The organism is Streptomyces sp. NPDC006610 (assembly GCF_040611575.1).
GTDB lineage: Bacteria > Actinomycetota > Actinomycetes > Streptomycetales > Streptomycetaceae > Streptomyces.
The window spans coordinates 1-55,418 of record NZ_JBEXOP010000022.1; the positions used below are offsets into that span (position 1 = coordinate 1).

The 55,418-nt window shown below is 72.4% G+C and carries 52 protein-coding genes (1 of these 52 running past the window's edge); 22 read left to right on the plus strand and 30 right to left on the minus strand.

Features of this window, described 5'->3' with window-relative positions; translation table 11 throughout:
• Window positions 1-181 precede the first annotated feature (181 nt).
• From ABZY13_RS18895 to ABZY13_RS18930, 8 genes are all read right to left on the minus strand, one after another.
• On the minus strand, window positions 182-1,567 hold the full coding sequence (locus ABZY13_RS18895) for a cellulase family glycosylhydrolase (protein ID WP_356632061.1): 1,386 nt from the start codon (window positions 1,565-1,567) through the stop codon (window positions 182-184).
• A gap of 362 nt (window positions 1,568-1,929) precedes the next feature.
• Window positions 1,930-2,643, minus strand: a complete 714-nt coding sequence (locus ABZY13_RS18900) for a DUF3618 domain-containing protein (protein WP_356632063.1) — start codon at window positions 2,641-2,643, stop codon at window positions 1,930-1,932.
• Window positions 2,619-3,074, minus strand: coding sequence for a phage holin family protein (locus ABZY13_RS18905; protein WP_356632065.1), 456 nt, complete (start codon window positions 3,072-3,074; stop codon window positions 2,619-2,621). The genes ABZY13_RS18900 and ABZY13_RS18905 overlap by 25 nt, the downstream gene beginning before the upstream one ends.
• 1 nt (window position 3,075) lies before the next feature.
• On the minus strand, window positions 3,076-3,732 hold the full coding sequence (locus ABZY13_RS18910) for a hypothetical protein (protein ID WP_356632067.1): 657 nt from the start codon (window positions 3,730-3,732) through the stop codon (window positions 3,076-3,078).
• A 275-nt stretch (window positions 3,733-4,007) separates the two neighbouring features.
• A complete protein-coding gene (locus ABZY13_RS18915) occupies window positions 4,008-5,246 on the minus strand; it encodes an MFS transporter (RefSeq protein ID WP_356632069.1) in 1,239 nt (412 codons plus the stop codon).
• Window positions 5,247-5,451: 205 nt separating this feature from the next.
• Entirely contained in the window at window positions 5,452-6,513 is a 1,062-nt protein-coding gene (locus ABZY13_RS18920) for an endonuclease/exonuclease/phosphatase family protein (RefSeq protein ID WP_356632071.1), read from the minus strand.
• Window positions 6,514-6,744: 231 nt separating this feature from the next.
• Complete coding sequence (locus ABZY13_RS18925) at window positions 6,745-7,392, minus strand: TetR/AcrR family transcriptional regulator (protein WP_356632073.1); 648 nt, start codon at window positions 7,390-7,392, stop codon at window positions 6,745-6,747.
• A gap of 204 nt (window positions 7,393-7,596) precedes the next feature.
• A complete protein-coding gene (locus ABZY13_RS18930) occupies window positions 7,597-9,201 on the minus strand; it encodes an MFS transporter (protein ID WP_356632075.1) in 1,605 nt (534 codons plus the stop codon).
• A 285-nt stretch (window positions 9,202-9,486) separates the two neighbouring features.
• On the opposite strand from ABZY13_RS18930, the gene panB reads away from it, so the two are divergent.
• From panB to ABZY13_RS18945, 3 genes are all read left to right on the plus strand, one after another.
• On the plus strand, window positions 9,487-10,362 hold the full coding sequence (gene panB, locus ABZY13_RS18935; RefSeq protein ID WP_356632077.1) for a 3-methyl-2-oxobutanoate hydroxymethyltransferase: 876 nt from the start codon (window positions 9,487-9,489) through the stop codon (window positions 10,360-10,362).
• A gap of 225 nt (window positions 10,363-10,587) precedes the next feature.
• On the plus strand, window positions 10,588-11,643 hold the full coding sequence (locus tag ABZY13_RS18940; RefSeq protein WP_356632079.1) for an ATP-binding cassette domain-containing protein: 1,056 nt from the start codon (window positions 10,588-10,590) through the stop codon (window positions 11,641-11,643).
• Window positions 11,640-12,464, plus strand: coding sequence for an ABC transporter permease (locus ABZY13_RS18945; protein ID WP_356632081.1), 825 nt, complete (start codon window positions 11,640-11,642; stop codon window positions 12,462-12,464). Before ABZY13_RS18940 ends, ABZY13_RS18945 begins: the two co-directional genes overlap by 4 nt.
• A 785-nt stretch (window positions 12,465-13,249) precedes the next feature.
• On the opposite strand, the gene ABZY13_RS18950 is transcribed toward ABZY13_RS18945, so the two are convergent.
• Window positions 13,250-16,615 (minus strand): BTAD domain-containing putative transcriptional regulator, encoded by a 3,366-nt coding sequence (locus ABZY13_RS18950; RefSeq protein ID WP_356632083.1) that lies wholly within the window; start codon window positions 16,613-16,615, stop codon window positions 13,250-13,252.
• A gap of 311 nt (window positions 16,616-16,926) precedes the next feature.
• On the opposite strand from ABZY13_RS18950, the gene ABZY13_RS18955 reads away from it, so the two are divergent.
• Window positions 16,927-17,727: a site-2 protease family protein gene (locus tag ABZY13_RS18955; RefSeq protein ID WP_356632085.1), complete on the plus strand. Its 801-nt coding sequence runs from the start codon at window positions 16,927-16,929 to the stop codon at window positions 17,725-17,727.
• A gap of 2 nt (window positions 17,728-17,729) precedes the next feature.
• Here the strand turns inward: ABZY13_RS18955 and ABZY13_RS18960 are convergent, their stop codons facing one another.
• The 3 genes from ABZY13_RS18960 to ABZY13_RS18970 are packed head-to-tail and all read right to left on the minus strand — an operon-like array spanning window position 17,730 to window position 20,089.
• Window positions 17,730-17,909, minus strand: coding sequence for a hypothetical protein (locus ABZY13_RS18960; protein WP_356632087.1), 180 nt, complete (start codon window positions 17,907-17,909; stop codon window positions 17,730-17,732).
• A 60-nt stretch (window positions 17,910-17,969) separates the two neighbouring features.
• On the minus strand, window positions 17,970-18,755 hold the full coding sequence (npdG, locus tag ABZY13_RS18965) for an NADPH-dependent F420 reductase (protein WP_356632089.1): 786 nt from the start codon (window positions 18,753-18,755) through the stop codon (window positions 17,970-17,972).
• On the minus strand, window positions 18,752-20,089 hold the full coding sequence (locus ABZY13_RS18970; protein WP_356632091.1) for an exo-alpha-sialidase: 1,338 nt from the start codon (window positions 20,087-20,089) through the stop codon (window positions 18,752-18,754). The genes npdG and ABZY13_RS18970 overlap by 4 nt, the downstream gene beginning before the upstream one ends.
• A 79-nt stretch (window positions 20,090-20,168) precedes the next feature.
• Between ABZY13_RS18970 and ABZY13_RS18975 the strand changes: the two genes are divergently transcribed.
• Window positions 20,169-20,771 (plus strand): hypothetical protein, encoded by a 603-nt coding sequence (locus ABZY13_RS18975; RefSeq protein WP_356632093.1) that lies wholly within the window; start codon window positions 20,169-20,171, stop codon window positions 20,769-20,771.
• 153 nt (window positions 20,772-20,924) lie between these two features.
• Window positions 20,925-22,259 (plus strand): MFS transporter, encoded by a 1,335-nt coding sequence (locus ABZY13_RS18980; protein ID WP_356632095.1) that lies wholly within the window; start codon window positions 20,925-20,927, stop codon window positions 22,257-22,259.
• A 49-nt stretch (window positions 22,260-22,308) separates the two neighbouring features.
• On the opposite strand, the gene ABZY13_RS18985 is transcribed toward ABZY13_RS18980, so the two are convergent.
• The gene (locus ABZY13_RS18985) at window positions 22,309-22,536 is read right to left on the minus strand and encodes a hypothetical protein (protein WP_356632097.1); all 228 of its coding nucleotides are present in this window, start codon (window positions 22,534-22,536) and stop codon (window positions 22,309-22,311) included.
• A gap of 58 nt (window positions 22,537-22,594) precedes the next feature.
• Here ABZY13_RS18985 and map point away from each other — a divergent pair, with 58 nt between their 5' ends.
• Window positions 22,595-23,452, plus strand: coding sequence for a type I methionyl aminopeptidase (map, locus tag ABZY13_RS18990; RefSeq protein ID WP_356632099.1), 858 nt, complete (start codon window positions 22,595-22,597; stop codon window positions 23,450-23,452).
• A gap of 152 nt (window positions 23,453-23,604) precedes the next feature.
• A complete protein-coding gene (locus ABZY13_RS18995) occupies window positions 23,605-24,252 on the plus strand; it encodes a biliverdin-producing heme oxygenase (protein WP_356632101.1) in 648 nt (215 codons plus the stop codon).
• 193 nt (window positions 24,253-24,445) lie between these two features.
• On the opposite strand, the gene ABZY13_RS19000 is transcribed toward ABZY13_RS18995, so the two are convergent.
• Window positions 24,446-25,090, minus strand: coding sequence for a PhzF family phenazine biosynthesis protein (locus ABZY13_RS19000; RefSeq protein WP_356632103.1), 645 nt, complete (start codon window positions 25,088-25,090; stop codon window positions 24,446-24,448).
• A gap of 140 nt (window positions 25,091-25,230) precedes the next feature.
• Here ABZY13_RS19000 and ABZY13_RS19005 point away from each other — a divergent pair, with 140 nt between their 5' ends.
• A complete protein-coding gene (locus ABZY13_RS19005) occupies window positions 25,231-26,232 on the plus strand; it encodes a hypothetical protein (RefSeq protein ID WP_356632105.1) in 1,002 nt (333 codons plus the stop codon).
• Between the two features lie 22 nt (window positions 26,233-26,254).
• Here ABZY13_RS19005 and ABZY13_RS19010 read toward each other — a convergent pair whose 3' ends face one another.
• Together ABZY13_RS19010 and ABZY13_RS19015 are read right to left on the minus strand one after the other, a co-directional pair.
• On the minus strand, window positions 26,255-26,995 hold the full coding sequence (locus ABZY13_RS19010; protein WP_356632107.1) for a bifunctional DNA primase/polymerase: 741 nt from the start codon (window positions 26,993-26,995) through the stop codon (window positions 26,255-26,257).
• A 244-nt stretch (window positions 26,996-27,239) separates the two neighbouring features.
• Entirely contained in the window at window positions 27,240-27,875 is a 636-nt protein-coding gene (locus ABZY13_RS19015) for a TetR/AcrR family transcriptional regulator (protein ID WP_356632109.1), read from the minus strand.
• Between the two features lie 139 nt (window positions 27,876-28,014).
• On the opposite strand from ABZY13_RS19015, the gene ABZY13_RS19020 reads away from it, so the two are divergent.
• Window positions 28,015-28,215 (plus strand): DUF6243 family protein, encoded by a 201-nt coding sequence (locus ABZY13_RS19020; RefSeq protein WP_356632111.1) that lies wholly within the window; start codon window positions 28,015-28,017, stop codon window positions 28,213-28,215.
• On the opposite strand, the gene ABZY13_RS19025 is transcribed toward ABZY13_RS19020, so the two are convergent.
• The 3 genes from ABZY13_RS19025 to ABZY13_RS19035 form a co-directional block, all read right to left on the minus strand.
• Window positions 28,216-29,235 (minus strand): small ribosomal subunit Rsm22 family protein, encoded by a 1,020-nt coding sequence (locus ABZY13_RS19025; protein WP_356632113.1) that lies wholly within the window; start codon window positions 29,233-29,235, stop codon window positions 28,216-28,218.
• 270 nt (window positions 29,236-29,505) lie between these two features.
• Window positions 29,506-30,696, minus strand: coding sequence for a serine hydrolase domain-containing protein (locus ABZY13_RS19030; RefSeq protein ID WP_356632115.1), 1,191 nt, complete (start codon window positions 30,694-30,696; stop codon window positions 29,506-29,508).
• Window positions 30,654-31,982 (minus strand): multidrug effflux MFS transporter, encoded by a 1,329-nt coding sequence (locus tag ABZY13_RS19035; RefSeq protein ID WP_356632117.1) that lies wholly within the window; start codon window positions 31,980-31,982, stop codon window positions 30,654-30,656. The genes ABZY13_RS19030 and ABZY13_RS19035 overlap by 43 nt, the downstream gene beginning before the upstream one ends.
• A gap of 133 nt (window positions 31,983-32,115) precedes the next feature.
• Here ABZY13_RS19035 and ABZY13_RS19040 point away from each other — a divergent pair, with 133 nt between their 5' ends.
• Window positions 32,116-33,225: a Gfo/Idh/MocA family oxidoreductase gene (locus tag ABZY13_RS19040; protein WP_356632279.1), complete on the plus strand. Its 1,110-nt coding sequence runs from the start codon at window positions 32,116-32,118 to the stop codon at window positions 33,223-33,225.
• Here the strand turns inward: ABZY13_RS19040 and ABZY13_RS19045 are convergent.
• Both ABZY13_RS19045 and ABZY13_RS19050 read right to left on the minus strand, forming a co-directional pair.
• Window positions 33,212-34,858: an alkaline phosphatase D family protein gene (locus ABZY13_RS19045; RefSeq protein ID WP_356632119.1), complete on the minus strand. Its 1,647-nt coding sequence runs from the start codon at window positions 34,856-34,858 to the stop codon at window positions 33,212-33,214. The genes ABZY13_RS19040 and ABZY13_RS19045 overlap by 14 nt on opposite strands.
• Before the next feature lie 417 nt (window positions 34,859-35,275).
• Complete coding sequence (locus ABZY13_RS19050) at window positions 35,276-35,602, minus strand: nuclear transport factor 2 family protein (RefSeq protein ID WP_356632121.1); 327 nt, start codon at window positions 35,600-35,602, stop codon at window positions 35,276-35,278.
• A 152-nt stretch (window positions 35,603-35,754) separates the two neighbouring features.
• Between ABZY13_RS19050 and ABZY13_RS19055 the strand changes: the two genes are divergently transcribed.
• Both ABZY13_RS19055 and ABZY13_RS19060 read left to right on the plus strand, forming a co-directional pair.
• Window positions 35,755-36,321: a DoxX family membrane protein gene (locus tag ABZY13_RS19055; RefSeq protein WP_356632123.1), complete on the plus strand. Its 567-nt coding sequence runs from the start codon at window positions 35,755-35,757 to the stop codon at window positions 36,319-36,321.
• 138 nt (window positions 36,322-36,459) lie between these two features.
• Window positions 36,460-36,795, plus strand: a complete 336-nt coding sequence (locus ABZY13_RS19060) for a MazG-like family protein (protein WP_356632281.1) — start codon at window positions 36,460-36,462, stop codon at window positions 36,793-36,795.
• A gap of 510 nt (window positions 36,796-37,305) precedes the next feature.
• On the opposite strand, the gene ABZY13_RS19065 is transcribed toward ABZY13_RS19060, so the two are convergent.
• From ABZY13_RS19065 to ABZY13_RS19105, 9 genes are all read right to left on the minus strand, one after another.
• On the minus strand, window positions 37,306-38,037 hold the full coding sequence (locus tag ABZY13_RS19065; RefSeq protein WP_356632125.1) for a hypothetical protein: 732 nt from the start codon (window positions 38,035-38,037) through the stop codon (window positions 37,306-37,308).
• A gap of 100 nt (window positions 38,038-38,137) precedes the next feature.
• Window positions 38,138-39,118: a hydroxyacid dehydrogenase gene (locus ABZY13_RS19070; protein WP_356632127.1), complete on the minus strand. Its 981-nt coding sequence runs from the start codon at window positions 39,116-39,118 to the stop codon at window positions 38,138-38,140.
• 74 nt (window positions 39,119-39,192) lie between these two features.
• On the minus strand, window positions 39,193-40,110 hold the full coding sequence (locus ABZY13_RS19075; RefSeq protein ID WP_356632129.1) for a carbohydrate ABC transporter permease: 918 nt from the start codon (window positions 40,108-40,110) through the stop codon (window positions 39,193-39,195).
• Between the two features lie 2 nt (window positions 40,111-40,112).
• Window positions 40,113-41,015, minus strand: coding sequence for a sugar ABC transporter permease (locus tag ABZY13_RS19080; protein WP_356632131.1), 903 nt, complete (start codon window positions 41,013-41,015; stop codon window positions 40,113-40,115).
• A 65-nt stretch (window positions 41,016-41,080) separates the two neighbouring features.
• Complete coding sequence (locus tag ABZY13_RS19085) at window positions 41,081-42,391, minus strand: extracellular solute-binding protein (RefSeq protein WP_356632133.1); 1,311 nt, start codon at window positions 42,389-42,391, stop codon at window positions 41,081-41,083.
• A 155-nt stretch (window positions 42,392-42,546) separates the two neighbouring features.
• On the minus strand, window positions 42,547-44,364 hold the full coding sequence (locus tag ABZY13_RS19090) for a beta-galactosidase (protein ID WP_356632135.1): 1,818 nt from the start codon (window positions 44,362-44,364) through the stop codon (window positions 42,547-42,549).
• A gap of 29 nt (window positions 44,365-44,393) precedes the next feature.
• Entirely contained in the window at window positions 44,394-45,479 is a 1,086-nt protein-coding gene (locus ABZY13_RS19095; protein ID WP_356632137.1) for a substrate-binding domain-containing protein, read from the minus strand.
• A gap of 204 nt (window positions 45,480-45,683) precedes the next feature.
• Entirely contained in the window at window positions 45,684-46,403 is a 720-nt protein-coding gene (locus ABZY13_RS19100; RefSeq protein ID WP_356632139.1) for a heparin lyase I family protein, read from the minus strand.
• 182 nt (window positions 46,404-46,585) lie between these two features.
• Window positions 46,586-49,003 carry a polysaccharide lyase 8 family protein gene (locus ABZY13_RS19105; RefSeq protein ID WP_356632141.1) on the minus strand — a complete coding sequence of 806 codons (2,418 nt, stop codon included), beginning with the start codon at window positions 49,001-49,003 and terminating at the stop codon, window positions 46,586-46,588.
• A gap of 221 nt (window positions 49,004-49,224) precedes the next feature.
• Here ABZY13_RS19105 and ABZY13_RS19110 point away from each other — a divergent pair, with 221 nt between their 5' ends.
• The 9 genes from ABZY13_RS19110 to ABZY13_RS19150 all read left to right on the plus strand — a co-directional run.
• Window positions 49,225-50,301 carry a substrate-binding domain-containing protein gene (locus ABZY13_RS19110; RefSeq protein ID WP_356632143.1) on the plus strand — a complete coding sequence of 359 codons (1,077 nt, stop codon included), beginning with the start codon at window positions 49,225-49,227 and terminating at the stop codon, window positions 50,299-50,301.
• A 72-nt stretch (window positions 50,302-50,373) separates the two neighbouring features.
• Window positions 50,374-50,685 carry a hypothetical protein gene (locus ABZY13_RS19115; protein ID WP_356632145.1) on the plus strand — a complete coding sequence of 104 codons (312 nt, stop codon included), beginning with the start codon at window positions 50,374-50,376 and terminating at the stop codon, window positions 50,683-50,685.
• Window positions 50,595-50,816: a hypothetical protein gene (locus ABZY13_RS19120; protein ID WP_356632291.1), complete on the plus strand. Its 222-nt coding sequence runs from the start codon at window positions 50,595-50,597 to the stop codon at window positions 50,814-50,816. The genes ABZY13_RS19115 and ABZY13_RS19120 overlap by 91 nt, the downstream gene beginning before the upstream one ends.
• A gap of 287 nt (window positions 50,817-51,103) precedes the next feature.
• Complete coding sequence (locus ABZY13_RS19125) at window positions 51,104-51,778, plus strand: hypothetical protein (RefSeq protein WP_356632147.1); 675 nt, start codon at window positions 51,104-51,106, stop codon at window positions 51,776-51,778.
• Window positions 51,779-51,825: 47 nt separating this feature from the next.
• Window positions 51,826-52,860, plus strand: coding sequence for a hypothetical protein (locus ABZY13_RS19130; protein WP_356632149.1), 1,035 nt, complete (start codon window positions 51,826-51,828; stop codon window positions 52,858-52,860).
• 32 nt (window positions 52,861-52,892) lie between these two features.
• Entirely contained in the window at window positions 52,893-53,174 is a 282-nt protein-coding gene (locus tag ABZY13_RS19135) for a hypothetical protein (RefSeq protein WP_356632151.1), read from the plus strand.
• Window positions 53,174-54,508 (plus strand): putative T7SS-secreted protein, encoded by a 1,335-nt coding sequence (locus ABZY13_RS19140; protein ID WP_356632153.1) that lies wholly within the window; start codon window positions 53,174-53,176, stop codon window positions 54,506-54,508. The genes ABZY13_RS19135 and ABZY13_RS19140 overlap by 1 nt, the downstream gene beginning before the upstream one ends.
• Window positions 54,509-54,523: 15 nt before the next feature.
• Window positions 54,524-54,937, plus strand: coding sequence for a hypothetical protein (locus ABZY13_RS19145; protein WP_356632155.1), 414 nt, complete (start codon window positions 54,524-54,526; stop codon window positions 54,935-54,937).
• Window positions 54,927-55,418, plus strand: partial view of a hypothetical protein gene (locus ABZY13_RS19150; RefSeq protein WP_356632157.1) — the 5' portion only. Its footprint extends 168 nt past the window's final position; the window shows 492 of its 660 coding nt (coding positions 1-492); the start codon lies at window positions 54,927-54,929; the stop codon falls past the right edge of the window. Before ABZY13_RS19145 ends, ABZY13_RS19150 begins: the two co-directional genes overlap by 11 nt.

Below are 55,418 nucleotides of genomic sequence, written 5' to 3' on the forward strand. Positions count from 1 at the left end.
GTGGGTGACGGGGCCGTCCTCGTCGGAGGCGTACCGCGAGCCGACGGCTGCGCGGTCCTCACTGCGGCAGGGGGTGCCGTGGGGGGAAGTGTGGGACATGCGGAATGTCGGGAGTTTGGGAGCGCTCCCAATCACGGTCGGAGAGACGGGGCTCCAGCAGCGCCGGAGCCCCGTCGTTGTGTCAGCTGGTGGGGAAGTTGTCCGCCGTGCTGATCCGGCTCTTGATCAGCGCGCCCGACTCGGTCAGCACGCCGCTGCTGCTGTAGTCGGTGCCGTTGCAGGTGCCCGGCTTGAACGCCGCGCTGCCCTCATTGGCGTCCGAGTACGTCCAGTTCGCGTAGCCGATCTTCAGCTGGTCGAGCAGGTCGAGCCACGCGGTGCTGCTCGCGCGGTCCACCGCGCCGCCACCGGTGTAGCTCACCGTGCCGAACTCGGTGACGAACAGCGGCAGCTTCGACGCCGCCCGGCTCACCGCGGCACGGTAGTTGTCCTGGTGGCTCGCGGCGTAGAAGTGGAACGCGTACATGATGTTGGTCGCGTTCACCGGGTTGTTGATGACCTCGCTCTCGTTGGAGCCGTCGGAGACGCCCAGCGAGGACCAGCCGCGGGTGCCGACGATGATCACGGCGTCCGGGTCGGCGGCGCGGATGACCGGGATGACCTGCTCGGCGTAGTTCTTGATGGCCGTCCAGCTCACGCCGTTGGGCTCGTTGGCGATCTCGTAGATGACGTTCTTCTTGTTGGCGTTGCGGGCGGCGACGGACGCGAAGAAGGTCTTCGCGCGGTCGAGGTTGTAGTTCGGGTCGCCCGGCGTCAGCGTGTGGAAGTCGATCATCGCGTACATGCCGCGGGCCTCGGCCATGTCGACCAGGCTGTTCACCCGGGCGGTGAAGCCGGCCGGGTCGGTCTCGTAGCCCTGCTCCTGCACGTACATGGCGATGCGGAACAGGTCCGACTTCCAGTCCTTCGCCAACGCGTCCAGGGACGCGTTGTTGTAGCACTTGCTGAACCACTGGATGCCGTGCGTGCTCATGCCGCGCAGCTGGATGGGCTTGCCGTACTGGTTGCAGAGGTTGACCCCGCAGACCTTCAGCTGCCCGTTGATGCCCACCGGGGTGCCGGTCGTGGGCGGGTCGGTCGGCGGGTCCGTGGGCGGGTCGGTGACCGAGCCCGTGCAGGTCACGCCGTTGAGCGTGAAGGACGTGGGCTTCGGGTTGGCGCCCGTGAACGACCCCACGAAGCCCAGGTCGGCCGACGCCCCGGTGGCGAGCGTGCGGTTCCAGTCGACGTTGGCGGCACTGACCGTGGCCCCGGACTGGGACCAGGTGGCGTTCCAGCCCTGGACCATCTTCTGCCCGGATTCAGGCATGGTGAACTTCAGCGTCCATCCGGAGACGGGGTCGCCCAGGTTGGTGACCTTCACCCCGGCCTGGAAACCGCCCTGCCACTGGCTGGTGACGGTGTAGTCGACCCGGCATCCGGCGGCGGCCGACGCCTCGGTGCTGGCGACGGTCATGAGGCCGAGACCTGTCGCGCCGGTCGCCAGCAAAGCCAAAAAGCGTTTCAAAGCGTTCCTCCTCGTGCGAAGCGGAAACACGCGATGGGAGCGCTCCCAAGGCCCATCGGTCCGAGACCGTACACCGGTGTGCGGAGGCGCGTATAGGCATTCGACGGACGCATTCGATGGACGAGGGCATGACAGCCCGGACGGCGGCCGGGAGGCCGGACTGCAACGGCGTCCCGTACGCCCCTGTCGAGGACACCTCGCCCCGTCGCACGGGAAAAGCCTTGTCCCCGGCCCGTGTTGGGCCGGGGACAAGGCTCTTTCTCGCCAATCGGGGTGGGGCAGGGCGTGCCGCCTCGGCCCGGTCCGGAGCGGTCGGAGGCATCCCGCCTCGGCCCGGTCCGGAGCCGTCCGGGGCGCCCGCCTCAGCCCGGTCCGGGTGAGCGGTCGCGGGCCTCGTCCGCGAGGTTGCGGCCGGAGTCGCGAGCCTGGTCGGTGACCTGGCCGGCCCGGTCGCGCGCCTCGTCCTGCGTGGTCCGGGCGGCCTGCTGAGCGGTGTCCTTCACCTCGGCGGCCGCGCTCTGGGCGGCCTCCTTGGCGCCCTCCTTCAGGTGCTGCGCGGACTCGGCGGCGGCCTGCTTCACCGGCTCAAGCGCCTCTCCGCCGCGCTCCATCAGCTGGGACGCCTTCTCCTGCTCGACCTTGGAGGCGGGCAGGAGGGACGAGACCAGCAGGCCGGTGCCGAAGGCGACCAGACCGGCGGCCAGCGGGTTGCCCTGGGTCTGCCGGCGTGCCATCTCGGGCGCCTGCTGCACGGCCTGCCCCGCCTGGCCGACGGCCTCACGGGTCGAGTCGGCCACCTGCCCGGCGGTCTCGCGCGCCGAGTCGGCCGCGCGTCCGGTGCCTTCCTGCACCGAGTCGGACGCCGAGCGAGCGGTTTCGGCCATGCCGTGCGCGGTGTGCGAGGTCGTGCCCATCACGCGCTCCCGCAGGCCCGACACCGCGCCGCGCACCCGCGCCTTGCGACGGTGGACCATGCGGCGGGGGCTGGTCCGGTCGGCGAGCCGGTCCACGTCCTCGGACAGCCGGTGCCGCGTGGCCTCTATCTCGGCCCTCATTTGGTCGGGTGACGTGCCCATTCCGCGTTCTCCTTCATGGTCTCGACGGTTCGCTCGGGCTTCGGGGAGACGCTGCGCATCCGGGTGCGGCCCTGCGTGTACAGCACGGCGGCGGCGATGCCCCACAGCGCGGCGACGATCAGGGCGGCCCACGCCTCGTCCATCACGTTGGCCAGGCCGAACATCAGCGCCAGGGACAGGAACAGGAGCACCAGATAGCCGGCGAATCCCGCGCCGCCCAGCATTCCGGCGGCCTTGCCCGCCCGGGATCCCTCCTCCTTGATCTCGGCCTTGGCCAGGGCGACCTCCTGGCGGAAGAGGTCCTGGAGGTCCGAGGTCACCGTGGAGAGCAGCTCGCCGACGGACCTTTCCTGCTCCACCTGCTGCGGTTCGACCGGCCGGGACGCCGCCGGCCCGGGTGACGTCGACGTCCTGGGTGTCATCGTCGCCATCTCACGCCTCCGGGAACGGGCGGCCCACGGTTCCGGCCGGCGGGGTGCCGACGGTGGGCGGCGCGGCGGGCGGCGGGGCCGGCGGCGTCAGCGCGCCCTCGCCCGGCGCCGGGGCGACGGGAACCTGCTGCCGTCCTTGGCCGGATCCGTTCCCTCCTGATCCATTCCCCTGGGATGCGGTCTTCGCGGCCTTGGTCAGTCGGCCGACGGCCATTCCGGCCACCAGCGCGCCGCCGAGGAAGGCGCCGGGACGGCGTCGGGCGAAGCCCTGAAGGTCGGAGAGGAGTCCCTCCACGCCCTTGCTCTCCAGGTAGTCGGCCGCGCGCTGTCCCCGGTCGCCCGCCTGGGCCGCGAGGCTGCGGGCGGGCGAGTCCTTCTCGGCGTGCGCGGCCAGGTCGGAGAGGTCCCCGGCCCACTGGCGCAGCGCGTCGGCCGCGCGCTTGGCCTGTCCTTCCGCCTCGTCCTTCACTCGGCCGCGCAGGTCCTCGACGACCGTGCCGGTCTGCTTCCGCGCCTCGCCGACCACGGTCCGCGCCTGGTCCGCAGCGGTTCCGGCGACCTGGGTCGCCGCCTGCCTGGCCTGGCCGGCCGTCGCGGAGGTCTCTGCCTTGACCTTCTCTCCGGTGCTCCCGGATGGGGTGTGTACGGACTCACTCATCGGCGACTTCCCTCCATCGGATGTCCTGCGAACGGCCCCGCCCCCGCACGTACGGGAGTCGTACGCCGGGGCGGCACACAGCCGTCCGTCTCACCCCGAGTCGCCCCTTATGAGGTTTTGACACACTCCGCGGGCCGCACATGTTCGGGCCGGGCACGGGGTCGCACCACCGTCGCGCAATCGCACCGTCGCGCAGGAGGCGAAAGCCATCCCCGTCGACACCGCACGTCCCACCCCGCCCCCGACGCCGTACACCCCCCTCGGCGCCGTACGTCTCACCCCCGCGCCGTCTCCGCCTCCACCTCCGCCGCCACGCCACCCGGCTTCCGCCCCGCCACCACCCGCTCCTGCCCCGCCGTAGCGGCCGATCGGCGTCCGTCCACCGCCCACGCCACTCCCGCAACCGCCAGGCCCAGCGCCGCCAGGCCCGCGCCCGCCGTCGCCGGTGACGTCGGGCCGTGACCCGCGGCGAGGGTGACGCCGCCGATCCAGGCCCCGCCGGCGTTGGCGAGGTTGAAGGCGGCCTGGTTGGCGGAGGAGGCCAGGGACGGGGCCGCGGCGGCCTTCTCCATCACCATCAGCTGGAGGGGAGAGCCGGTGACGAAGGCGGCCACACCGAGGAGAGTGACCGCGAGGGCGGCGCTCCACTGGGCCGACATCAGCACCGGGAACAGGACCAGTACGGCCATCAGCGAGACGAGGCCGCCGAAGAGGGTGCCGCGCAGGGAGCGGTCGGTGAGCCTGCCGCCCAGCAGGTTGCCGATCGTCGCGCCGACGCCGAACAGCGCGAGCAGCAGGGTCACGCTGCTCTCGGCGTACCCGGCGGAGTCGGTGAGCATCGGCGTGATGTAGCTGTACGCCGAGAACAGCGCGCCGAAGCCGGCGATCGTCGTGCCGAGCGCCAGCCACATCGGCAGGGACTTCAGGGTGGCCAGTTCACCGCGCAGGCCGACCGTCGCGGCGTCGGGGCGGTCGTGCGGGATCAGGGCGGCGAGCGACGCGATCGCCGCGAGGCCGATGACGCCGACGGCGAGGAAGGTCGCCCGCCAGCCGAAGTGCTGGCCCATGAGCGTGGCGGCGGGCACGCCCGCGATGTTGGCGACGGTGAGCCCGAGGAACATCAGGGAGACGGAGCGGGCCCTGCGCTCGGGCGCGACCATGCTCGCGGCCACGACGGCGCCCACGCCGAAGAAGGCGCCGTGCGGCAGGCCGCTGAGGAGCCGGGCCGCCAGCAGCCAGTGGTGGTCCGGCGCGAGGGCCGACAGGCAGTTTCCGGCCACGAACAGGACCATCAGGCCGATCAGGACGGTGCGCCGCGACAACCGGGCGGTGGCCGCGGCCAGCAGCGGGGCGCCGATGACGACGCCGAGCGCGTAGGCGGAGACGAGGTGGCCGGCGGACGGGACGGAGACGCCGAGGTCGTCCGCGACGTCGGGGAGCAGCCCCATCATGACGAACTCGGTGGTGCCGATGCCGAAGGCGCCTACGGCCAGGGCGAGCAGGGCCAGGGGCATGAGGGGGCCTTTCGAGACGTGGAGCGGTTCCGCCCAGCATATGTTCACCGACGGAACAAAGCCCCCACCTCCCGTATTCCGACAGGTGAAGAAATGCCGTGCAGCTCGAGAATCCCCGCAGCTCCGTGCGGATTCCCACGACACCCTGCAGCTGCCTGGCCCCGTTCGGATCCCTCGGCCCCTGCGGCTCAGTGATCCCCTCGGGTCAGGAACCGTCGCCCAGATCCACCCGCGCCGCCACCGGCAGGTGGTCGCTCGGGGTCTGCGGCAGCGTCCAGGAGCTGAGCGGCTCGACGTCGCGGACCATGATCTGGTCGATGCGGGCCATCGGGAACGACGCCGGCCAGCTGAAGCCGAAGCCGCTTCCCGCCGCGCCCTGCGTGGAACGCATCTGGGCGGTCACGGCGTTGAGCGCGCGGTCGTTCATGGTGCCGTTGAGGTCGCCGAGCAGCACGACCCGGTCGATCCGCTCGTCGGCGATGGCCTCGCCGAGCGCGTCGGCGCTGGTGTCGCGTTGCCGGGCGGTGAAGCCGGCCTTCAGCTTCACCCGGACCGACGGCAGATGGGCGACGTAGACGGCGATCCGGCCCTGCGGCGTGGTGACCGTGGCCCGCATGGCGCGGGTCCAGCCGAGCTTGATGTCGACGGACCGCACGTCGCTGACCGGGTACTTGCTCCACAGCCCGACCGTCCCCTGCACCGCGTGGTACCGGTACGCCGGCTTCAGCGCCTGCTCGTACACCGGCACCGCCCCGGCGGTCAGCTCCTCCAGCGCCAGCACGTCCGCGCCGGAGGCGGCCACGTCGCGGGCGGTGCCGGACGGGTCGGGGTTGTCGGCGTTGACGTTGTGCGTGACGACGGTGAGGTCGCCGCCGGTGGCCGCCTTGTCGGTGAGCAGCCCGCCGAAGAGGTTCAGCCACACCACGGCCGGGATCAGGACCGCGACGAGGGCGGTGGCGGATCGGCGCACCAGGGCGAGCAGGAGCAGCAGCGGGACGAACAGGCCGAGCCAGGGCAGGAAGGTCTCGGTGAGGCTGCCGAGGTTGCCGAACCGGTTCGGGATGTGCGCGTGGACCAGCATCACCAGGGCCAGCAGCACCGCGACCGCGGCCAGGATCAGACCGCGCCGCCAGATCCGCGGGTCGCCGCGCCAGGCGTCGCTCACGCGCCCGACGAGGCGGGCCGCCCGCTGCCGAAGCCCGGAATCACGCCGCTCGTGCTCCGAGCCGCCGTTGTCCGTCTCCGTCACGTACGCCTGTTGCGCCATACCGTCGCCTCGCTACCTGCCGTGCATACCGTCGTCCCCCCGTGCCTGGGTACGACCCTAGGGGATGATCGGTTCCGTTCCTGCCGTCCGGGGACGGCCGTACGGGCACGAGGACGAACTCGGCCACGCCCGCAGTTCCTGCTCCCGGCGGCGGCCACGGTGTCTGTGACGAAAGACGCACACTCCGCCCGCACTCCGCCTGCACACTCCGCCCGCATCCTCCGTCCGCGCTCATCGCGCCGATCCCTCCGGCCGGCTGACGGGGCGTAGGCCGGCGAGGAGGGTGTCGACCAGCTGCTCGGCGAGGTCCTCGGGGAGGTCGGCGTCGGGGCGCAGCAGGGTGCGCACCAGCATGGGGCCCATGACCATGTCGTGGATCAGCTCCGGGTCGACGTCGGCGCGCAGTTCGCCGTTCTCCTGGCCGCGTCGCAGCACCTCCAGGCAGCGTCGGCGGCGCGGGGCGATGACGGTGCCGTGGTAGGCGGCCCATATCTTCGGGCTGCTCTTCATCTGTGCGTGGACGTTGTGCAGGATCGTGGAGGAGCGGTTGGCCAGGCCGCGGCGGCGCTGGGTGTCGAGCAGGACGACGAGGTCGTCGCGCAGGGAGGTGCCGGGGAGCTGCGGGTCGGGGGGTTCGGCGGTGCGGACGACGTCGACGAAGAGTTCCTCCTTGCCTCTCCAGCGGCGGTAGATGGCGGCCTTGCCGACGCCGGCGGTACGGGCGATGCGCTCGATGGAGAGTTCGGCGAGCGGGACGCCCTCTTCCAGGAGTCTCATCGTGCCCTCCACGATGGCCCGTTCGACGGCCTCGCTGCGAGGGCGGCCACGGGTGGGAGCGGCGGCTTCCGGCCCGGGTCCCGTCTCGGCGAGGCGGCTCACGGCGACCTCCTCCTTCTTCTCCCGCGCTGTGGCTCGGTTTTCGGTGTTGCCGGTGCGGTGGGCGGCGTTACCGATGGGCTTTCCGGTGTGACCATGGGCTTTTCGGTGTGACCGATGGGTTTCCGGTGTACCGATGGCTTCGGGTGTCACTGATGTGCTTGTCGGTGATTTTCGCAGGCGCCGGGCCGGCGCGGGCGCTTCCCGTCACTTTTCCGGGGCCGTCGCCGTGGCGTCCGCCAACTCCCCCTCCGGTCGCGACTGTCCGGCCGTCCGGCGGCCCGGCAGGAAGAGGGCCACGACGACCGATCCGGCCAGCGCGACGCCCGCCCCGCACAGGGCCGTGAGGTGCATGGCGTGCAGGAAGGCGTCGTGGGCGGGGGCGACGAGGGCGCGGCCCTCGGGGCCGAGCCGCGCGGCGGCGGCGAGGGTGGCCTCGATGGACTCGCCCGCGGAGTGGCGCAGTCCGGCCGGCACGGGGCCGAGGTCGTCCTCGACGGCGGTGCGGTAGGCGGCGGAGAGGACCGAGCCGAGGACCGCGATGCCGAGCGCGCCGCCGACCTGGCGGAAGGTGTTGCTGAGGGCGGAGGCGGAGCCGGCCTTCTCGCGGGGCAGGGACTGCATGATGACGACGCTGGTGGGGGTCATGATGTGCGCCATGCCGGCGCCCATCAGGAAGAAGATCAGTTCCAGGATCCACAGCGGGGTGTCCGCGTCGAGCGTGGCGAACGCGGCCAGTGCCGCGGCGACGGTCAGCATGCCGGCGGTGGTGGTGGCCCGGTTGCCGAAGCGGTCGACCACGAGCCGGGCGCGCGGGGCGAAGATCAACTGGGCGACGGCCAGCGGCAGCAGGAGCAGGCCCGTCTTCAAAGGGGAGAAGCCGCGCACGCTCTGGGTGTAGAAGACGGCGAAGAACGTCACGCCCATGAGGGCGAAGAAGACCAGGGCGATGGCGCAGACGGCGGCGGAGAACACCTTGTCGCGGAAGTGGGTGACGTCCAGGGACGGATGGTCGCTGCGCTTCTCGAACAGGACGAAGGCCGTGAGGACGGCGAGCCCGGCGCCGATCGTGCCGAGCACCGTCGGGTCGCCGAAGTCGGCGAGCCGGCCGCCCTCGATCACCCCGTAGACGAGCAGGACGAGCCCGGCGACGGAGAGCAGCACGCCGACGGGGTCGACGCGGCCGGGATTCGGGTCGCGGGAGTCGGGAACCAGCCACACCATCAGCGCGACGGCGATGACCACGATCGGCACGTTGACGAGGAAGACCGAGCCCCACCAGAAGTGGTCCAGCAGTACGCCGCCGGTGATCGGGCCGATGGCGATGGCGAGGCCGACGCCGCCGGCCCAGATGCCGATGGCCTTGGGCTGCTCGTCGCGTTCGAAGACGTGCATCAGCACGGCGAGGGTGGCCGGCATCACGAACGCCGCGCCGAGACCCATCACCGCGCGGAAGGCGATCAGCTCGCCCGGCGAGCCGGAGAAGGCAGCGAGCGCGGAGCCGGCGCCGAACACGACGAGCCCGCCGAGCAGCACCTTCTTGCGGCCGAGCCGGTCGCCGAGGAGGCCGGCGCTGAACAGCAGGCCGGCGAAGACCAGGGTGTACGAGTTGATCGCCCACTCCAGCTCGCCCTGGGTGGCGCCGATGCCGGTGGGGGCCGGGGTGGCGATCGTCTTGACGGCGACGTTCAGGATCGAGTTGTCGAGCACCACGATCAGCAGGCTCAGCATGAGCACGCCGAGGATGGCCCAGCGGCGGCGGTGCACCGATTCGGGCATGCGACGAGCGGCGGTGGCCGGTGGTGTGGTCATGTCCGCCAGCGTAGAAGAATTACGATACGAGACGGAACCGTATCGGAACTCCCTTGCTGGCTTCTTACCGTCCGGCGGCTCCTCCGGAAACTGCCCGACGGCTCCCCGGGAAACTGCCGACGGCCCTTGGGGACACCGGCCGACGGCCACTGCGGACACCGACCGACCGGCCCCGCGGGCACTGTCCGAATGGCCCCCCTGGCCCTCCCTGGCACGAGGTGCCACCATGGAAGGGATCCGGGGACGCCGTCAGGGCGCCTCGAGATGACGTTAGGAGCCGTTGCAATGACGCAGCTTTCGGCTGCCCAGACCGGGCGAACGGGTCCCTCCGACGGCAGCAGGGCGCTGTACGGAGGCAAGAGCACCCGGCGTGTCACGGTCCGCGACATCGCCGCCGCCAAGGAGCGCGGCGAGAAGTGGCCCATGCTCACCGCCTACGACGCCATGACCGCGTCCGTGTTCGACGAGGCCGGCATTCCGGTGCTGCTCGTCGGCGACTCGGCGGGCAACTGCCACCTCGGGTACGAGACGACCGTGCCCGTCACCCTCGACGAGATGACCCTCCTGTCCGCGGCGGTCGTCCGCGGCACCCGGCGCGCCCTCATCGTCGGCGACCTGCCGTTCGGTTCCTACCAGGAAGGGCCGGTGCAGGCGCTGCGCTCGGCGACCCGGCTGGTGAAGGAGGCGGGCGTGCAGGCCGTCAAGCTGGAGGGCGGCGAGCGCTCGCACGAGCAGATCCGGCTGCTGGTGGAGTCCGGCATCCCGGTGATGGCGCACATCGGCCTGACCCCGCAGTCCGTCAACGCCATGGGCTACCGCGTCCAGGGCCGCGGCGAGGAGGCGGCCCAGCAGCTGCTGCGCGACGCCAAGGCCGTGCAGGACGCGGGCGCGTTCGCGGTGGTGCTGGAGCTGGTGCCGGCGGAGCTCGCGGCCGAGGTGACCCGCACCCTGCACATCCCGACCGTCGGCATCGGCGCGGGCCCGGAGACGGACGCGCAGGTGCTGGTGTGGACCGACATGCTCGGGCTGACCGGTGGCCGGGTGCCGAAGTTCGTGAAGCAGTACGCCGATCTGCGCCGGGTCATGGGCGACGCGGTGCAGGCGTTCGCCGAGGACGTCGTCGGCGGAACGTTCCCGCTGGAGGAGCACTCCGTCCACTGAGCCGTCCCGGCTTCCCGGCCGTCCCGAGCCGCCGCGAGCCGCATCGCGCGCTCGCGCCAGAGCCACTGTGGATACGACACCGGTCCCGCCGATCATCCCCCGTCGGCGGGGCCGGTGTTCTTCGCGGGGCGCACCCGTGTGGGCCCGTCGGGGCCCTGTCGGCGTTCATGGGGCTGTCGGCGCCCTGTCGGCGGTTTGTCGGTGGGGGCTGGCACAGTGCCCCTCATGACACGCATCGACAAGGAAACCAGCGGCACGGCGGTCACCGTGCGGGGGCTGGTCAAGCACTACGGCGAGACCAAGGCGCTGGACGGGGTCGACCTGGATGTGCGCGAGGGCACCGTGATGGGGGTGCTCGGGCCGAACGGCGCGGGGAAGACGACCCTGGTCCGGATTCTGTCCACCCTGCTCGCCCCCGACGCCGGCCACGCGGTCGTCGCCGGGTACGACGTCGTACGGCAGCCCCGGCAGCTGCGCCGGGTGATCGGGCTGACCGGGCAGTACGCCTCCGTCGACGAGAAGCTTCCGGGCTGGGAGAACCTGTACATGATCGGGCGGCTGCTCGACCTGTCCCGCAAGGAGGCGCGGGCGCGGGCGGACGAGCTGCTGGAGCGGTTCTCGCTGACCGATGCGGCCAGGCGGCCCGCGTCCACCTACTCCGGCGGCATGCGGCGGCGGCTCGACCTGGCCGCGTCGATGACCGGCCGGCCCAAGGTGCTCTACCTGGACGAGCCCACCACCGGACTGGACCCGCGGACCCGCAACGAGGTCTGGGAGGAGGTCCAGCGGATGGTCGGCGACGGGGTGACCGTGCTGCTGACCACGCAGTACATGGAGGAGGCCGAGCAGCTGGCGTCCGAGCTGACCGTGGTCGACCGCGGCAAGGTCGTCGCGGGCGGCCGGATCGAGGAGCTGAAGGCCAAGGTGGGCGGGCGCACCCTGCGGGTGAAGCCGGCCGACCCGGCGCAGCTGAGGCCGCTGGCCCGGGCACTGGACGAGCTGGGCATCACCGGGATCGCCACGACGACCGTGGACACCGAGGGCGGGGCCGTGCTGGTGCCGATCCTCAGTGACGAGCAGCTCACCGCGGTGGTGGGCGCGGCGGCGGCGCAGGACGTCACGCTGGCCTCGGTCACCACCGAACTGCCCAGCCTGGACGAGGTGTTCCTGTCCCTCACCGGCCACCGGGCCAGCGGCCCGCAGCACGACCCCGGCGCCGGCGCCGGGTCCGACACCGCTTCCGACACCGGCTCCGACACCCGCGAGGAGGTCGCCGTATGAGCGCCGCCGCCGTCCCCTCCCCCGGCGTCGAGGCCGACGCCCGTATCCCGCTGAGCGGTCATCTGCGCCACACCGGCGCGCTGATCCGCCGCAACCTGCTGTGGATCCGCCAGGACCCGCAGTCGATGTTCGACGCCGTGCTGTTCCCGGTCGTCTTCACGCTGCTGTTCGTGTACGTCTTCGGCGGCTCGATCGGGCAGGCGCTCGGCGGCGGGCAGGAGGCGTACGTGCAGTACGTCGTGCCGGGTCTGCTGGCGATGATGGGCATGACGATGGCCCAGGGCGTGGGCACCGGGTTCAACCAGGACTTCAACTCCGGCGTCATGGACCGGTTCCGGTCGCTGCCGATAGGCCGCGGCTCGGTGCTGTTCGCCAAGATAGTGGTGGAGCTGGCGCGGATGATGGTCGCCACCGCGATCCTGCTGATCGTGGGCGTGCTGGTCGGCTTCGAGGTCACGAACTGGCTCGGACTGCTGGCCGCGGTGGCGCTGTCGGCCGTGTTCGGCTCGGCGCTGATGTGGGTGTTCCTCACCCTCGGCGTGGTCATGAAGGACGCCCAGTCCGTGCAGGGGATGGCCTTCCTGGTGCTGATGCCGCTCCAGTTCGGCTCGTCCATCTTCGCCCCGACCGGCTCGATGCCGGGCTGGCTCCAGGGCTTCACCGAGTACAACCCGCTGTCCGCCCTGGCCGACGCGGCGCGCGGCCTGATGACGGACAGCGGGCCGGTGGCGGACGACGTCTGGCTCACCCTGGGCTGGTCGGCACTGCTGACGGCGGTGATGGCGCCGATCGCGATCCACAAGTTCCGCACGAAGACCTGACGCGGACCGGGGCGGCGGCGCAAGACGCGCCCCGCCCCGTCGGTCGCAGCCGGGCGCCGCACAGCACGCCCGGCACGGCCCGACGCAGCACGCCCGGCAGGGCCCGACGCAGCACGCCCGGCAGGGCGCGGCCCGGCACGGCACGGCCCGGCACGGCACGGCCCAAACGCGGCCCGGCACGGCACGGTCCAGCGCGGCACGGTCCAGCGCGGCACAGCCCAGCGCGGCACAGCCCGACCCGGCCCGACCCAGCCCGACCCGGCACAGCCCGACCCGGCACAAGCGCGGCCCGGCCCGGCCCGGCGCGACACAGCCCAGCGCGGCACGGCACGGCACGGTCCGGCACGGCACGGCGCGGCCCCCGGCGGTCGGTGCACGCCGACCGCCGTTCCGCAGCCGCCCCGCACCCGCCGTCGTCCAGCGAAGCCCGCCCGCTTCGGCTCGGCGGCCTCGCGCGGGCCGAAGCCGCAGGCTTCCCACCGTCGGCACGTCAGCCCCGTCGGCACGTCAGCCCCGTCGGCACCGTCAGCCATCGGCACCGTCAGCCCCGTCGGCACCGTCGCCCCGTCGGCACCGTCAGCCCCATCGGCACCGTCGCCCCGTCGTCGGCCTCGGCGGGCCGTACCGTCAGCGACGGGCGACGGGCGGGCTCACCCCGGCAGCGGGGCGCCGGGGGCGCCGGCCACGACCGCACCGCGCCACCGATCGCCGGCGCCCGCCGCCGCACCCACCGCACACTCACCGCCCCGCACCCACCGCCCCCCTCGCCGCCCCGCACCCGCCGCTCACACCAGAGCCGCCGCCTCCCGGAAGGTCAGCCCGGCCCCTTCCCGGTACGCCGCCTCGAAGGCGGGCGCGTCCAAAGACGCGCGGACCGTCGCCGTCACCTGCGCCCGGCACTCGCGCTCCACCCCGGCGGGACGGTGCCCCGGTGGCAGCAGGGCCTCGGACGCGCCCAGCAGACGGGCGGCGTCGCGTGGGGCGGTGCCGCCGGCGGCCAGGGCGTGGGCGGCGACGGACAGGAACGAGGAGCGCAGCGTCGGCGCCATGGCCAGCGACATCGGGTCCTCGGACCGCTCCAGGCCCAGCCGGACCTTGCCGAGGGCCTCGGCGTGCCGGCCGTCGACGGTGTCCAGCCAGGCCTCCTGGGCGAGGATGAAGGCGTCGAAGACGACGAAGTGCGCGATGGTGAACTCCTCGCGCAGCCGCCGCATCTGCTCGCGCGCCTCGGCGATGCGGCCGGTGACGCCGAGCCAGCCGGCGAGGAAGACCCGGGCGGCCGGCATCGCCTCGTTGAGGTGCCCGTGCTCCTCCTGCCCGTCGATCACCCCGCGCAGGACGCGCTCCCCGCGCTCGGACTCGGCGGGGTCCCCGGACTCCAGCAGCGCCTTGCCGAGCCGGGCCGCGAGGACCGCGAGCTGGGCGCGCGCCCCGAGCCGCTCGGCGTACTCCATGGCCTCCTCGTAGTCGGCGGCCGCATGCAGGAAGTGTCCCTCCTGCTCACGGGCCTCGCCGCGCGCCATCAGGGCCTCGGCGACGCCCCAGGAGTCGCCGAGCCGCCGGTAGATCTCCAGCGACTCGTCGGCGTCGCGGGCCGCGTCGGCCGCCCAGTCGGGCCGGCCGGCGACGAGGTTGACCCGCATCTGGAGGCTGCCGGCCAGCTCCCACTCGTAGCCGGGGGTGCGCCGGCAGGTGTCGACGGCCGCGTCCAGCACCGCCCGGACGCGGTCCATGTCGCCGGTCAGCATCACGGCGTAGAACCACAGCATGCCGGGGCTGCGGCAGGTCTGCGGCAGTCCGGGCTCGTAGACCTCGGTGACGTTGCGGAGTTTGCGCTGGGCCTGCGGGGTCTGCCAGGCGTCCAGTTCGGTGTCCATGCAGGCCAGATGCATCAGGTGGACGCCGCGCCGGGCCTCGGCGAGGATCTCGCCGGTCATCGGCGGCGGGGCGTCGGTGCAGCGCTGCCACACCGGGGCGGCCCTACGGACCGGGTCGGCGAACGGGTCGGGGCCGAGCGCCATCACCTCGCGGCACCAGGTGCGGCACTCGATGCGCAGGTCGCGCACCCGCCAGTACCAGTTCAGCGACAGCACCAGGCACAGCGCCTCCTGCTCGTCGCGGGCGGCGAGGGCGTGGCGCAGGGCGGTGCGCAGGTTCTCGTACTCGCGTTCCAGGCGTTCCACGGCGGCGAGCTGGCCGGGGCCGCGCAGCGCGGAGTCGGTGGTGCGGGCGAGTTCGCGGTAGTACGTCAGATGCCGGCGCTCGGTCTCCTCGCGCCCGCCGGCTTCGTCGAGCCGTTCGCCCGCGTACTCGGCGACGGTCTCCAGCAGCCGGTAGCGCATCGTGCCGTCGCCCGCCGGAGCGGCCACCACCAGCGACTTGTCGACCAGCGAGCCGAGCGCCTCCAGCGCGGCCGGGCCGCAGACGGCCTCGGCGGCGGCCAGGTCGCAGCCGCCGGCGAACACCGAGAGCCGGCTCAGCACGTCGCGTTCGCCGGCGTCGAGCAGGTCCCAGGACCAGTCGACCACGGCCCGGAGCGTCTGCTGGCGGGGCAGGACGGTGCGGCTGCCCGAGGTGAGCAGCCGGAAGCGGTCGTCCAGCCGGTCGGCGATCTGCCGCGGGGTGAGCATCCGCAGCCGGGCGGCGGCCAGTTCGATGGCCAGCGGCAGGCCGTCCAGGCGGCGGCAGATCTCCGCGCACGCCTCCGGGTCGTCGTCCACCCGGAAGCCCGGCCGGGCCGCGGCCCCGCGGTCGGCGAACAGCCTGAGCGCGTAGGGCTCCTCCAGCGGCTCCACCGGCCGCAGCACCTCCCCCGGCACGCCGAGCGGCTCCCGGCTGGTGGCCAGCACGGTCAACTCGGGGCAGCGGGCGAGGAGTTCCTCCACCAGCCGGGCTGCTGCGGCGACGACGTGCTCGCAGTTGTCGAGGACGATCAGCATCCGGCGGCGGGCGCAGTGCTCCACGAGCCGTTCCACGGGGTCGTCGTGCCGGTCGGCGACGGCGCGCAGTTCCTCGGCGCCGGCGCCGTGCAACACGGTTCCGCGGGCGCCGATGGCGGTGAGCACGGCCTCGGGGACGGTCGCCGGGTCGTCCACCGGGGCGAGTTCGGCCAGCCACACCCCGTCGCGGGCGGCGTCCGTCACGGTCTCGGCGGCCTCCTGCGACAGCCGGGTCTTGCCCGCGCCGCCGGGCCCGAGCAGGGTGACCAGCCGGGCGGCGGCGAGGTCGGCGCGGATGGCGTCGATGTCGGCGACGCGGCCGACGAAGGAGGTGAGCCGGGCCCGCAGGTTCCCCGGCGGCCGGGCGGGCGGCGGCGGTGCGGCGGCGGACACCGACCGCGGGTCCGGACCCGGTGACGGCTCAAGACCCGCCGCCGGTGACGGCTCAAGACCCGGTTCCGGTTCCGGCTCAAGACCCGGCTCCGGCGGTCGCAGCAACTCGGCGTGCAGCGCGCGCAGTTCCGGCCCCGGGTCGGAGCCCAGCCGGTCGGCGAGCAGCCGCCGTACGGCGTCGTAGGCGGCCAGCGCCTCGGCGGTGCGGCCCGCCTCGCGCAGCGCCCTCAGCCGCAGCGCCTGGAGGGGCTCGTCCAGCGGATGCCCGTCGCACAGCGCGGTCAGCTCGGGCAGCGCCTGCTCGGCGTGGCCCAGCGCGAGCGCGGCCGCGAGCCGGGCACGCCGCGCCTCCAGCCGGCGGGCCTCGCAGCGGGCGGCCTCGACGGTGCGGTCGGGCAGGTCGGCGAGGGCGGGCCCGTGCCACAGGGCGAGGGCGTCGTCGAGCAGGACGGCGGCCTTGGCGGGGTCGCCGTCGGCCAGGGCTCGCGCGCCCTCGTCGGCGAGCCGCTCGAAGCGGTGCAGGTCGACGTCGTCGGGGCCGGCGTCGAGCCGGTAGCCGCCCGCCACGGAACGCACGGCGTCCGCGCCCAGCGCCCGGCGCAGCCGCCCCACCAGGGCCTGGAGCGCGCCCGGCGCGTCGGCGGGCGGCTCGTCGCCCCAGACCTCCTCGGTCAGCAGCCCGGCGGGCACGGCACGGCCCGGACGCAGCGCCAGCACGGTGAGCAGGGCGCGCAGCCGTGCCCCGCCGACCGGGACGGGGGAGCCGTCGGGACGGAACGCCTGGGCGGTGCCGAGGATGCGGTAACGCACGGGATTCATTGTCTCCGGGGGTCTGCGAGAGGGCTCTGCGCGGGGTCTGCGAGGGTCCTTCGCGGGGTCTGTGCGGGGGGCTCTACGCGGGTCTTTCGTGTTCGCGGGGGCTTTGCGGGTCTTTCGTGTTCGCGGGGGCTCTGCGGGTCTTCGTGTTCGCGGGGGCTCTGCGGGTCTTCGTGTTCCCGGGGCCGCCCCACGGGTGTTCGGACATGTGTGCCCACCCTCTTAGGAACCGGCGTCCGCCGCGAGACGTTTTCCGCATGCGCCCGGTACGGTCGGGCCGTCCAGCCGCCGCCCACCACCACCCGGAGCGTTCCATGACCACTGCCGGCATCCTCCGCGGCGAACGGCGGGTCAGCCCCGTCTTCCTCGGCATCCTCGCCGTGACGGCCGTCACGGGCTGGGCCACCTGGACCGGGTTCGCCGCGCAGCCGGGCGTCGCGGTGTTCCTGTTCGTGACGGCGGCGTGGATCGTCTCCCTGTGCCTGCACGAGTACGCGCACGCGCGCACCGCGCTGCACGGGGGCGACATCACGGTCGGCGCGAAGGGCTACCTCACGCTCAACCCCCTGAAGTACACGCACGCCCTGCTGAGCATCGTGCTGCCGGTGCTGTTCGTGATCATGGGCGGGATCGGTCTGCCGGGCGGCGCGGTCTTCATCGAGCGGGGCCGGATCCGGGGCCGCTGGAAGCACAGCCTGATCTCGGCGGCCGGTCCGCTGACGAACGTCCTGTTCGCCGTCGTGTGCACGGCCCCGTTCTGGCTGGACGCGCTGGACGGGGTGCCGCGCGACTTCCGGTACGCGCTGGCGTTCCTGGCGCTGCTCCAGGTGACGGCGGCGATCCTGAACTTCCTCCCGGTGCCGGGCCTGGACGGCTACGGGGTGATCGAGCCCTGGCTGTCGTACGGCGTGCGCCGGCAGGTGGAGCCGTTCGCGCCGTTCGGCCTGCTGTTCGTGTTCGCGCTGCTGTGGGTGCCCGCCGTGAACGGCGCGTTCTTCGACATGGTCGACGCCGTGCTGCGGGGCCTCGGCATCACCGACGCCGACACCTACTGCGGCTACGAGCTGTACCGGTTCTGGCAGGGCGCGAACGAGTACTGCGAGACGAGCCCCTGACGTCAGTCGCGGGCGGCCGCGCCGGCCTTGCCGCGCTTGATGTAGTACCAGGTCATGTTGGACGAGAGCCCCGCGATCAGCACCCAGACGATCCCCAGCCAGCTGCCCTGGACGAAGGAGACCACGGCCGCGGCGGTGGCGAGCAGACACACGACGAGGGTGTAGAGGGCGAGGCGGGGCATGTCGGTCGGCTCCTGTCGGGGACACTGCTGGGCTGACGTCCACCAGTGTCCCCCATGCGGTCATACGTCCGTGACGCGGAGGCCCGCATGCGCCTTGTAGCGGCGGTTCACGGAGATCAGGTTGGCGACCAGGGACTCCACCTGGTGGGCGTTGCGCAGCCGCCCGGCGAAGATGCCGCGCATCCCGGGAATGCGGCCGGCGAGGGCCTGCACGATCTCCACGTCGGCGCGCTCCTCACCGAGGACCATCACATCGGTGTCGATCTCGTCGATCTCCGGGTCCTGGAGCAGCACCGCCGACAGGTGGTGGAAGGCGGCGGTGACGCGCGAGCCGGGCAGCAGGGCGGCGGCCTGCTCGGCGGCGCTGCCCTCCTCGGGCTTGAGGGCGTAGGCGCCCTTCTTGTCGAAGCCGAGCGGGTTGACGCAGTCGACGACGAGCTTGCCGGTCAGCTCCTCGCGCAGCGACTCCAGCGTCTTGCCGTGCCCCTCCCACGGGACGGCGACGATCACGATGTCGCTGCGCCGGGCGGTCTCGGCGTTGTCGGCGCCCTCGACGCCGTGCCCGAGTTCGTCGGCGGCGGCCCGCGCACGGTCGGCGGCCCGCGAACCGAGGATCACCTTCTGGCCGGCCTTGGCGAGCCGGTAGGCCAGGCCCTTGCCCTGCGGTCCGGTCCCGCCGAGCACGCCGACGACCAGTCCGGAGACGTCGGGCAGGTCCCAGGGGTCCTTGGCGGGCGCCTTCGCGGGCTTGTGCGCGCCGTCGGTCGCGGTGCCTGTCGCGCTGTCGGTCGCGGTGCCCGCCGTGCTGCCGGTCGCGGTGCCGGGAGAACTGTCGCTAGAGGTCATGGGCCGACTTTACGTCCGGGTACGGGACCCTCGCCGACCGCGCCCCGTCGGGTGAGCCGGCTCACGGGGATCCGCCGGAAGACGATCCGCTCGTACGCGCCGGCGTCGCCGGTCTCGTACAGCAGTCCGACCGTGTCGGCGTCGACGCGGACCAGGTCGGAGTAGGCGGCGGGCCGGTCGTCGACGGTGTGGGCATCGTGCCAGGTGGCGCCGCCGTCGGTGGAGGCGCGGAGGGTCATCCGGGCGCGTCCGGTGGGGTGGGCGGGCCCGGAGAAGAGCAGCACGTCGGGGTCGCCGAGGTGCAGGAGGCTGCCCTGGCAGACGGGTCCGGCGAGGCCGGGCTGCGGGTGGAAGGGGGCGAGCAGGGTGCGGCCGCCGTCGGCGGAGTGGGCGTCGGCGCGGTTGCCGGGGCGGAGGGAGTCGGTGCGGGTGTTGAAGTAGACGCGGCCGTCGGGGAGTTCGGCGGCGGTGGTCTCGTTGCCGTTGACGTGGCCGCTGGTGTCCCGGTCGACGTGGCCGAGGTACCAGCTCTCGCCCCGGTCGTCGCTGAGCAGGCAGTGGGCGTTGTTGTACCGCGGCTCGTCGCCGAGGTCCCCGGCGGCGGGCGGCAGGGTGTGGTTGCCGGGGACGACGACCCGGCCGCCGGTCAGCTGGATGCCGTGCCCGGGGGTGGTGGCGTACCAGCGCCAGCCCGGCTCCTTGACCCGTTCGGTGATCTCGCGCGGCTCCGACCAGGTGTGCCCCTCGTCGTCGCTGTGCTGCACCCACACCCGGCGTCCGTCGGCCTCGCTCACCTCGCCCCGCACGATGAGGTGCTCGGCGGCGCTCGCGGCGGAGCGGACGTGGACGAGCAGGACGCGGCCGGTGTCCAGGACGACCGGGGCGGGGTTGCCGGCGAGGTCGGGGCCGTTCGCGGCGACGACGCTCAGCGGCCCCCAGGTGCGCCCGCCGTCGGTGGACCGCTTCATCACGATGTGGATGCGCCCCCAGTCCCGCGCGGACTCCAGCCGCCCCTCGCAGAAGGCGAGCAGCGCTCCGGACGCGGTCCGCACGACGGCGGGGATGCGGTAACTGGCGTGCCCCTCGCTGCCCGCGGCGAAGGGGACGGCGGGATCGGTCCCGGTGGCAGGGTGGGCCCCGGCGGCGGGATCGGTCCCCGCGGCAGGGTGGGTCCCCGCGGCGGGATCGGTCCCCGCGGCAGGGTGGGCCCCGGCGGCGGGATCGGTCCCCGCAGCAGGGTGGGTCCCCGCGGCAGGGTGGGTCCCCGCGGCGGGATCGGTCCCCGCGGCGGGGTGGGTCCCGGCGGCGGGGTCGGCCTCGGCGGCGGTGCTCATGGCGGCTCCTTACCCGGTCGGGGGAATCCGACGGCGAACTCCTGTCACGAGTGTCCCGTTCACGGCAGGATGCGGCCGTATGGACGCGGTACGGGTCGCCCTGTTGCGCGAGGTCCTCGCCGGGACGGAGTGGCTGGGGGCCACGCGCAGGTTCGCCGGGGCGCTGCGCGGGTCGGTGGTGTCGCACGGCGGCGGGCTCCTGCTGGTCGGCACCCCCGAGTACGAGCCCTGGCATCTGGCGGCCCACCTCACGGACGAGGCCGCCTGGTCGGGGACGCCCGAGCTGTCCCCGACCCTGGTCCGCCACAGTGCGCGTCCCTCGGACCCGGCGCACCTCGCGGTGGGCCTCGGCCGCATCGAGGCGGCCCGGCGCGGCGAGACCCTGCTCGTGGTGTCGCCGGACGACCCGGACGCGGGCCTGCTGGAGCGGGTCCACGACGCCCGCCGGGCCGGCGCCACGATCCTCGCCCTCGGCTCGGCCGGCCGTGACCTCGCCTCGCTGTCCCACGAGGCGCTGGCCGTGCGGGAGGGCGCCGAGCTGGACCTGGACACGGTCCAGCACCTGGTGAGCGCGGCGGCCGGCGAGAACCCCCTGCCGTCCCCGAGACGCCGCCCCACCCTGCGCGACCGCCTGGCCCGCCTGGCCGACCACCTGACGGCCCCGCCACCGGGGCGGTGGTGAGCGGCGGCGGGTGGGTGACCGCGCCGAGCACCACCGGGCGGTGGGCGGGCGACGCCGGTCCGCGCCGCCGGTCCGGCCCGTGGGCCGCCACGGCAGCCCTCGCCCGGAAAACTGGTTGCCCACTGCAGCCGGTGCGCCCCAGCATGAGCCCTCGTGAAGGACGACGACCCCGCCACGCCCTCCGGGCTGCGCGCCCTGCTGCCCGATCTCGCGCCCTGGCGGGTCTCCCGCGACTTCCGCCGGCTGTGGGTGTCGGGGCTGATCACCAACTTCGGCAGCTTTCTGACGTTCGTCGCGCTGCCGGTGCAGATCAAGGAGGAGACGGGGTCCGCCGCGGCGGTGGGCGCGATCGGGGCCGTGGAGCTGGTGCCGCTGGTGGTGTTCGGGCTGTACGGCGGTGCGCTCGCCGACGCCCTGGACAAGCGCCGGCTGATCCTGTGGACGGAGGCCGGCCTCGGCGTGCTGTGCGCGGCGCTGCTGGCCAACGCGCTGCTGCCGGACCCCGCGGTGTGGCCGCTGTACGTGATCGCCGCGCTCAGTTCGGCGCTGGTGTCGATCCAGCGCCCCGCCCTGGACTCGCTGATCCCCCGGATCGTGCCGCACGAGCATCTGCCGGCGGCCACCGCCCTGAACGCCCTGCGCTGGCAGGTCGGCGGCATCGCGGGGCCGGCGCTGGCCGGCGTGGTCGTCGTGTACGCGGGGCTGGGCTGGGCGTACGCGGTGGACCTGGCGACGTTCGCCGTGTCGGTGCTGCTGGTCGCGCGGCTCGGCACCTCCCCCGCCTCTCAGGAGGCGGCCAAGCCGTCGCTGCGGTCGATCGTGGAGGGTGCGGCGTACGCCTGGCGGCGCAAGGAGCTGCTCGGCACGTACGCCATCGACCTGGCCGCGATGTTCCTGGCGATGCCGCTGGCGGTGCTGCCGTTCCTCGCGGACGAGCTGGACGCCGAGTGGTCGCTGGGCCTGATGTACGCGGCGATTCCGGCGGGCTCGCTGGTGGTGGGCCTGACCAGCGGCTGGACGTCGCGGGTGCACCGGCACGGGCGGATGGTCGCCGGGGCGGCGCTGCTGTGGGGGCTCGCGATGGCGGCGGCCGGCGTCGCCGGGAACGTGTGGCTGGTGCTGCTGTTCCTCGCGCTGGGCGGCTGCTGCGACATGGTGAGCGGCATCTTCCGCGGGGCGATGTGGAACCAGACGATCCCGGACGAGCTGCGCGGCCGGCTCGCCGGGATCGAACTGCTGTCGTACTCGGTGGGCCCGCAGCTCGGCCAGGTCCGCGCGGGCGGTGTCGCGGCGCTGGCCGGGGTGCGGGCGTCGGTGTGGTCGGGCGGTCTGCTGTGCGCGGCCGGGGTGGGGCTACTGGCGCTGTGCCTGCCGAAGCTGATGACGTACGACGTGCGCACGAACGAGCACGCCGTCCGGCTGCGCGATCAGCGCTCAGCGGCTGCGGCCGACGCGGCGACGGCCGGCGCCCCGCCCGCGAACGGCTGATCAGCCGTCGCCCGCGTGGCCGGCGCGAGCCGTCGTCTGCGTCACCGTCTCAGTCGTCGTCGGACGCGGCGGGGGCGTCGTGCCAGCGGGGGTCGTTCTCCCACTGGAGGTTGCGTTCGCGGGCGGTGGCCATGGCCCGCTCGGCCTCCGCCCGGCTCGTGTACGGCCCGAAACGGTCCTTGCCCGGACAGTCCGGCCCCTCCTCGACCTTCTGGTGCTCCAGGCAGTAGAACCACTCGCCCGGCTTTCCGACCGTGCGCTTCTTGAACAGGGCCATGACCGGCTCCTTTCGCCAGGGACATGGTCTCGTATGCCCGCTGGTTAGACTCGCTGACATGTCTGGCCAGTCGCTGCTCGTACCAGGGGAGCTGTCTCCCACCCGTTCCGTGCCCGGAAACATCCGGCGCCCCGAGTACGTCGGCAAGCCCGCGCCGACGCCGTACACGGGCCCGGAGGTGCAGACCCCGGAGACGATCGAGGCGATGCGGATCGCCGGCCGGATCGCCGCGCGGGCGATGGCGGAGGCCGCGAAGCTGATCGCGCCGGGCGTGACCACGGACGAACTGGACAGGGTGGCGCACGAGTTCATGTGCGACCACGGCGCCTATCCCTCCACGCTCGGCTACCGCGGTTTCCCCAAGTCGCTGTGCACCTCGGTCAACGAGGTCATCTGCCACGGCATCCCGGACTCCACCGTGCTGCGGGACGGTGACATCGTCAACCTCGACGTGACCGCGTACATCGGCGGAGTGCACGGCGACAACAACGCCACCTACCTGGTCGGTGAGGTGGACGAGGAGAGCCGGCTGCTGGTGGAGCGCACCCGGGAGTCGCTCAACCGCGCGATCAAGGCTGTGAAACCGGGCCGGCAGGTCAACGTCATCGGCCGCGTGATCGAGTCGTACGCCAAGCGGTTCGGCTACGGCGTGGTGCGGGACTTCACGGGGCACGGGATCAACTCGTCGTTCCACTCGGGCCTGATCATCCCGCACTACGACAGCCCGCACGCGACGACGGTGATGCAGCCGGGGATGACGTTCACGATCGAGCCGATGCTGACGCTGGGCACCCACGAGTACGACATGTGGGACGACGGCTGGACGGTCGTGACGAAGGACCGCAGGCGGACCGCGCAGTTCGAGCACACGCTGGTGGTGACGGAGACGGGCGCGGAGATCCTGACGCTGCCGTAACGCTCCTGCCGCCGACCCGTCCGGCCCGCTCCCGCCCCGGGAGCGGGCCGTCGTCCTTGCCCGCCGTCCGCGCACGGCCCCGGGTACGGTTTACCGACAGGACGTCGGAAAGCCGTTGACTTAGGTGAACCTAACCACAGAGACTGGGCGGCATGGACTCCTTCTCGACCGTGATCCGGACCGCGTCCCACGAGCAGCACGTGGAGGCGGAGACCTCGACCTTCATGAGCGACCTGCTCGGCGGCCGGCTGGGCGTGAACGCCTACGCGCGCTACACCGAGCAGCTGTGGTTCGTGTACGCGGCACTGGAGGGCGGCGCCGGGCGCCTGGCGTCCGACCCGGTGGCGGGGCCCTTCATCCGGCCGGAGCTGTTCCGGCTGCGCGCGCTGGAGCGGGACCTGGAGCATCTGCGGGGCCCCGGCTGGCGCTCGACGCTCACCGCGCTGCCGGTGACCCGGGCGTACGCGGAGCGGGTCGAGGAGTGCGTCCGTGCATGGCCGGGCGGCTATGTGGCCCACCACTACACGCGCTACCTCGGCGACCTCTCGGGCGGCCAGATCATCCGCGACCGCGCGGAGCGGACGTGGGGCTTCGCGAAGAAGGGCGACGGCGTCCGGTTCTACGTCTTCGAGGAGATCGCCAACCCCGCCGCCTTCAAGCGCACTTACCGGGAACTGCTGGACGCGCTGCCCGCGGACGAGCTGGAGAGGCAGCGGATCGTGTCCGAGTGCAAGCGGGCTTTCGCCCTGAACACGGCGGTGTTCGGGGCGCTGGGCGAGGAGTTCCCGCTGTCGGCGTGACATCGGCCAGGCGCCGGGTGCGGGCGGTTCTCGGGCTGCTCGCTCAGGAAGAGTCCCTCGTGAGCGGGGCCGCCCGCACGGCCCTCGGTTCCGCCGCGTGCACCCGCCCCCGTCCGCGACAGCAAGGACCCGCCGGCCCCGTGACCCCCTCCGGCCGGGACGCCTCGGGCGCCTGCGTCGCGCGGGTCGGGCGTCAGCGTTCCAGCCGTACCCTGCCGCCGATCTCGGTCCAGCCGTAGGGCTGGGGTGCGGTGAGGATCTGGGAGCCCGCGCCCTGGGTGATGTTGAGCGCCCGGCCGAGCCGCTCGGTGAGCTGGAGGGCGGCGGAGCCGGTCGCCTCGTCCTCGTCGACGCCGTCGCCCCGGCCGGGGAAGCCGCGGGCGCGGATCCGGCCGGCCGCCTCGTCCTCCCAGGCCCAGGCGTAGATCCAGTCCCCCGGCGGCGGCACCGGCAGGTCGTCGACCTCGGCGGCGGTGGCGTACTGGCGCAGGACGCGCGGCGCGGCCCACTCGGCGCGCGCCTCGATCCAGCTGAACTCCCCGTCCTGCCGCGCTCCCAGCACCCCGGCGCGGGTGACCAGTTCGGGCACGTCGAGCAGCCAGGCCACGCCGACGCAGGGGTGTCCGGCGAACGCCAGCCGGACGCCGGGCGTGTAGATGTCGACGACGCCGCGCTCGGGGTCGTCGACGAACACGGTCTCGGAGAACCCGAGTTTCGCCGCGAGAGCCTGCCGCTCGTCCGGCCCCGGCACGTGCGAGCCCTCGCGGACGACGCCGAGTTCGTTGCCGTAGCCCCCGTTGGCCGCGCAGAAGACGCGCAGCACGTCGTAATCGGTCACCGGGGAATTGAAGCATCGCGCGACCGCCGGTCGAAGCCCGGCAAGGTCACGGTGTGGCCGCTGTACCCGGTCCCGGCGTTCGGGTGTCGGCGCGCCCCGGTAGGGTTCGGCTCCGGGAAGGGGAAGGTGAAGGACACCCGATGAGCAGGGATCGCGGCCCGCACAGGCTTCACAGGCACCACCGGAACACGCTCACCGCTGCCGCGCTGGCCCTCCTGGCGCTGCCGGCGAGCGGATGCGTCGTCGTCCACGGCGAGCGCGAGGTGCTGCCCGCGACGTCCGAGGCCGAAGCCGCCGAGGCGCTGCGGAAGTTCACCACCGCCTACAACAAGGCCGACAAGGCGTACGACAGTTCCTTCGACGCCGCCTACGTCACCGGCCCTCTCGGCGACATGGACGAGGCACGGCTGAACGCCGGGCACGTCAACCACCCGGCCGGCAACCCCGCGCACACGCCGCTGAAGTTCGCGGACGTCGAGTACACGATCCCTGAGAAGGCGGGCTGGCCCCGCTGGTTCCTCGCCGACGCCCGGGCCAACCGGGGTGACGACGACCGCTGGCTGATGGTGTTCACCCGCGACGGCCTGGACGAGCGCTGGGAGGTGTCGTACCTGACGGTCGTGGACCCCGGCAAGGTGCCCGAGTTCAAGCTCGGCGAGGACGGATTCGCCGAGGCCCTCCCCGCCGACTCCCCCGAACTCGCCGTTTCCCCGAAGGACTTGAGCCGCGACTACGCGACGTACCTGGAGGACGGCGGCAACGGCTTCGCGCCCGGCCCGCACACCACCGACTGGCGTGCGGAGCGCGAGAAGAAGGAGACCCGGCCCGGGCTCGCCACCCAGTACATGGACGAGCCGCTGACCGGCGGCGACTACGACCCGGTCGCCCTGCGCACGGCGGACGGCGGGGCGCTGGTCTTCTTCACCACCCGCCACTTCGTGAAGCAGACGGCCGCGGCCGGCGCCTCGGTCCCGACGCCGAACAAGAACGTGCTCGCGCTGACGACCGGCGAGATCAAGCAGTCCCTGACGATGGAGTTCGTCTCCAACCAGGTCGCCCTGACCCCGGAGCGGGGCGCAGGCGACGCCGGGGTGAACGTGCTCGGGCGGATCCAGGGGCTGACGTCCGCGAAGGGCGAGTAACGGCTGCCCGTACCGCGGGAGTTCAGCGGCGCAGCGGCCAGGCGGCGCCCTGTTGGTCGGCGTCCGTGCCGGCGTGCCGGGCGCAGGCGTCGGTGAGGACTTCCAGCAGGGTCAGCGGGTCGGGCAGGGCGTGCTCGGGCCCGCGTACCCAGTGGACGCAGCGGTCGTCGTCGCCGGGGAGCCGGGCGGGCGGCACGAGGACGTAGGAGCCCCGGCAGTGCCAGCGCAGTCCGGGGTGCTCGTCCATCGTCTCGGGGTGGCAGTCCAGCTCGCAGGGCCACCACTCGTCCTCGTCCTCGGGGGTGCCGCGGGTGAGGGTGAAGAACAGCATCCGGCCGTCGTCGCTGGCGGCGACCGGGCCGACGTCGACGCCCGCCGCGAGCAGCCGCTCCAGCGCCTCCCGGCCGGCCTCCAGCGGCACGTCGAGCACGTCGTGCACCATGCCGGTCGCGGTGATGAAGTTGGCCTGCGGCTGGTGGCGGGCCCAGCGCTCGATCTGGGCGCGGTCGGTGGTGGACTGCGTCTGCCAGGCGAACGACACCGGGTGCCGGGCGGGCGTGGGACAGCCGACGCGGTCGCAGGAACAGCGGTAGCCGGGGGCCGGGTGCGCGGCGGGCGCCAACGGCAGTCCCGCTCCGGCGGCGGCCAGCAGCAGGGCCTCGCGTCCGCCGTCGTCGGCGGCGTCCTCCTTGGGCCGACGTCCGCGCAGCCACTGGGAGATCTTGCCCTGCCGGCCGGACCGGCCGCCGAACTGCGCGCTCATCTATCCCCTCGCCTCGCTGTGGAACGGGTGCCCGCCGCGAGCGGCCGGCACGTCCCATGGTCGCACCATCCTGCGCTCCGGGGGGCCACAGTCCCCAACCGGGAAGGGTGGGAGGAGACGGAATCCACACGGGGATCACGCGCTGTCGGGTACTTTGGCGGGATTTGACGTCCCCGCCGACGCCCCGCCGATGCCCCGCCGACGCCTTGTGGGCGGTGCCGCCGGGGTCCGGTCCGGCCGGTCTCTACCGGGGCGCGAGTCCGTTCAGGGCGTAGTCGACCAGGGTGTCGGTGTACTCGTGGGAGATCGGCGCCGTCCGCTGGAGCCAGCGCTGGGCGAGCGGGGAGACGAACAACTCCAGGGCGATGCGCGGATCGACCTCGGGGCGGACCTGGCCGGCCTCCTGGGCGGCGCGCAGCCGGCGCACGTACAGCTGGAGCTGGGGTTCGAGAAGCCGGGCGACGAAGACCCGGCCGATCTCCTCGCTGACGACGCCCTCGGCGGCCAGCGCGCGGGAGGGGGCCTCGAAGCGGGGGTCGAGGAGTTCGTCCACCGTGGCGCGCAGGACGTACTTGAGGTCGGCGGCGAGGTCGCCGGTGTCGGGGATGGCGTACTCGGCGCCGGGGTCGGCGCCGTCGGCCCGTGCGGCCTGCTCGGCGGCCTGTTCGCCGAGGTCGAGGAAGGCCTCCAGCAGGACGTCGGCCTTGGACGTCCACCAGCGGTAGATCGTCTGCTTGCCGACGCCGGCGCGCGCGGCGATGCCCTCGATCGTGGTCCTGGAGTAGCCGATCTCGCCGACGAGGGCCAGGGCGGCGTCGTAGATCGCGCGCCGGGAGCGTTCGCTGCGGCGGGTGGAGTCGGGGGCGGACTTCTGTGCCATGGGGCGAATCTATCAGGTTGACAAGACGGTGCGTCTCGCTTGATGGTGGTGGGGTCGCGATTGCGAGACGATACGTCTCGTTCAGGAGTGGCGTGACGTGAAGTGAAGCGAGAACAGGCAACGAGCAGAGGAGTCGGCCATGGCCCGGGGCGGAAACGGAAACATGCTGGGCGTCGGCGGCACACGGCGCCATCTCGGCCGTGACGCCCTGCGGGGCGGCGGCCGGGGCGCGCGCACCGGCGGCGCGGGCGCCGACGCGCAGGCGCAGAAGCGGGAGCTGCTGCGCAGGCTGCAGGAGAAGCGCGCCGGGGGCGCGGAGGGTACCGGCTCCGCGTCGTGATCAGCGGGCGGCGTCGGTCTCCGGGGGCCAGGCGTCGCCCCAGTCGGCGTCGCGGGCGGCCTTGTAGAGGTCGCCGTGGCGCTTGGTGACCGTCGTGCGGCCGAGCTGCTCGCCGGTCTCGCACAGGTCGAGCAGGACCTGGCCCTTGCGGATCTGCGGGCGGCGCACGACGCGGGAGGGCGCGGGGGCGACGGGGAGGCGGGTGGCGGCGACGTACGCGAACTTCTCGTCCTCGTACGGCAGCGAACCGCCCTTGACCTGACGGTGCAGGGAGGAACGGCTGACCCGCGCCGAGAAGTGGCACCAGTCCGCGCCGGGGGCGATGGGGCAGGCGGCGCTGTGCGGGCAGGGCGCGGCGACGCGGAAACCGGCGCCGATCAGGCGGTCGCGGGCCTCGATGACGCGGGCGTAGCCGTCGGGGGTGCCGGGTTCCACCACGACGACGGCCTGCGCGGCGCCGGCGGCGGCGTCGACCAGGGCGGCGCGGTCGGCGGCGGGCAGTTCGTTGAGGACGTACGACACCGTGACGAGATCAGTGCTCTCCAGGGTGAGCGCCGCTCCGATGCGTGAGCGCTGCCAGCGGGCGTCCCGCAGCGCCGGGTTGGCGGCGGCGAGCTCCCGTCCCAGCGCGAGCGCGGGCTCGGCCCAGTCCAGCACGGTCACCGGCCGCATCCCGTCCCAGACGGCGGTGGCCGCCCAGATCGCCGCCCCGGTCCCGCCGCCGACGTCCACCTGACCGCCGGGCGTCCAGCCGGGCACGGCCGCCGCGAACGCCTCCAGCGCCGAGCGCACCGCCTCGAACGTCGCCGGCATCCGGTAGGCGGCGTACGCGGCGACGTCCGCGCGGTCCCGCAGGATCGGCGCGTCGGTCGGGGTCGCCCCCCGGTAGCTGGCGATCAGCCGCTCCACGGCCTGCGCGGCCTGCTTGGGCGGCAGTCCGTCGAGCAGCGCCGCGAGGGCGGTGCGCAGGGACTCGGCCGGGGACGCCGGGGCGGAGGACAGGGGGGCGTGGACGTTCACCGTCCGATTCTCTCAGGTTCCCCCAGGCCCCCGGGCCGGTCCCGGAACCCGGTCGCCGAGCCGGTCCCGGAACCCGGTCGCCGAGCCGGTCCCGGAACCCCGGTCGCCGAGCCGGTCCCGGAACCCCGGTCGCCGAGCCGGTCCGGGAACCGGACGCCCAGCCGGCCGCGGAGCGGATCGCCGAGGTCGGTCCGGGAACCGCTCGCCCAGCCGGCCGCGGAACCAGTCCCCGCGCCGGCCACGGAGCCCGCCCTCCGACCGGTCGGCCCTCTAACCGGCCCCCGCCGCCGCCCCGGTCCCCCGTATCGCCCGGGCCACCCGTGTGGCCGCCGCCGCGCGCGGGCGGCTGTCCGGGGCCCGTCGGCACGGGTGCACGGTGTTGGCCAGCAGCACGAGGAACGTGTCCGTCGCCCGGTCCAGCACCAGCGAGGTCCCGGTGAACCCGGTGTGCCCGGCCGCCCCCCGCCCCGCCAGCTCGCCCATGAACCACGGCTGGTCCAGCGCGAACCCCAGCCCCGGCGGCGTCAGCAGCAGCTCCACGAAGTCCGGCCCGAGGATGCGCGCCGGCCCGTACGAGCCGCCCGCGAGCAGCGCCCGGCAGAACACCGCCAGGTCCCGCCCGGTCGAGAACAGGCCCGCGTGCCCGGCGACCCCGCCCAGCGCCCAGGCGTTCTCGTCGTGGACGACGCCCCGCACCATGCCCCGGTCGGTCTTCGCCCAGGGCCGGCGCTGGTCCTCGGTCGCCGCCGCGTCCGGGCAGGGGCCGAAGCGGGTCGAGGTCATGCCGAGCGGGCGGGTGATGCCGTCCCGGATCAGGACGTCGAGCGGGCGGCCGGTGATGCGCTCCAGAACGTGCTGGAGGAGCAGCATGTTCAGGTCCGAGTAGCGGTACGTGCCCGGTTCACCGGCCGGCGCCTCGTCGCGCAGCAGCCGCAGCCGCTCGGCCGCGCTGACGCAGTCGTACAGCGGCAGTTCGGGGCGCAGGCCGGAGGTGTGGGTGAGCAACTGCCGTACGGTGATCCCGTGTTCGGCGGCGGCTCGGAAGTCGGGCAGATACGCGCCCGCCCTGGCGTCGATGCCGAGCGTGCCGCGCTCGATCTGCTGCACGGCCGCGACGGCGGTGAACAGCTTGGTGAGCGAGGCCAGGTCGAAGGGGGTGGCGACGGTCGCCGGCACCCGCTGCTCCGGCGGCAGTTCGACGCCGGTGCCCGTCTCGGGGTCGTAGGCCGCGTACCGCACCGCGTACCCTGCGGCCTCCGCCACCGCGAGCACCGGGCCGCGCCCGGCGACGACGACGGCGCCGGCCGCCCAGGGCCGCCGCCCGGCCGTCAGATCCCGTACCTCCAGGACGAGGCGCTGGAGTTCGCCGGGGTCGAGTCCGGCGCGTTCCGGTGTGCCGACCCGCAGTTTCGGCGCGCTCAGCTCTCCTCCCTCACGGTCTCGGCGGCGGACCCGGCACACAGGATGCCCTCGCCCGAGCGCGCCCGCCAGGGGCGGCACAGCCCCACGAAGCAGCCCACCGCCACCAGTATGGAGACGACCTGGACGACCGCCATGGGCACGGCGGTGTGCTCGCCGGCGATCCCGACGAGCGGGGAGGCGACCGCGCCGATCAGGAAGCCCGTGGTGCCGAGCAGCGCCGAGGCCGAACCGGCGGAGTGCTTGACCCGCAGCAGGGCGAGAGTCTGGGAGTTGGGCAGGGCGAAGCCCATCGCGGTCATCATGACGAACAGCGCGGTCGCGACCGGGACCAGCCCCGTGTCGCCGAAGACGCCCAGCGTCATCAGCAGCAGGGCGGTCACCGAGGCCACGATCACGGCGAGCGCGCCGCCCAGCACCCGCTCCAGCGACACCCGGCCGACCAGCACCTTGCCGCTGATCTGACCGGCGGCCACCAGCCCGATGGAGTTCAGGCCGAACAGCAGGCTGAAGGTCTGCGGGGAGGCGCCGTAGATCTCCTGGACGACGAACGGCGAGGCCGAGACGTAGGCGAACAGCGTGGCGAAGGTGAAGCCGCCGGTGAGCATGTAGCCGGTGAAGGGCAGGTCGGCCAGGAGGCGGCGCATGGAGTGCAGGGCCTCGCCCACGCCGCCCGTGTGGCGTTCCGCGGGCGGCAGCGTCTCGGGCAGCCGCGCCCACACCACCACGGTCAGCAGCACCCCGAGGACGGTGAGGACCACGAAGACGCCCCGCCAGTCCGTGACGCGCAGGATCTGGCCGCCGACCACCGGCGCGACGATCGGGGCGACGCCGGAGATCAGCATGAGGGAGGAGAAGAGGCGGGCCATCGCCACGCCCTCGTACAGGTCGCGGACGATCGCGCGGGCGATGACCAGGCCGGCCGCGCCCGACAGGCCCTGCGCGAGCCGGCAGACGACCAGCGCCTCGACGGTCGGGGCCACCACGCACAGGGCGGTGGTGACGATGTAGACCAGCATGCCCGCGAGCAGCGGCCGGCGGCGGCCCCAGCGGTCGCTCATCGGGCCGACCAGGAGCTGGCCGAGGGCCATGCCGGCCAGGCACGCGGTGAGCGTGAGCTGCACGGTCGCGGCGGGTGCGCGCAGGGACTCGGTGACGTCCGGCAGCGCCGGCAGATACATGTCCATGGCCAGCGGCAGGGTGGCGGTGAGCCCGCCGAGGACCAGGGTGAGCAGTGGGCCGGTGCTGCGGCGCGGTGCGCCGACCGGCGGCCGCGCCTTCGGTGCGGTCGCCTGAGACAGGTCCGGTATCGGCGCCCCTTCGGGCATGTGCCCCTCCCTCTTCGTACTGTGCGCTCCCTATGCTCTCAGCTCGGAGCCGGTGCCGGTGCCGGTGATCGGCGGTGCCGGACGCGCGCCGGGAGCGGCGTGCGGGATGTCGAACGACGAGGGTGGGCGGGTCATGACGCAGGACGCGGTGCGGTGGGGAATTCTCGCGACGGGCGGGATGGCCGCGAGGTTCACGGCGGATCTGGTGGATCTGCCGGACGCGGAGGTCGTGGCGGTCGCCTCGCGGACGGAGGACTCGGCGCGGGCGTTCGCGGAGCGGTTCGGGGTGGCGCGGGCGTACGGCGACTGGGAGGCGTTGGCCCGGGACGAGGACGTGGACGTGGTGTACGTCGCCACTCCGCACGTCGCGCACCGGACGGCGGCCGGTCTGTGCCTGGCGGCGGGGCGGAACGTGCTGCTGGAGAAGCCGTTCACGCTCAACCTGGGCGAGGCGCGGGAGCTGGTGGCGCTGGCTCGGGAGCGGGGCCGGTTCCTGATGGAGGCCATGTGGATGTACTGCAACCCGCTGATCCGGCGGGTGAAGGAGCTGGTGGACGGCGGGGCGATCGGCGAGGTGCGCACGGTGCAGGCGGACTTCGGGATCGCGGGGCCGTTCCCGCCGTCGCACCGTCTGCGGGACCCGCTGCAGGGCGGGGGCGCGCTGCTGGACCTCGGGGTGTATCCGGTGTCGTTCGCGCAGCTGCTGCTCGGTGAGCCGTCGGACGTCGTGGCGAGAGCGGTGCTCTCGGACGAGGGCGTCGATCTCCAGACCGGAGCAGTGCTCTCCTGGGAGAGTGGCGCTCTCGCCACGGTGCACTGCTCCATCAACGGCGATCTGCCCGTGGTCGCCTCGGTCACGGGCTCGCGCGGCCGGATCGACATCCCGAACGGCTTCTTCCACCCCGACCGCTTCGTACTGCACCGCCCCGGCCGGGAGCCCGAGCGGTTCGTCCACGACCCGGCCGCCGACCCGCACACCAGCTTCAAGTATGAGGCGCGTGAGGTGATGCGCGCGCTGCGGGCCGGCGAGACCGAGTCCCCGCTGGTCCCGCTGGACGGCTCGCTCGCCGTGATGCGGACGCTCGACGCGATCCGGGACCGCATCGGCGTCCGCTACCCGGGCGAGCACGGGGGCGGGACGGCCCCCGCCGGGGACTCCCCCGCCGACGGCTCCCCCGGAGGCGGCGTCCCCGCCGAGGACTCCCCCGGCGGGGACGCCGCGCCGCGGCTCACACCTGCCTGAGCCCCGGCGCCCCCGCCTCCGTCACGAAGGACGCGGCCGTCGTGACCGGCGCCCCGGGCCGGGTCACGTACGGCACCGTCCGGAAGTCGGCCCGCGCCCGCTCACGCCCCAGCCCGACCGTCACATAGCCGCGCCGCCCGTCGTAGAAGCGCAGGTGCGGGTTGGCGGTCAGGTACGTCTGCCAGTTCGCGGGCCGCTCCGTGCCGTCCCGGCCGCTGGAGACGGAGGTCGCCACGATCTCCGTGCCCACGGTCCGGGAGGCCGGGTCGTCGAAGTCCTCCTTGACGTCGAAGGCGTATCCGACGTGCACGTCGCCGGTGAGGATCATCAGGTTCTCCACGCCGGCCGCCCGCGCGCCGTCCAGCACCCGGCGGCGCGAGGCGCGGTAGCCGTCCCAGGCGTCCATCGACACGCGCGAGGGGCTGGTCAGGTCGAACTTGCGCTGGGAGAAGACGACCTGCTGCGGTACGACGTTCCACAGCGCCCGCGACGCCTGCCAGCCGTCGAGCAGCCACCGCTCCTGCGTCTCGCCGGTCATGGTGCGCGCCGGGTCGTCGACCTCGGGTCCGGGGACGCGGGCGCCGTCGCCCTGGGCCTGGTTGGTGCGGTACTGCCGGGTGTCGAGGATGTCGAACTGGGCGAGGTCGCCCCAGACCAGCCGGCGGTACAGCCGCATGTCCGGGCCCTCGGGGCGCTGCGGGCGGCGCAGCGGCTGGTTCTCCCAGTAGGCGCGGTAGGCGGAGGCCCGGCGCAGCAGGAACTCCTCCGGCGGGACGTCGTTCTCGGGGATGTCGCCCGCGTAGTTGTTCTCGGTCTCGTGGTCGTCCCAGGTGACGACGAAGGGGTGCGCGGCGTGCGCGGCGCGCAGGTCGGGGTCGGTCTTGTAGAGGGCGTACCGCAGGCGGTAGTCCTCCAGGGTCACCGTCTCCCGGTTGAACAGGGCGGGCAGGGTCCGGTCGGTGTGATTGCGGTTACCGCCGACGGAGTTCACCGCGTACTCGTACAGGTAGTCCCCGAGGTGGAAGACGACGTCGACGTCCTCGGCGGCGAGATGACCGTACGCGGTGAAGTAGCCGTCGTGGTACGCCTGGCAGGAGACGGCGGCCAGGGTGAGCGCGGAGACCTGCTCGCGGGCCGCGGGCGCGGTGCGGGTGCGGCCGGTCTCGCTGATCCAACGGCCCACGCGGAAGCGGTAGTAGAAGACGCGGCCGGGTTCGAGGTGGTCGACCTCGACGTGCACGGTGTGGTGGAACTCGGGGTGGGCATGGGCGGCGCCGCGTCTGACGGGGCGGCGGAAGTGCTCGTCGCGGGCCAGTTCCCAGTGGACGGTGACGCGTTCGGCCGGGAGGCCGCCGTCGGGCTGGTAGGGAGCGGGGGCGAGGCGGGTCCACAGCAGGACCGAGCCGGGCAGGGGGTCGCCGGAGGCGACGCCGAGGGTGAAGGGATTCTCGGTGATGCGGGCGGCGTCGAGTTCGGCGGCGCCGGCGACTCCGGCGGTGGGCAGGTTGACGGCGAACGCGAGCGCGGCGGCGGCGCCGGTGGCGGTCAGGAAGCGGCGGCGTCCGATGTGCCGCGCGGCGGCGCGCAGTTCGGGCGCGTGGGCGTGCTCTGGGTGACGGGCAGCGGGTGTCATCCGGTCCTCCCCTGAAGAACCTGTCGATTGCGTTCAGGGGGGATTGGAGTGGCCGGGAGCGACACGCGCTTGGCGGGTGCACGACACCCACATGGCGGGTGCGTGAGTTCCGGATGGCGCGGCCTCGGGCGAGGGTGGCCCCCGCACAGGGGGCCCGGGCAGCGATTCACACAAGCGGAATTCGTCCATCCGTACCATCGCCGCCGATGGAGCCCTTATGCTCGACACCCCTCCACAGGAACTTCACACTTGGGGCACGGTTTTCCACGAACCACCGTGAGGGGGGAGGGCGGCGGCCGTTCCGGGCACCGGATGGGGGTGGGCCTCGCGCGGGACGCGGGGAACGCACCGGGCCGACACGGAACGGCCGCCGCACGCCACGCGTTGACGCCGGGCGCTGGACGGCGCCCGGCGCCGTCACGCCTGGCCGGTCTCCAACCGCGCGATCCGCCCGACCTCCGCGACGACGGAGCTCCACCGGGTCCGCATCTCGCCCCAGGCGTCGTTGCGGTGGCGGGCGATGAGGCGGCGGCCGCCGTCGGACTCGTTGTCGACCTTCAGATGACCGCGGGAGAAGAAGACCTCACGGTCGACCCAGTCGGCGAGGTCGTGTTCGGCGCCGTCGTCGGCCATGGTCGCGCCCGGCGCGAGGAGGGTCATGAAGCCCTCGCGGTCATGGCTGTCGACAGCGGTGACGAAAGCGCGCACGGCCGGGTCGCGTTGCTTGGCTGTCTGGATGGTCATGGCGGCCGGCCGAACACCGCGGTCCGCACCCCGCCACCCGAACGGCCTGCCGAAGGGGCCGGGCGGGTACCCGGGTGCGACGGTGGAGAGGCTGCGGACCATTTCGTTCCATTCCATTCGATTCGGAATCCGGATCCATTGAGGGAGCCATCGTGACGACGTACTACGACCGACGCGACCTGGGTCTGTTGCTGCTGCGGCTGGGGACGGGCGGGGTGCTGGCCGCGCACGGCGCGCAGAAGCTGTTCGGCTGGTTCGGCGGGGGCGGCATCGAGGGGACGGGCCAGTGGATGGAGTCCATCGGCTACCGGCCCGGCAAGGCGAGCGCGACGGCGGCCGGGCTCGCGGAGTGCGGCGGCGGCCTGCTGCTGGCGATGGGCCTGGCCACCCCGGCGGCGGGCGCGGCGGCGGCCGGCGCGATGGGCGGCGCGGCGGCCGTGCACACGCCCGCCGGCTTCTTCAACCAGGAGGGCGGCTACGAGTACGCCGCGACCCTGGGCCTGGCGGCGGCCGGCCTCGCGATCAGCGGCCCCGGCAGGCTCTCCCTCGACCACGCCCTCGGCCACGCCCTGGACCGCGGCTGGATGGTCCCGGCGGCCCTCGGCATGGCGGCGGCGGCCACGGTGACGGTGGTGGGCCTGCGCAACAAGCAGCTGCAGCAGCAGTCGGCGTCGCCGAACGGCCGGCCGACGGCCGACGAGGGGTCGTTGGACGACTAGGGTGCCCGTATGACGGGCGACGAGCGGGTGACGGCGGCGGACGCCGCGCAGCGAGCCACGGATGCGGACGGCGAACGGCGGCCGACCGCGACCGGCGCACCACAGGCCGCGGCCACCCCCTCGGACGGCGAACAGCGGGTGGCGGCCCTCTCCACGGGCGATCTGTGGACCTCCGTCGACGAGCTGTGGCACTGGCTGGAGGACAACCGTCGGCACGACGGGACAAAGGCCCTGCTCCTGCGGATGCTGAAGCTGACGGAGGAGGTCGGCGAGGTCGCGCAGGCGGTGATCGGCGCGACGGGCCAGAACCCGCGCAAGGGCGACAGCCACACCTGGGACGACGTCCGCTCGGAGCTGTGCGACGTGGTGATCACGGCACTGGTGGCCCTGCGCACGCTGACCCCGCAGCCCGACCAGGTCTTCGCCGCGCACCTGGCGAAGGTGAAGGCCCGTTCGCTGGGGCCGGCCGGCTGAGAGCGGCCGGCTCGGGGCAGCCGGCCGGGGCGTCTGCTCGCACGCCCGCGCGTGACGGAGCCCGGGAGTCGTATCCAGCTCCCGGGCCCCTGGGGATGCCACCCAATTGCGCACGCCGGCGGCGTTTAAGAGGTCGGATCAGTCGTCATGCCGTCGTGTTCTTCCTTTGAACTACCGCACCGTGCAAGAGGTGCAGGCGAGAGTCGAACTCGCATCCGACGGCGTACGTCCGGCCTCGGTCGATCCGGCGATCGGCGGCGATGCTGAGACTGGAGCGAGAGTCTGAGATTGACCGCGGCTGCCTCTGCCATGTTGGGCCACCCCGGCCCGTGGGTGGTGGTGCTGTGCCGGGGGGAGGACTCGAACCTCCACTGTCACCGCTTCTTCAGGCTGAACTTCAGTGTCAGCTTGCGCTCGTCGCGCGAACCGGGCCTCATTTCCGGTCCGCGCCCTTCGCGCACCCCCGCGCTCGCACGCGGGGGCGATCATGGATGCTACCCGTGGCCGGCGTCAGCCGAACAGGTAGCCGAACACCGCGTCGCCGACCCGCTGGTCGGTGACCTCGGCGCCGTTGGCCTCCTCGCGGGCGAACTTCACGGCCTGCTGGAGCTTCTCGACCCGCTCCACCAGTTCGTTGACGCGCCGCGCCGGAAGGGCCCCGGAGAACTTCACGGTCGTCCAGTAACCGATCGGCACGTCCTCGTAGTACACCTCGACCTGCGCCGGGTGCTTCTCGGTCGCCTCCGCCTTGACGTGGTTGCGCGGGACCTTCTTGGTGCGGATCGTGCGCACCGGGTCCGTCTTCCACCAGTCCGTGGACGGGTCCTGGGACCAGGACTCGGCGGCGTCGAGGGTGGGGAGCTTCTTGACGAAGGTGTGCAGGTCGGTGAGCTGCTTCTCCAGGAACAGGAGGTAGCTGACCGGGACGTCGGCGACGATCGTCCGCCCGTCGACCGTGACGTCCGCGCGGGCCGTGCAGTTGGCCCAGTCCTTGGTGGCGGTCACGTCGAACAGCCGGGTGAGCGACGCGGACATCTCCCGCAGCACGTCCTCGGCCTGCACCTGCACCCGCGTGGACTCGGGCGGCAGCTGCTCGCCCTCCTCGTCCTTCGGCTGGTAGGTGCGCGAGATGCCGGCCAGCAGCGCGGGCTTCTGCACCTTGTGGTGCGCGGCGGTGATGTCCTGGAGCGCCTTGCTCTTGACACCCTTTTCGACAGCGATGATCTGGTTCAGCTTCGCCACTTCGGTCCCCCTTCGAACGCAGGAACCGTACACCGGCCGGCACCGCGAGGGCCTCGGGTTTTTCCGGGGGACGTGCGCCCCGGCCCTCGCGGTGCCCGGCTCACGCGGAGCGCGTCAGCTGTTCCGGGTGCACCGGCTCCGCGTACGGCAGTCCGCTCGCGTACCGCTCCAGCTCGTCCAGCGCGGCATGGGTCATCCGGCCGAGTTCGTTGCCCAGGGAGCCCGCGATGTGCGGAGTGAGCAAGACGTTCGGGAGGTCGTACAGGGGCGAGTCGGGGGGCAGGATCTCCGGGTCCGTGACGTCCAGGACCGCGTTCAGGCGGCCCGTGAGGAGTTCGTCCGTCAGCGCCGCCGTGTCCACCAGGGAGCCGCGCGCGGTGTTGATCAGGGTCGCGCCGTCCCGGAGGAGGGCGAGCCGACGGCGGTCGAACAGGTGGCGCGTCTCGGGGAGTTCGGGCGCGTGGATGGTGACCGTGTCGCTGGACTCCGTCAGGACGTCCAGCGAGGCCGGCTCCGCCCCGAGGGCCCGCACCTCGTCCTCGCCGACGTACGGGTCGTGGACCAGCACCCGCAGGTCGTACGGCCGCAGCAGCTCGATCACCCGGCGTCCGATGCGGGACGCGCCGACGACGCCGACGGTGTGACGGAGGTTGCCGCCCGTCCCGATCACGTCGAGGGCGTTCACCCAGGTCCGCTTCTCGCGGTAGACGCGAGCGGCGTGCAGGACGCGCTTGCCGGAGAAGAGGATCGCGGCGACCGTGTACTCGGCCACCGGCAGGGCGTTGGCGGAGGCCGCCGAGGCGACGGTGATGCCGCGCTCCCAGCAGGCGTCGGTGACGTGGTGCTTGACCGAGCCCGCCGCGTGGATCACGGCGCGCAGCTGCGGCATCCGGGCCAGGGCCTCGCCGGTCAGCGGCGGGCAGCCCCACCCGGTCAGCAGGACCTCCGCCTCGGCGAGGACGCCGGCCGCGCCCGGGTCCGCGAAGTCCTGGACGACGTAGGACGGATCGGTGTCGGCGAGCGCCGCCAGCCGGTCGAGCGCCGCCCGGTCGAACAGCGCCTCGTGGACGGGCGCGTCCATCGCCAGGACCGTGCGGGGACGGCGGAGGGTCAGCGGCGGCGGAGCGGGCTGAGAGGGGCTGGGTGGCTGGGGGGTCACTTGACGGCTCCCGCGGTCAGGCCGGAACGCCAGTGACGCTGCAGCGTGAGGAAGGCGACGGCGAGCGGCACGACCGACAGCAGCGAGCCCGTGACGACGAGCGCGTACAGCTGCGGCTCCTGCGGCAGGACGGAGTTCCAGCTGAACAGGCCGAGGCCCACCGGGTACAGGGACGAGTCGTTCAGCATCACCAGGGGCAGGAAGAAGTTGTTCCAGCTGCCGGTGAAGGTGAACAGGAAGATGGTCACGAAGGCCGGCGACAGCATCGGCAGGGCCACCGAGCGGAACACCCGCAGCTCCCCCGCGCCGTCCATGCGGGCCGCCTCCAGGGTCTCCTGCGGCACGTACGCCTCGGCGAACACCCGGGCCAGATAGACGCCGAAGGGGTTGACCAGGCTCGGGATCAGCACCGACCAGTAGGTGTTGACGAGGCCGGCCTCGGAGGCGAGCAGGTACATCGGCAGGGAGACGACGGTGGGCGGCACCAGGATGCCGAGCAGCACCAGCCCGTACACCTTCTCCCGGCCGGGGAAGGAGTACGTCGCGAAGGCGTACCCGGCGAGCAGGGAGATGAGGGTGGAGACGAGGGCGCCGAGCACCGAGTACAGCAGGCTGTTGGCCATCCAGCGGCCGAACAGGCCGTCCTGGTACGCGAAGAGGTCGGCGATGTTGCCGAACAGGCTGAACTCGCCGAGCCGGAAGCCGGGGCTGCCGAACAGGTCGCCGTTGTTCTTGGTGGCGTTGACCAGCAGCCAGCTCAGCGGCATCAGGGTGTAGACGGCGACGATCGCCAGGACCGTGTTGACGACGGCGCGGGACGACCACGAGGACCTGCGGACCGGGGCCGACGGGCGCGGCGGGGCCGCCTTGGCCTCGGGGGCGGGCGCGGTGGCGGGGGCGGTGTCGAGGGCCATGGTCACGCCTCCTTCCAGCGGTTGCCGAGCTTGGTGACGACGAAGGAGAGCAGCGCACCGAGCACCGCGAGCAGCAGGGACGCCGCGGCGGCGAGTCCGTAGTCGTGCTCGGTGAAGGCGGCCTGGTAGATGAACATGACCGGGCTCCAGTCGGGCGAGATGGAGGAGGACCGGCTGCGCAGCACCTCGGGTTCGTTGAACAGCTGGATCGCGCCGACGGCGGTGAACAGCGTGGTCAGGACGACCGAGGAGCGGATCATCGGCATCTTCACCGACCAGGCGGTGCGCAGTTCGCCCGCTCCGTCGACCACCGCGGCTTCCAGCGTCTCGCGCGGCACGGCCTGGAGGGCGGCGTAGAAGATCACCATGTTGTAGCCGATCCACTGCCAGGTGGCGGCGTTGGCCATGGAGAAGACGACCGCGTCGGGGCCGAGCAGGTCCCAGTCCGCGCCGAAGACGGACAGGAAGTCGATGACGGGGCTGAGCCCCGGGGTGTACAGGAAGCCCCACATGATCGCGGCGATCAGTCCCGGCACCGCGTGCGGCAGGAAGTACGCCAGCTGGAAGAACCGCTTGGCGCGGGCCAGCGCGGAGTCGACCAGGAGCGCCAGCGCCAGGGCGCCGCCCACCATGACCGGGATGTAGATCAGGCAGTACAGCGCGATGTGCCCGAATCCCCGGCGGAAGTCCGGGTCGTCCAGGGCGCGCAGGTAGTTGTCGATGCCGACGAACAGGGTCTGCGTGCCGCCGAAGCCGAGCCCGGAGGCCGACTGCTCCCGGTACAGGCTCATCCAGACCGCGTAGCCGATCGGCGCGAGCAGCGTGGCGGCGAACAGGAAGAGGAACGGGGCGAGGAAGAGGGCGGGCGCGGCGTACCGTCCGCGGCCCGACCGGGTCGATGCCATGAGGTGGGGGCTCCTTGCTTCCGGGCCCGGCTCCGCGGGGGGAGCCGGGCTCTCGGGGCGTTACGTCACTTGGCGAGCTTCAGCCCGCGGTCGGTGATCGACTTCTCGGCGGAGCGCTGGCCCGCCTGGAACGCCGACCAGAACTCGCCGGTCTTCTGGGCCTTGCCGAGTTCGGTCTGCAGGGTCAGCGAGGTCGAGTTGTGCACCGGGCTCCACACCCAGCCCTCGGCGATCAGGGGCACCTGGGAGCCGGCGACCTCGTAGATGTCCTGGCCGCCGAAGAAGGAGGCGTCGAAGGACTCCTTGGCGGTGGCGCGCAGCTTCTCGGCGGCGGGCAGGCCGCTGGAGGTGCCGGCGGCGAGCCGGGCCTTGACGGCCGCCTCGTTCGTGGTGGCCCAGAGGGCGAACTCGGCCGCGGCCTCCGCCTTCTTGGTGTCCTTGGACAGGGCGAACGACGAACCGCCGACGGCGCCGGTGGCGGGCGTGCCCCAGTGCGGCAGCGGGGCCTCGGCCCACTTGCCGTCCTGCTTCGGGTACGTCGTCTTGATGCCGCCCGCGCTCCAGGAGGCTCCGATCAGGGCGATGGCCCGGGAGTCGGTGACGGCCTTGGTGGCCTCGGGGCTCCAGGCCTTGTGGTTGTACACCAGGTCGTTCTTGACCAGGTCCTTCCAGTAACCGGCGACCTTCTTGGTGGCGTCGTCGGTCATGTCGACCTTCCAGGCGTCCCCGGTCGAGCCGTACCAGCGGGCGCCGGCCTGCTGGGCGAGGCCGGCCCAGGTGGCGACGTCGTCGCCCCAGAAGTCCAGGATGCGGGCCTTGCCGCCGGAGGCGGACTTCACCTTCTTGGCGGCGGCCTCGAACTCGTCCCAGGTCTTGGGCACCTCGACGCCGTACTTGGCGAACAGGTCCTTGCGGTAGTAGAGGGTCTGCGGGCCGACGTCGTAGGGGGCGGCCCAGGTCTTGCCGCCGAGGGTGACGAGGCTGCGCACGGCCTCGGGGGCGTAGCCCTCGACGGCCTCGGCGAGCTCCGCCGTGGAGTCGCGGAGCAGGCCCTGGGTGACCAGGTCGGGCAGGGACTGGTACTCCACATTGATGACGTCAGGGGCGTTGCCGGCCTTGACGGCCTTGGCCAGCTTGTCGTGGCCGCCGTTGAGGCCCGCCGGTATCTCGGAGAACGTGACCTTGATGTTCTCGTGGGTCCGGTTGAACTCGGCGGCCATCTCCTTGGTCCCGGGCATCCAGGACCAGTAGGTGATCTCGACGGGCTTCTCGGCGGTGCCGGTGCCGGCCTCGCTCTGGTCCTGGCCGCCGCAGGCGGTGGCGAAGAGGGCGAGGCACGCCGCCGTGGCGGCGAGAGCGGGGGAGGACGGCTTCATTGCTGACTCCTGAGGAGCTCGATGTGAATGACGCACATCTTTCGGCCAAGTGCGATCAGAGTCAATAGAAAACGAACAATCAAACAATTATGAGCGGTGTTCGATCTTCGTTTTGTTCGTTTCGCCGATCGGTGACGGTAAACGAACATGCGGGCTCAGCCCAGGTCGGGCGCGTCCCGGGTCTCGACCGCCGCGGGGACCGTGCCCGCGTCCGCGTCCAGCTCCAGTACGACGATCTCGTTGCGGCCGGCGCGCAGCAGCGGCCAGGGCAGGTAGAGCGTGCGCTGCGGGCCGCGCGCGGACCAGTAGCGGCCCAGGCAGAAGCCGTTCACCCACACATAGCCCTTGCCGGCGCCGGGCAGCGCGAGATACGCGTCCGCGGGCTCGGGGACGTCCAGCCGACCGCGCAGGAACACCGGTCCCCGCCCCTGCGGTCCGCCCGCGCCGCCCGCGCCGCCCGCGCCGTCCGGCCGCCCGCAGGCGTCCCAGCGCAGCCGCTCGGGCGTCCCGTGCCCCAGCTCCACGGCCCGCGCCCGCCAGCCGTGCAGGATCTGCTGGGTGTGCAGCACCCGCCGTACGCCCTTGCGCTCGCCCAGCCCTGCCCCGTAGTTGATCCGCCCCATGGACTCCACGAGCAGCTCCACCCGCGTCCCCTCGGCCCCGGGCACCGGGACGTCGGGCACCGCCTCGGTCGCGTCCCGTTCCAGGACACCGGCCGGCGTCCCGTCGAGGTAGACGTGGGCCCGGTCGGCCAGGCCCTGCACCGACAGCGGATACGGCTGCCGGGGACCCGGTATCCGCCCGGTGTACAGCACCAGCCCCTGCCCGACGCCGAGGTCCTCGAAGGAGGGCGGCAACGGGGACTCGGTCTCCGGGCCGGCCAGGTCGTCCAGGACGTCGAACAGCCGCAGCGACTCGGTCAGGGCGATCCGCGCGGGCGGGAGCAGGGGCGCGGGCGGCTCGGGGTCCGGCACCGGCCCGTCGGCGTACTGCTCCAGCACCTTCCGGAACGCGTGGAACTTCGCGGTGACGCCGCCCCGTTCGTCGATCGGCGCGTCGTAGTCGTAGGAGGTCACCGTGGGCAGATAGCGCTCGCCGGTGGCCGGATCGGCCGTGTTGGCGCCCGCCCAGGTGGAGAAGTTGGTGCCGCCGTGCGCCATGTAGACGTTGACGGACGCGCCCGACCGCAGGATCTCGGCGAGCGTGCCGGCGGCGTCCTGCGGGTCGCGGACCACGTGCTCGGTGCCCCAGTGGTCGAACCAGCCGCACCAGAACTCCATGCACATCGCCGGGTCGTCCGGCCGCAGCCGGGCCAGCGAGGCGAAGGCCTCGTCGGCGCGGCTGCCGAAGTTCACGGTCGCCAGGTTCCCGGGCAGCGTGCCACCGGTCAGGAAGAAGTCGTCCGGGCCGTCCGAGGTGAACAGCGGCACGTCGATCCCCCGCGCGCGCAGCCCGTCGGCCAGGTGCCGCAGATGCCCGGTGTCGGTGCCGAACGAGCCGTACTCGTTCTCCACCTGCACCATCAGCACGTTGCCGCCGTGCGTGACCTGGTGCGGGACGAGGAGCGGCACGAGCCGGTCGTACCAGCGGTCCACGTGCGCGAGGTAGCCCGCGTCACGGCAGCGCAGCGCGCGCACCTCGGGGTCGGCGAGCAGCCACCAGGGCAGCCCGCCGTTGTCCCACTCGGCGCAGATGTACGGCGACGGCCGCACGATCGCGTGCAGTCCCGCCTCCCGCGTGGCGTGCAGGAAGCGGTCGAGGTCGGCGATGCCGTCGAAGTCGTACGCGCCGGGGCGCGGCTCGTGCAGGTTCCACGGCACGTACGTCTCGACGGTGTTCAGGCCCATGGCGCGCAGCATCCGCAGCCGGTGCGGCCACTGCGCGGGCAGGACGCGGAAGTAGTGCAGCGCCCCCGAGAGCAGGCGCAGCGGACGGCCGTCGAGGGAGAAACCCCCGGGTGTGATGGCGAACATGAGGGCTCTCCAGTGGTGCGGGGCGGGACTTACGCGCTCGAGGCGCGCACGTGCAGTTCGGGCAGGATCGCGATGCGGTGCCGGGGGCGGGAGGGATCGGCGAGCCGCTGGTCGAGCAGGTCGACGGCGGCGGCGCCGACCGCGTGCTTCGGCGGGGCGATGGCGGTCAGCGGGATGTCGGCGAGGGCGGCGACCTCGTCGTCGTAGGCGACGATCGCGAGGTCGTCGGGCACCTCGACGCCGCGGGCGCGCAGCCGCTGGAGGACGACGATGGCGTCGTGGTCGTTGTGCACGACCGCCGCGTCGAGCAGGCCGTCGGCGACGGCGTCGGTGAAGGCGGCGAGCGCCTCCTCCCGCCCGGCGGCGTCACCCCCCGGCGGCGGCAGCCGGAACAGCCGGCCGTCGTCCGCCGGCAGTCCGGCCGCGCTGAGGCCGCCGCGGAAGCCCTCCAGGACGAGCGGCCCGTGCGGGCTGTCCTCGCGCAGCAGCAGCCCGATCCGCTCGCGGCCCCCGTCCGCGAGGTGCCGTACCGCGATCCGCGCGCCGTGGACGTGGTCGGTCACCACGCGCTCGGCGCCCGTCGCGTCGTCCTCGGGGCGCCGCTCGACGAGCACGTACGGCACCTCCAGCTCGGCCGGCCACCGCCGCGCCGCCGCGGGACCGCACGGCGTGACGAGCAGCCCGTCGATGCCGTCGGCCAGCATCTGGCGGGCCTGGGCGCGCTCCTCCTCGGGGTTGTACTGGGAGATGCCGAGGACCAGGCGGATGCCGCGCTCGGCGGCGGCCTCCCGCGCGCCCTTGATGACCTCGGGGTAGTAGTAGTCCGCGGCCGGGACGATCAGGCCGAAGACCCGGTCGCCGCCGCCGGAACGGGAGCCACCGGCACGGGTGCCGCCGGGACGGGCCGGGGCGTCGGGCGTGCGGGAGGCGGCGGCCTCCGGGAGCACCGCCCCGCCGTGCACCCGCTCGACGAGCCCGCGCTCGGCCATGGCCTCCACGTCGCGGCGCACGGTGATGGGAGAGACGCCCAGCTCGGCGGCGACCTCCGTGACCCGGACGGAGCCGCGCTCGCGCAGCCTCCGCAGTATCTCCTGGTGCCGTTCCTCGGCGTGCACGCGACCGGGCCCCCTCTGTCGATGGTCATGTCGATGGTCGTTCGGTGACCGGCAGTCTAGCGCCCACCCGATCACTTGTGAACGTTTCTGCTCGAACAATCAAATGAACAGGCGGCTGGATGCCAGGAGGTGCGGCGGATCGGCGCGGGGGGCGGGGGTGCGGTGGGGCGGGGGTGCGGTGGGGCGGCGCGGGGCCGCATCGCCTCAGTCGACGTCCGCGCGGGCGTCGCCCATGACCGGGGCGTCGACCCAGTTGGTCGAGGAGACGCCGGCGATGGTCGAGCCGTAGGTGCCCCAGCGGGGCTTGTTGCCCAGGTCGTCCCAGGTGCGGATGCCCGTCCGGTGAGCGATGCGGTTGCCGTCCAGCCAGACCTCGGCCGAGCCGCCGGCGGCGGAGCTGGTCGTGATGCCGAGCTGGACCGAGTGCCAGACCTCGGGGGTCCACGGGGCGCTGCCGATGGCGTTCCACTGTTCACCCGGGGCGACGTACCAGACCTTGAGCCGGCTGTCCTCGACCTTCATGATCACCGGGTAGTTCTGCTGGTTCTGGTCGTTGCCGCCGTTGGACTTCCACTGGAAAACGGTCTGGGCGTTGCCGGTCCGCGTCATGGAGTCCCAGCCGAACCAGAGGGTGCTGTCGTTCCGCAGCAGCCCCGGCGTGCTGATGCCGTGGCCCTCGCAGCGTTCGGAACCGGCGGGCTTCAGGAACTCGAAGAAGTTGCCGTGCGCGTCGCCCCAGTTCCTGACGCGCGCGGCGCCCGGCGCGGGGCACAGGACGGCCTCGAAGACTCCGGTTCCCTTGGAGGCGTCACCGTCCCAGAGGACGGCGGCGTGGGCGTCCGTCGCCATGACGAGCGACATCGCGACGGCCCCGGCGGCCAGACCGAGGGCAGCGCGGGAGGAGCGCAGACGTGTGGGGGGCATGGTCATTCCTCTTCGGGTTGGGGGGAGGGGTACGGGGCCCGCCCGTCGGGGTCGGGCGCGCCCCGATGCGTCACGGTCAGGCTGAGCGGCCGTGATCCGCGGTCCGGCGGGACGAGCCGTGATCCGCGGCCGGCCGGGCGGACCGTGATCCACGGCCGGCCGAGACCGAGCGTGATCCGCGGTCAGCCGAGACGGACCGTGATCTTCTGCGGGGCGCCCGCCTGCCCTGTGAGGTCGCCGAAGACCAGCCGCAGCGCGGAACCGGTGGCGGCCGAGGCGACCGTCGGCGGCTTGGACAGCACGGCGGAGACGCGGCGCTCCCAGACGACCTCCAGCGCGCTCGCCTGCCGCGCCGGGTCGGAGACGACGACCGTGGCGGTGCCGTCGCGGTTCTCCCGGATCAGCACGGAGGCGGGGGCACTGGCAGTGATCTTCCCCTGCGTCCCCGGCGACCAGAAGTTGACGGCGGTGAAACCGAGCCCCGGCACCCGGACGCCCTGCTGCTCGCGGGTGTTGGCGATGATCTTCAGCCAGCCCCTGTCGGCCGCCCGTCTGGCGGTGGTGGCGGCGCCGGCGCCCGGGAGCAGGACGTAGGCGTAGGAGGCGTCGGCGGGGTCGGCGCCGTGGTCGGTGAACAGCGTCAGGTAGCGCCGGGTGACGGGGGCGGTCGGACCGTTGACGTTGATGTCCCGCCAGGCCCCGGTGCGCTCCTCGCGCACGGCCCCGAGGTCGGTGCCCTCGGGGAAGACGTACCCGGCGTGCCCGGCGATGTGCGCCCACCGCGCGCCCTCGAAGGCGCCCGCCCAGCCCTGTCCGGACGGCTGGACCACGCCGTCGACGGTGAGCGCGGGGGCGCCGGTCGCGCCCAGGTTGCGGTTGTCGATCGTCGTCTCGACGGAGAACCCGTCCGCCGAGGTGATGCCGGCCCCGAGGCACACCACGCTGTCGTCCAGCCAGAACCACGACTTGCGGGCGCTCATCGTGCTCATCAGGCCCTTGAGGTGCTGGCCGGTGGCGCCGAACCGCCCGTCGGTGGTGCCGCCGACCCAGGTGACGTCCGGGCAGGGCTGTCCCCAGTTGCCGCCCGCGCCGTCCGGCAGCGGCTTGCGGGAGGCGGTGATGCCGGGCAGGCGGTACGGGTCGACCGTGGGCCAGAACGCGTCCGCGTACTGCTCCAGCCCGAAGTCGTCGCCCCACCAGGACAGCCAGCCGGCGCCGGTGTGGTAGCCGCGGGCGTGCTCGCCGTTGCCGAACTCGTAGTGGGCGATGTGCTTGGCGGCCATGGAGACGGAGGCGGCCCAGCCCGGCCGGCGGTGGGTCACCCGGGCCATGTGGTGGAACAGCCGGTGCTCGACCGGCTCGGGGGCGGCCTTGACGGAGTCGTCGTCCTGGAGCGCCTGCAGCAGGGACGTCCGCGTCAGGCCGAGACCCGGGTTGCTCAGCGCCGGGTAGTGGTAGTCCCGCCGCAGCCACCCCTTGACCATGGCGCGCCACCGGGCGTTCTCCTCCGCCGACGCGCCCTGTCCGACGAGGAGGATGGTGGCCATGAGGGGGTGCGCCCGGCTGTGGTCGGAGGTGCCGGCCCGGCTGATGCCGCGCGAGGACACGTTGTCCATCATCAGGCCGTTGTAGAGGAACGGGGCGATCGCCCGGTCGATCGTGTCGAGGAACAGCTGCGCGCCCGCGCCGCCGATCTCCCAGTCCGACCCGCGCAGCAGCGCCATGAGCCGGCCCACGCCGTCGTGGAGCACGGAGCCGTAGCCGCCGATGTAGGGGACGTTGCGGTGCTGGATGAACGAGCCGTCGGCGTAGAACCCGTCGCCCGAGGTGACGTACGGGAACACCGGGGCGAGGGCGCGCGAGGCGAGGGCGACCTTGTCCGGGTTCTCCCCGACGATGCCGCGCAGCACGACGGCACGGCACAGGTCGACGCGGTTGGCGCCGGTGCTGGTGCCGGTGTAGCTGTCGAAGACACGGTCCGGCACGAAGTGGTCCACGGCCCGGCAGAGCTTGTCGATCCGTGCCGGCGTCAGGTGGTCGTACAGCAGCACGCAGGTGTCCATGAGCGACTGCGCGGCGCCGATCTGCCAGCTCCACCAGTTGCCGTACGGCGCGGTGCGGTCGTTGTACACCTCGGCGTGCAGGTGGTCGAGGCCGGCGAGAACGGCGTCCCGCACCTCGGCGTTTCCGGTGAGGCCGGTGCCGGGCTGGCAGTAGGCCTGGGCCATGGTGTTCAGGCGGGTGCAACTGGTGACGATCCTCGCCGAGTACGTGTAGGACTCGGCGTCGGTGTCGGGCTCGGGGTCGGCCCAGACCAGGTCGGGCCAGAGGGAGCCGGGTGCGGGGGCCATGCCGGCGAGCTGGGCGCGCGCGGCGGCGCCGAGGTCGGCGAGCAGCTTGCGGAAGGGCTCGGCGGCGGGGTTGAACGCCGTGCCGAGCATCAATTCGCGCCACTTGGCCCGCAGGGCGGCGAAGTCGGCACCGGTGGCGGTGGCTTCGGCCGCGTGGACGGGGCCGGCGGCGACACCGGCGACGGCTGCGGCGAGGGGCGCCGCGGCGGCGACCTGGACGAAGGCGCGGCGGGACCAGGGAGATGGCACGGGGGACCTCCGGGAGTTGCGGCATGGGCGGCACTACGGCGCCACGGTGCGCGGCACTACGGCACGACGGTGCGCGGTTTGTAGCATGCGCTTTCATCCATCAGCAACGCTTTCGGCGCGCATCCGATCAGTTCTTCGCTTTTCGAAAGAAGGCGTGCGGAAAAGACAGTGGGACGCGTAGGGTGCGCCGTGAACGGTGACGAGGGGAGGGGGCGGATCAGATGCACGCCGAGGACAGGCATCAGGCGATCCTGCGCAGGGTGCGCCGACACGGCTCGGTACGGGTCACCGAGGTGGCGGCGGAACTGCGGGTGTCGCCCGTCACGGTCCGCAAGGACGTCGAACTGCTCGCCGAGCGCGGCCTGTTGGTACGGGTGCACGGCGGAGCGCGCCTCCCGGACGAGGCGAGCCCGTCACCCGGGGCCGGTCCCGGCCCCTCGGCCCTCGCACGTGAGCTGACGTTCGGCATGATCGTCCCGTCCGCCACGTACTACTACCCGGACGTCATCCGGGCCGTCCGGGAGACGGCGGCGGCGCGCGGTGCCCGCCTGCTGCTGCGCATCTCCGAGTACGACGCCGAGGGCGAGCGCGCCCACGCCCGCGCGATGGTCGAGGCGGGCGTCGACGGCCTGCTGCTGGCCCCCACCGCCGCCCCGGAGACCCCCGCCGACGCCGCCTGGTACGAGGACCTGGGCATCCCGCTCGTCCTGGTGGAACGACGCCCCCGCCCGGTCGGCCCGGCGGTGGAGCACGTGGTGACGGACCACGCCTACGGCGCCCGTCTCGCCGTCCACCACCTCGCCACGCAGGGCCGCCGCCGCATCGCCCTGCTGACCCGCGGCGGCACCCCCACGGCCCCGCTGATCGAGGAGGGCTTCCACGCGGGCCTGCGCCTGGCCGGTCTCCAACCCGCCCTGGAGGCGGCCCACTCGGACCTCGGCATGGACCGCCCCGGCACCTCGCAGTACGACGGCACGATGGAACGCTTCCTGGACGCCGTGGCGGCGGGCCGCATCGACGCGGCCGTCGTCCACCCGGACGGCGACGCCCTCGTCCTGCTCCAGCGCCTCAACGCCCGCGGGCTGACCGTCCCGGGCGACCTGGCGGTGGTCTCGTACGACGACGAGGTGGCGGGCCTGGGCGACCTGCCCCTGAGCGCGGTGGCCCCGTCGAAGCACGAGGTGGGCGTCTCGGCGGTCGAACTCCTCACCGCCCGCGTCACGGAACCGGACCGACCTCGCCGCCAGGTGTCCATCCTGCCGGAGCTGCGGGTGCGGGGGTCGAGTGCGGGGGCGTGACGACCGGAGGAGGGGCCACCGTGCCCGTCGGGACACGTCCCACGGAAGCAGGTCGACGTCGTCGCCCACTCCATGGGCGGACTCGTCGTCCGGGCCGCCCTGCACTACACCGACGAGGGCGCCACTGGTTTCCCCTCGAACCTCCACATCGAGGACGTCGTGACCCTCGGCACCCCGCACGGCGGGACCGGCTGGGGCACCGCCTGCTCCGTCAGCGGCTGGCAGCAGTGCAAGGACATGAAGTCCGACAGCCCCTTCTCCGGGCCCTCGGCAGCGGCATGCCCAACTCCCGCATGGGCACAGACCGGACGACCGTCTCGTCGTACCACGACGGCATCGTCTCCGAGGCCTCCGGCGTCGCCGGCAACGCGGAGCACGAGATGAAGTACAGCGCCGGGCTGAGCCACAACGAACTCAGGACGGTGACCTCCGGCTACCACCGGGCCAGGAAGAAGGAGGGCTCCGGCTCCTGGGGCGCGTGGGGCAACGGCTATGGCTCCCCCCGGCGTCGGTGACCTACTACGCCGCGTACTACCACAGGGGCACCCGACCGCCGTGCGTCCCGAGCGTCCCCGTTGAGGTGACGGAGACGTGAGGGACGACGCCGCATGACGGGTGGGGCGGGCCGCGACGGTCCGCCCCTCACGCATGATCGAGACCCGTTGTGGACATCAGCCGCACACCACGGGGCGAAATGGCTTGAATCCCCTCACCGCCAGGGCAGTTCGCGCTGGAGGAATCCAGAACGCCACCGATACCGTCTATGCCTCCACTGCACTTCTGTCTCACGGGGAGTCTCACTGTGAAGCGCCGCACCCTGCCCACCGCCGCCGCGCTCGCCGCCACCACGGCCCTGCTACTGACGGCCTGCGGAGGCGAGGACGACAACACCGACGACAAGGACAAGATCGCCGGCGCGGAACAGACGACCACGGGTCCTGAGAGGCCGACGGAACCCTCGGCCCCGGCATCGGCGAAGGACAAGCCGGACGGCGTGGACGTGTCGCTGCCGAAGGACATGAACCTGGTCTTCGACTGGGAGACGCCGCAGGACGAGAACGAGGCGGAGGCGATGGCGGATGCGGCGAACTTTCTCCGCGCCATCTACCGCGGCGTCGATGCGCGGACGACGGAGGATGCAGCCCTGACCGCTTACGCGAGCGGCGACGGACTCCATTACGGGAAAGTCCAGATCAACGAGTGGATCAAGGGTGGTTGGACGGCCACTGGCACCCGCCGCCACTACGACGCCACCACACGGTCCGCCTCGAACGGGACCTCGGTGGAGGTCGCGTTCTGCGCGGACACCAGCGAGTTCTACGGCAAAGAGGTCAAAACGGGGAAGGTCCTCAAGACCGAGCCCAGCCTCAAGGACTATGGTCACTACAAGATCATCATGGTCAAGGTCCCCACGGGCGACGATCTGTGGCAGGCGTCCAAGGTGTTCGTCGAGACGGCGGCGAAGCAGTGCCGATGAACTGCTCACGGCGTACGTTTCTCGGCACGGTCCCCCTGACCTCGGCAATGGCAATCGCTGCTGTGCTCTTTACGGCGCCCGACTCCCTGGCGGAACCGGTGGACTTCGGCAAGGGTGACGGCACGGCGCAGGAGGGCGGCAGCGACAACAGCGGCATCTACGCCGCCGCCCGCATCCAGTACTCCGGAGCCGTCACCAAGAACGGCAGCCGAGGCAACGTGACGTCCGCCGACGTCACCTGGACTCCCCCGCCCTGCTGGTACGCCCCCTACCTCGGTGCCAAGGATTTCAAGGAGAAGATGTCCAAGGACATCGAGAGCCAGATGAACGCCCCCGGCATGGGCGGCCACGCGGGCGCGGCGCTCAGCGAGCTGCAGCGCCACTACGAGGACGAGTACGGCTGGACCGACACCCCCGGCTACAAGGACTACAACGTGGAGAACGACGGCAAGGGAATGTTCTGGGCCGCCGTCGAGAACCCGAGCGAACCCGACCCGCTCAAGCGCAGCTCGTGCAACGACCTCCCCTTCTGGGTGAACAACGGCGAGACTCCGCCACCCCAGTACGAACAGGCGATCAGCCCGGAGATCCTGGCGGCCCTGGCCTACCAGCACATGCAACTCCCGGACACCGAGGTCACCCTCGCCCCCGAGACCGTCACGAAGGTGAATCTGCCGACGTGGGCCTGGCTGGACAAGGCCGTCTTCGAAGAGGTCCGGGCCACGGCGGCCATCAGCGTCCCCGGCCTCACCCTCTCGGCCACCACGACCGCAAAACCGGTGGCCCTCAAACTGGAGCCGGGCACGGAGGACGCCGAGACCTATCCGGCGTCCGGCGAGTGCACGATCAACGCCGACGGCTCGATCGGCGAGCCCTACACCAAGGGCAGGGCCGACGAGACCCCGCCCTGCGGCCTGAAGTACCTCCGCTCCTCCGGCAACGGTGCCTTCGACCTCCGGGCCACCATCACCTGGGACATCACCTGGACCGGCACGGGCGGCGCCGGCGGCGACCTCCCGAACGGCATCTTCGGCAGCGAGCAGGCGGTCGCCGTCCAGGAAATCCAGTCGATCAACCGCTGACCCTGAAAGACCGGCAACGCATAGGGGACCTCATGTCGGACTTGGTCGTCGACTTCACTTTACTCAACACTTCAGTGAAACAGCTCGCCGCGATCCAGGACGAGTTCAGAAATCTCGACGAATGGAAGGAGGACATCACGTCGGTGGTCGGAGCGTCCGAACTCAAGGATGCAATGAAGGAATTCATCGACAATTGGGACAACAATCGAGAGAAGTTACTGGAGTCACTGGAAACAGTCGGACAGATGGTCGAGGAAACACGCAACGCCTTCAAAGGCCTTGATTACAAACTGGCCAATTCCGGGCGGAAGTGATGGCGCGCCCCAAGGACTGGCATCCCCTGCGTGAGAGTGATCCCGTACCCGGCGACCCGGAGGGTATTCGCGCACAGGTAAGGCATATGAAGAAGATCGCCGATTACTTGCGCACACAAGCCGTCGCACTCGCCGCGATGGCAGACGCCGACAACCTCAAGGGAAAATACGCAGAAAAGCTCGGCGAGGATTCACGCAGTCTAAGCCGGAAGCTCGACCAAGCGGAGGATCGATACCGCGAGGTAAAAAGTCACTTATCCAGCTGGGCCAACGAACTGGAAGATTTCCAGAAGAAGGCCCACAAGGCTCTCGCGGACGCCAAAGAAGCCCAGCACACCATCGACAGTCATGCTGCTGAGCCCCATGATTCAGCAATGTCCGGAAAGAAGGACAAGAACTCCAGCGACTCATCAGAAGAGAACCCTGCGGTCAGACGGGCCAAAGAAGATCTCGATGACGCGCGGCGACGACTGAATACCGTGGAGGGAGACTACCAGGAACGGTCCGGTCACTTCGCGAGCAAGATTCGGTCCTCCATCGACGACGACATGAAAGACAGCTGGTGGACGAACTTCAAGTCGTGGGTCGCAGACGCCGAATGGCTGAAAGACTGGACCGAACGGCTCAGCTGGCTGGCCACCGCCGCAGGCGTCATCGCCATGTTCATCCCGGTCGTGGGCTGGATTGCACTCGGGCTGACCATTGCCGTCACGCTCTCCCACGTCACCATGGCTGCCACTGGCAACGGCTCATGGTTCGACGTCGTCATGGACATCGGGGCGCTCAAAATGGCCCGCAATGGACTCAAAGCAGCGAAGGCCATCAAAGGGCTTCAGCAGAGTTCACGAAAGACCGCATCCGAGCTCGCCGATGCGCACAGGGCCGGACAGGCCGCACAGCGCAACGCCGGGGCCCGAGCCAACGCCCAGAAGGCATCCCGGAAACGTGGGGGCACGTCGGGCAAAAAACGCCGTGCCGCAAAGGCGCGCAATCACAGAATGGAACTCAGGAACCGTGCGACCGGCAAGAAGGCCGCTGCCGAAGTACGCGACGCCGAACTGCCCCAGGCCACAGCTCGGGACAAGGTCGGCACTATCGGCGACGCGAAACTCAGCCAACAGATGAAGGACATCAGGAAGTGGCGGGACGAGTACCCGGACAACGCCACATTAGCCGACAACGCCGCCCAGGCGCGGCGACACCAGAACGCACTTCAGGGTTCTTGGGCGGTAGGCACCGGGCTCGACCTCGGCGACAAATTCGGGAACGACGTCTCAGGAGGTGAGTACGACAGGACGAAGGGACGCATGGAGGCACCGATCGGCCAGTGGTGAGGGAGAAAATGTCTGATGAACAAGCAAACGCAACCAGGAAAAGGGGCAGGAAGCGCACAGCAAAACATCGACAGGTCAGTTCTGGCACTGAAGATTATTCTGGCTATCGCGATTGTCCGTCTCCTCCTCGGCCCTGCGACCGAGGACCTGCTCGGAAACAAGCTGGTGAGCCTGCCCACCTGGGAATGGTCCTTGTGTTCCCTCTCCCCGCCGGTGATTCTGTTCATGTATCGCAGCCCGGCGAACTGGAAGCTGCTGTCATACGACGTCATTTATGTGCAGTCCGCCGCCGGCCTCTACCTCTTCTATGCGACGGCATACGTGATCTTCCAGGGCGGATGGTTGCTTTGGGTCGCCGTCACCGCCTCAATGGCATCCTTCCTGGGCGTCTGGTGGTTGAACCGTAAGGAGCGTTCGAGTGCCCGCTGAGCAGACCGAGTCGGTAAGTGCGCCAGTCACGGGATACCGCATCATCCTCCCCGATGACTGGGCCCATATCCCCTTGCGCCACGGCACGGAGGAAGCAATTCGCAGCATCCTGGATGAGGCTTTCAGTCATATTGCCGGAGAGGCGTCTACGGACAGGGTCGGCCCGTTCAAGCGTGAGCTGGAACGCCGCTTGCGCGGCACCGTCGCCCGGGCCAGGGAGAGCGGGGCGCTCGATCTGTACCTCCCAGTGCAGTCGACATCCGGCGTAAACGTTGGCGCGTCGTTCCTTGTCTCGGAAAACCTTTTGCCGAATCGCGGTAAGGAAACCGGTGCACATGGTGCGCCGGCTGATATCGCCGTACAACTGCTGTCCAGCGACGGCGTCGACGACGCAGACCTGAGCTCGGGCGAGATTGATGGCGCTCTCGCCGTGCGCCGGGAGCACATCGTCTCGGCCGATCCCGACAGGGGCGCAGACCTC

What these genes read in the sequence shown, in the direction of transcription:
- npdG (WP_356632089.1), bottom strand. Translation starts at nt 18,755, where the DNA reads ATGACCTCTAGCGACAGTTCTCCCGGCACCGCGACCGGCAGCACGGCG.
- ABZY13_RS18900 (WP_356632063.1), bottom strand. Translation starts at nt 2,643, where the DNA reads ATGGGCACGTCACCCGACCAAATGAGGGCCGAGATAGAGGCCACGCGG.
- ABZY13_RS18960 (WP_356632087.1), bottom strand. Translation starts at nt 17,909, where the DNA reads ATGCCCCGCCTCGCCCTCTACACCCTCGTCGTGTGTCTGCTCGCCACC.
- ABZY13_RS19085 (WP_356632133.1), bottom strand. Translation starts at nt 42,391, where the DNA reads ATGAAGCCGTCCTCCCCCGCTCTCGCCGCCACGGCGGCGTGCCTCGCC.
- ABZY13_RS19080 (WP_356632131.1), bottom strand. Translation starts at nt 41,015, where the DNA reads ATGGCATCGACCCGGTCGGGCCGCGGACGGTACGCCGCGCCCGCCCTC.
- ABZY13_RS18945 (WP_356632081.1), top strand. Translation starts at nt 11,640, where the DNA reads ATGAGCGCCGCCGCCGTCCCCTCCCCCGGCGTCGAGGCCGACGCCCGT.
- ABZY13_RS19075 (WP_356632129.1), bottom strand. Translation starts at nt 40,110, where the DNA reads ATGGCCCTCGACACCGCCCCCGCCACCGCGCCCGCCCCCGAGGCCAAG.
- ABZY13_RS18955 (WP_356632085.1), top strand. Translation starts at nt 16,927, where the DNA reads ATGACCACTGCCGGCATCCTCCGCGGCGAACGGCGGGTCAGCCCCGTC.
- ABZY13_RS18995 (WP_356632101.1), top strand. Translation starts at nt 23,605, where the DNA reads ATGGACTCCTTCTCGACCGTGATCCGGACCGCGTCCCACGAGCAGCAC.
- ABZY13_RS19115 (WP_356632145.1), top strand. Translation starts at nt 50,374, where the DNA reads ATGGGCGGACTCGTCGTCCGGGCCGCCCTGCACTACACCGACGAGGGC.
- ABZY13_RS19015 (WP_356632109.1), bottom strand. Translation starts at nt 27,875, where the DNA reads ATGGCACAGAAGTCCGCCCCCGACTCCACCCGCCGCAGCGAACGCTCC.
- ABZY13_RS19090 (WP_356632135.1), bottom strand. Translation starts at nt 44,364, where the DNA reads ATGTTCGCCATCACACCCGGGGGTTTCTCCCTCGACGGCCGTCCGCTG.
- ABZY13_RS19110 (WP_356632143.1), top strand. Translation starts at nt 49,225, where the DNA reads ATGCACGCCGAGGACAGGCATCAGGCGATCCTGCGCAGGGTGCGCCGA.
- ABZY13_RS19120 (WP_356632291.1), top strand. Translation starts at nt 50,595, where the DNA reads ATGGGCACAGACCGGACGACCGTCTCGTCGTACCACGACGGCATCGTC.
- ABZY13_RS19010 (WP_356632107.1), bottom strand. Translation starts at nt 26,995, where the DNA reads ATGAGCGCGCAGTTCGGCGGCCGGTCCGGCCGGCAGGGCAAGATCTCC.
- ABZY13_RS18970 (WP_356632091.1), bottom strand. Translation starts at nt 20,089, where the DNA reads ATGAGCACCGCCGCCGAGGCCGACCCCGCCGCCGGGACCCACCCCGCC.
- ABZY13_RS19045 (WP_356632119.1), bottom strand. Translation starts at nt 34,858, where the DNA reads ATGACACCCGCTGCCCGTCACCCAGAGCACGCCCACGCGCCCGAACTG.
- ABZY13_RS18940 (WP_356632079.1), top strand. Translation starts at nt 10,588, where the DNA reads ATGACACGCATCGACAAGGAAACCAGCGGCACGGCGGTCACCGTGCGG.
- ABZY13_RS18975 (WP_356632093.1), top strand. Translation starts at nt 20,169, where the DNA reads ATGGACGCGGTACGGGTCGCCCTGTTGCGCGAGGTCCTCGCCGGGACG.
- ABZY13_RS18910 (WP_356632067.1), bottom strand. Translation starts at nt 3,732, where the DNA reads ATGAGTGAGTCCGTACACACCCCATCCGGGAGCACCGGAGAGAAGGTC.
- ABZY13_RS19070 (WP_356632127.1), bottom strand. Translation starts at nt 39,118, where the DNA reads ATGGACGCGCCCGTCCACGAGGCGCTGTTCGACCGGGCGGCGCTCGAC.
- ABZY13_RS19135 (WP_356632151.1), top strand. Translation starts at nt 52,893, where the DNA reads ATGTCGGACTTGGTCGTCGACTTCACTTTACTCAACACTTCAGTGAAA.
- map (WP_356632099.1), top strand. Translation starts at nt 22,595, where the DNA reads ATGTCTGGCCAGTCGCTGCTCGTACCAGGGGAGCTGTCTCCCACCCGT.
- ABZY13_RS18920 (WP_356632071.1), bottom strand. Translation starts at nt 6,513, where the DNA reads ATGGCGCAACAGGCGTACGTGACGGAGACGGACAACGGCGGCTCGGAG.
- ABZY13_RS18950 (WP_356632083.1), bottom strand. Translation starts at nt 16,615, where the DNA reads ATGAATCCCGTGCGTTACCGCATCCTCGGCACCGCCCAGGCGTTCCGT.
- panB (WP_356632077.1), top strand. Translation starts at nt 9,487, where the DNA reads ATGACGCAGCTTTCGGCTGCCCAGACCGGGCGAACGGGTCCCTCCGAC.
- ABZY13_RS18930 (WP_356632075.1), bottom strand. Translation starts at nt 9,201, where the DNA reads ATGACCACACCACCGGCCACCGCCGCTCGTCGCATGCCCGAATCGGTG.
- ABZY13_RS19050 (WP_356632121.1), bottom strand. Translation starts at nt 35,602, where the DNA reads ATGACCATCCAGACAGCCAAGCAACGCGACCCGGCCGTGCGCGCTTTC.
- ABZY13_RS19035 (WP_356632117.1), bottom strand. Translation starts at nt 31,982, where the DNA reads ATGCCCGAAGGGGCGCCGATACCGGACCTGTCTCAGGCGACCGCACCG.
- ABZY13_RS18915 (WP_356632069.1), bottom strand. Translation starts at nt 5,246, where the DNA reads ATGCCCCTGGCCCTGCTCGCCCTGGCCGTAGGCGCCTTCGGCATCGGC.
- ABZY13_RS19130 (WP_356632149.1), top strand. Translation starts at nt 51,826, where the DNA reads ATGGCAATCGCTGCTGTGCTCTTTACGGCGCCCGACTCCCTGGCGGAA.
- ABZY13_RS19145 (WP_356632155.1), top strand. Translation starts at nt 54,524, where the DNA reads ATGAACAAGCAAACGCAACCAGGAAAAGGGGCAGGAAGCGCACAGCAA.
- ABZY13_RS19100 (WP_356632139.1), bottom strand. Translation starts at nt 46,403, where the DNA reads ATGCCCCCCACACGTCTGCGCTCCTCCCGCGCTGCCCTCGGTCTGGCC.
- ABZY13_RS19040 (WP_356632279.1), top strand. Translation starts at nt 32,116, where the DNA reads ATGACGCAGGACGCGGTGCGGTGGGGAATTCTCGCGACGGGCGGGATG.
- ABZY13_RS19140 (WP_356632153.1), top strand. Translation starts at nt 53,174, where the DNA reads ATGGCGCGCCCCAAGGACTGGCATCCCCTGCGTGAGAGTGATCCCGTA.
- ABZY13_RS19020 (WP_356632111.1), top strand. Translation starts at nt 28,015, where the DNA reads ATGGCCCGGGGCGGAAACGGAAACATGCTGGGCGTCGGCGGCACACGG.
- ABZY13_RS18985 (WP_356632097.1), bottom strand. Translation starts at nt 22,536, where the DNA reads ATGGCCCTGTTCAAGAAGCGCACGGTCGGAAAGCCGGGCGAGTGGTTC.
- ABZY13_RS18905 (WP_356632065.1), bottom strand. Translation starts at nt 3,074, where the DNA reads ATGGCGACGATGACACCCAGGACGTCGACGTCACCCGGGCCGGCGGCG.
- ABZY13_RS19005 (WP_356632105.1), top strand. Translation starts at nt 25,231, where the DNA reads ATGAGCAGGGATCGCGGCCCGCACAGGCTTCACAGGCACCACCGGAAC.